The following is a 57671-nucleotide window of genomic DNA, read 5'->3' on the forward strand; positions in this document are numbered from 1 at the left end:
GCGGGTGGTGACAAACGAGCGGAACCTATCATCATGTCCCTGCGACCAAGTGTAGATGTCTTTCACATAATCAGGCGCTAACTCCATCGCGGCTAATTTCGCCACTTTGTTATCATCCAGCGCATAGGTAAAGCCAAATGCATAGCCTTGGGGTGCCAAAGGTTTGCTCGCCTTGAACTCGAGTTTTTCGGCATTGCGGGCGTCGAACTCAATCTGGGTATCATGGCTCACTTTACGATCCAGCACCGCCATTTGAGTGGCCGACTCCACTAACCCTGAGGTTGTTGAGTCATTATCGTAGGTCATGATGTTCGCAACGATAGTGTAATTGCCCTCAGGAACAGAGAGGCTTGCCTGACCATTTCTGAGCGTAACGGCTTGTCCCCAATCATCTTCTTCGTTCATTAAGTAGACTTTCGACGGAGAAGAAGCGGCTTTGCCACGCATATCGGTGACACTGAAGCTCAGATTGACTTGCGGCGGTTGGATCCAAAATGAAATCGGCACAGTGATGCGCTCATTTGATTTGCCCGTGGTGGTGCCTTCAATACGCCCGGTGATAGTGCCATAGGCGCCACTGCGCAGTGCCACACTCGAGTCAATCCACACAGGGATTTCAGCACTTCCATTGGCTGGCACGTTAATGCTGTTGACGCTAAGCCCCGCTAGGGTTGCCGGCATGCGCGTCTTACCGTCCTCACCTATCAAGCTCATTTTCAGCTTAAGGCTGATATCCTTGTCGGATAAATTGCGTAGACTAATGGTTTTTTCTGTCACGCCAATATCCTGATCATAGGCAAAAGAGCCGAGCTCCATATTCGGCGGCGCGATAATGCTTTGTCCTACAGCGCGATTAACATCCATAGGACCTGCGCCTTGTTCTAGCACATGGGCATCGGTCGGAACCACAGAGGAAGTCAGCACTTCTTTCACTTGGCGGGGTGTCAGTTCGGGTCTAGCTTGCATCACAATGGCCGCGCCGCCAGACACATGGGGCGCCGACATGGATGTTCCCGACAGGGCGCGATAAGCCGTCGCCCCAAATCCTCCCGAGGCCGCAGAGACGACATCCACACCTTGGGATGCGATATCGGGTTTCGCAGAATGGCCATCAGGTGAAGGGCCACGGGATGAGAAAGATGCGGTGTGATTATCGCGGTCAACGGCTCCCACGGTTAACGCACTCGGGGCACATCCTGGGATCCCCACGGTCTCACGGGTAAAACTATTGCCCGCAGAAACCACGAACAACGCCTTATCACTCAAAGCTTCAACCATGTCGACAAGTGGTCCTGTACAACTGGTGCCACTGCCGCCTAATGACATACTAACCACATCGGCGCCTTGAGCCACGGCCCATTGCATGCCACTCAAGATCCCACTTGTCGAGCCTGAACCTGAGTTTGTCAGTACCTTGCCCACCAGCAATTTGGCACCAGGCGCCATACCCGCCCAGCGACCATTAGATTCCACCCCCGTCCCCGCGATAGTGGCTGCAGTGTGTGTACCATGGCCGTTAAGATCATCGACGCCATTGCTGGAATAGGTAAAGTCTTTGCTCTGCACAACTTGGCCCGCCAAGTCGCCATGCTGAACATCGTAGCCAGTATCAAGCACGGCCACGGTGACACCTTGGCCATTAAATGCCTTGGCTAAATTGCCATATGCACCGGTTAACGGCACGGTTGGGGTTAGGTTTGCCAACGCATTTATCCCGTTAGTCGTATCCTTATGGGCATGCACAACCGCATCTAACCATACCGACTTCACCGCATCATCGGTACTTAAGGTTTCCCATACTTTGGCGGCTTGTTGTTTGCTGATCCCAAAAGCAGCGCTGTCGATAAGTTCAATCTCATCGGTTAAGGTAGCCCCTTCAATGGGATTAGGCACTGCAGAACCCGCTAGGGTGCCATCACGGTATTCGATAATAACCGGCAATTTATCGGTGGAGGCATCATCATAACCCGCCGCATGGAGCTTAGAGATGTTAAACAGCTCGATGTCGACAGTATGGGACTCTACCCATTTTTGCGCCTTTGGAGTGATAAGATATTGACCATTCTGATTTTGGAAGAGACTGGTGATCACCTCAGCACCGTTTTCGCCGAGCAGGCGGATACCGCTGAGTGAGCCATCGGCCCGAGCAACGGCCGTGACCACCTCGCCGGTGATCAAGGTAAATTGTACGGCGCCAGATTGCGCTTCCATCAGCGCAACATTATCTTCAGCCAAGGTTGAATAACTGAGGGTAAAACCCATTGCCACCAGGCAAGTCGCTGCAATACGACTGCGCTTAAAAAGTTGTTTCATTTCATATTCCCTGAAAAATCACCTTATGATTGCTCAAATAAATTTAAGCAACGTTTGTTATCTTGGAAGGCTTGCTTCCAACACAACAAGATGACGTTTCACGAAACATTCTTGCAACAATCCTCGGGTAGCAATTTGTACTGCCAAGCTAAAATAGCAATGCCCAGAGTATGGCTTGAGGCCATTACGCTGGGGAAAGGTAGAGTATGAAAATTGTAGGAAAGACGAAATGCAGCTTAAACGCAATGCCGAATGCTTGAAGCTTGAAGCTTGAAATCACAAGGCTGTGAGTGAAGGTAAGCGATTTATCTTATTGAGTAAGCGCATAAACTGCTGGCGCTCCTCTTCAGTGAGATTGGACAGGTATTTTTCATTGACCCGCTCAGCCTCACGGATCAAATCCTGCTCCAGCGCTTTAGCCTCATCGGTGAGGAAAATCTGGAATGCACGGCGGTTATCGAGCTCTTGGTGACGGGTGATCAATCCCTGAACCTGCAACTGATCGAGCAAACGGGTCATGGTATAGTTGGCCACATCGCAACGCTTAGACAGCTCGGTCTGAGAGATCCCCTCCTCCTGCCAAAGCGCGAACAACACTGGCCACAACTTAATGTCGAGCTGATAGCGTTTCAGCTGTATATCGAGCTCATTTTGCAGCTCAATATTCAAGTGGGAAACAAGATAGCCTAAGCTTTCATAGCGGTTCAAACAGCACCTCCGAAAACACCATTTAGCCCCAACAACACTGACCCAAACCCGAGAAGGATTGGCCGAGGTCAGTTTTAATACTATCACTTAACCTGTAATAAACTAGTCAGCTTGCCCAAGTAATTGCAATCAAAATCTTTACGCATCCGCCTCTTCGTCGTCGGGTAAATTGAATTCATTCACAAAATTATAGTAACAAGCACGGCTCAATTTTCCCCATAGGCCGCGCTCTAGCGGCAGATAAATCCCAAAGTCGGTGAGCTTTAGATGATTGAGTGTCGCCAGAGAATGCTCGGTACCAATACTGCTGCGCAGCGTTAAACCCGATGCGGTCTCATCCTTCACATAATCGACAATCAACAGTGGCGCATCATCCACCTCGACTCGCACCTTCTCAACTGGCGTGATCAGAAAATGTTCGCCATCGATGCCATGTAAAATACTGGCAAATAACTTAGCAAACTTAGTCGGTAATGGGCTGTCCTGATATATCCAGTCACCGGAGAGTTGGATACGAAATAACGCGACTTCACTACACAGCGCCGTTGGCTGTGTGACGACATCCGGCGCTGGCTTGCTGGTGAATTCCTGTAGCGTGTCGATAACATTGTCCGTGTGTTTTTCCATAGCGTCCCCTCAATAAAAAAACCAGCCTGACGACTGGTTTAGTGTGGCATTGCCGTAGGGATTATCCAATCCCTAATACAAAATTGCGTTACGCCTTAACGAGCTCAAATAAAGCCTCTAATGGATGCTTTGGCTTGTAACCAGCGAAACGTTTCACTTGGCTGCGACAAGAGTAGCCCGAGACTAGCACCTGCGACGCGTCTATCTTGCTTAAAGTGTCTTTCCACGACATATCAAACAAGGCCTTAGAACGCTCAAGATTCTCAGCCTCATGGCCGTAGGTACCCGCCATGCCGCAACAGCCCAGATTCACCGCGGTTAATTTAGCGCCAAAGTGAGTGAAGATTTTGATCCACTCATTGGCGGTATTAGGCTTAGCCGTGGACTCAGTACAATGGCTAAACCAGGTAAATTGTTTATCTTGCATGGCCTTAGTCGGAATATCCTGCAGAATGCTAAGCAGCCATTCGTTAGCCAGTTTCACCTCAAACGCGCCGCGATTCGCCCCTAAGATTTCTTTATATTCATCGCGATAACAGAGCACTAAGGCGGGATCGATGCCCACCATAGGCATGCCTAACTTATGCACTTGGTTTAAGAAATCCGCGCTCGACTGCGCCGTTTTGGCAAATTTATCCAAGAACCCCTTAATATGGGTCGGTTTACCATTGGGTTTAAAGGGCAGAAGAACAGGCTTTAATCCTAACGTTTCAATCAGTTGGATAAAGCGATACACCAAGCCAGCATCGTAGAAACTGTTAAACGGATCTTGCACCACTAACACAAATTTGGCGCGCTCATCGGCGGGGATAGCCTGCAATGCTGCCAGATCATAACCGCGACTCGCATGACCATCGAGTCGTTGTTTTAATGTCGGCACCGACAGCGCTGGCGCATCCACATAACCGATGGCTTTTTTGATCACCCATTGGCTGAGCGGGTTTTGCGAGGCGAAATTGGTCAGCCTTGGCGCCGCCGCCATAATAGGCAGACTGTCTTCGATGCCCGCCACCAGATAATCTTTAGCCGGACGCAGGTAACGTTGATAGTAAATATTAAAGAACTGCGCCCTAAATTTAGGCACATCCACTTTCACCGGACATTGGCTCGAGCAAGCCTTACAGGCTAAACATCCCTTTAGCGATTCCATCACTTCGTGGGAATAATCGTAATCGCGCTTGGCATTGATGGTATTTTGCATGCGCTGCAAAATACCTAAGGGTTTAGCTCTGGCCAAAGCATTGACATCGACGCCTTCGGATTCAAGCAAACGCAGCCACTCACGCATCAAGCCCGCGCGACCTTTAGGCGACTGAACTCTGTCCCCCGTCACTTTAAATGACGGACACATAGGTGAGAAACTGCTGTAGTTAAAGCACAGGCCGTTACCGTTACAGTTCATCACATCGGGATAGGCATCACGCACTTCGACCGGAATTTGCCGGTCAAACTTGCCGCGCTTGGTACTGTCCACATCAAAACACAGCCCCCCCGCTTGCTTTGGCGCCACTAATTTGCCTGGGTTGAGTCTATTATCAGGGTCAAATAGACCTTTAATATCTTGCAGTACACCGTAAAGCTCATCCCCAAACACCGATGGACCATATTCGCCGCGCACGCCCTTACCATGCTCGCCCCACATCAGGCCACCATATTTGAGTGTCAGCGCCGCGACTTGATCGGAAATCACCCTCAGCAGTTTTTCATCTTCGACATCGCACATATCCAGCGCAGGCCTAACGTGTAACACACCCGCATCCACATGACCAAACATGCCGTATTGCAAATTGTGACTATCGAGTAGTGCGCGAAACTCCATAATATAATCGGCGAGCATTTCGGGCGGCACTGCCGTATCTTCGGCAAACGCAATGGGTTTACGACGTCCCTTGGTCGCACCGAGTAGGCCAACGGCTTTTTTACGCATGCCGTAAATTTTCTCAATGCTGGCCTTATCTTGAGTGACTTGATAACCGACCACACCACATTCACCACGGCTGATTTGTTCGGTCAGCACGGCTTCGAGTGCCGCAAGCTTTTCGCTCACCTCAACGGCGTCGCCAGCAAACTCGACCATATTGAGACCATCGATCACTTTGCCCGGCACTTCTTGAATAAGGTCTGAAACCGAATGCCAAACAATGTCCTCACGGGCAAGGTTAAGCACTTTTGAGTCCACGGTTTCGACCACAGTGGCCCGCGCAGCCACTAAGGATGGCGCATGGCGCAGTGCGGACTGGAAGGAGTCATACTTAATGTTCACCATCGCCCGCTCACTCGGCAGTGGTGTAATGTTGAGTTTCGCTTCAGTGATCACCGCCAACGTGCCTTCAGAGCCCGTTAAAATACGCGAGAGGTCGAACTGGGTTAAGCCGTTGTTCCAGACATTCTTTAAGTCATATCCGGTTAAAAAACGATTGAGCTTAGGGAATTGTTGTTCGATCAGTGCACGCTTCTCGCGGCACACCTCGGCAATTGCCGAAATCAGTTTTTGCCCCAGTGGATTATCGCTCACGTTATCGGGGTTACATAGCAGACCCGCATCGAGGGGACGAGTGTCGAACACGCTGCCATCAATCAATACGCTGCGTAGCGACAGCACGTGGTCAGAAGTTTTACCGTAAACTAAGGATCCCGCGCCCGAGGCATCGGTATTAATCATGCCGCCAATGGTGGCGCGGTTTGAGGTTGAGAGATCGGGACTAAAAAAATAACCGTGGGGGCGCAGCGCATCGTTTAACGCATCTTTGACGACCCCCGCCTCGACGCGTACCCAACCCTGCTCGGGGTTCACTTCCAATACGCGATTCATGTAGCGAGAAACATCGAGGATCAAGCCGTGGGTCAGTGATTGGCCATTGGTGCCCGTACCGCCGCCTCTGGCACTAAAAGTCACACCCGCAAATTCAGCTTTTGCCGCCAACGACAAGGCAATTTGAATATCTTTTTGATGCTTAGGATAAAGCACCGCCTGCGGCAAAAATTGGTATACGGAGTTATCCGTGGCCTGCACGAGGCGCGCGCTATAGCGCTTATCGATATCACCGGCGTAGCCACTTTGCGCTAAGGCATCAAGATAGGCCAGATAGACAGGTTCTAAGGTTTGTTGGTGTGATAACAGAGGTAACATGAGCGGCTTCAGTCAATTATTGTTATGCGGCCCATTATAAACAAAAAAAAGCCGCTAAAAAGCGGCTTTTTTAACACCTTTATAAAATTACAACCGAGATCAACCGTGCGCTTCGGCTAAATATAACCAAGTATCAATCACTGTATCAGGGTTTAACGATACGGTATCGATACCTTGTTCAACTAACCAGGCGGCGAAATCAGCGTGATCTGAAGGTCCTTGACCACAGATACCGATGTAAGCGCCCTTAGCCTTAGCCGCTTTAATGGCCATAGACAGTAGGATCTTAACGGCTTCGTTACGCTCATCGAACAGGTGGCTGATGATGCCTGAGTCACGGTCAAGACCGAGTGATAGCTGAGTTAAGTCGTTTGAGCCGATAGAGAAACCATCGAAGTGCTCAAGGAATTGGTCCGCTAACAGCGCGTTTGACGGTACTTCACACATCATGATGACGCGTAGACCATCTTTACCACGCTCTAATCCTTGCTCTTTCAGCAGTTCAATCACTTGCTCGGCTTCTTTCACGGTACGGACGAATGGGATCATCACTTCAACGTTTTTCAGACCCATTTCGTTACGCACGCGCTTAATCGCTTCACATTCTAACGCGAAACAATCGCGGAATGATTCAGAGATATAACGGCTTGCACCACGGAAGCCCAACATTGGGTTTTCTTCCTCTGGCTCGTAACGGTCACCACCTACTAAGTTCGCGTATTCGTTAGACTTGAAGTCTGACATACGCACGATCACTTTCTTCGGATAGAAAGCAGAACCGATTGAGGCGATACCTTCGACTAAGCGGGCAATGTAAAACTCAACTGGAGAGTCGTAACCTGCGATCATCTCGTTGATTTCTTCCTGCAGCGCAGCGTCTTGTTGGTTGAATTCAAGCAGCGCTTTCGGGTGAATACCGATCATGCGGTTGATGATGAATTCTAAACGCGCTAGACCCACACCTTCGTTTGGTAAACGAGCAAAATCAAATGCGCGATCTGGGTTACCCACGTTCATCATGATTTTCATCGGTAATGCAGGCAGAGCGTCAACGCGGTTAGACACGACTTCGAACTCTTGCTTACCTTCGTAGATATAACCAGTGTCACCTTCGGCGCAAGAAACAGTCACTAACTGACCATTCTTGATACGGTCGGTCACATCACCACAACCAACTACGGCAGGTACACCTAATTCACGGGCAATAATCGCCGCGTGACAGGTACGGCCGCCACGGTTAGTCACGATGGCGCTGGCGCGCTTCATGATAGGTTCCCAATCTGGGTCAGTCATGTCGGTCACTAACACATCGCCAGGTTGGATTTGATCCATGTCAGCGATTGAAGTTAATACCTTAGCCACACCTGAACCGACTTTATGACCGATAGCACGACCTTCAGAGATCACCGCGCCACGGCTCTTTAAGTGGTAACGTTCAATTAATTGTACGTCTTCACGGCTACGAACCGTTTCTGGACGCGCTTGAACGATATAGAGTTTGCCATCGTTACCGTCTTTTGCCCACTCGATGTCCATTGGACGACCGTAGTGTTTTTCGATAACCATAGCTTGTTTAGCCAATTCCATCACTTCGGCGTCGTTGATAGAGAATTGACGACGTTTTTCAGCAGCAACGTCTTCAATTTTCACTTGTTTGCCGTGAGAAGCATCATCGGAATACACCATCTGGATGAGCTTGCTACCGATATTACGGCGAACAACGGCTTTATGGCCTTGAGTGAGGATGGGTTTGTGAACATAGAATTCGTCAGGGTTTACCGCACCTTGAACAACCATTTCACCCAGACCGAAAGATGAAGTGATAAACACCACATCGTTGTTGCCTGATTCAGTGTCCATGGTGAACATCACACCTGATGCCGCTTTGTCTGAACGAACCATGCGTTGTACGCCGGCCGACAGGGCAACACCGTGGTGCTCATAACCTTGGTGAACACGGTATGAAATTGCACGGTCGTTAAAGAGTGACGCGAACACGTGCTTAATCGCCACGAGTACTGAGTCAAATCCCTTCACGTTTAAGAAGGTTTCTTGCTGACCAGCAAAAGAAGCATCTGGCATGTCTTCTGCGGTAGCAGAAGAACGCACCGCGAATGATGCATCGCTCGTTTCAGCGGCAAGTTTGTCGTAAGCTTCACGAATCGCTTGCTCTAGAGCTGGTTGGAACGGGGTATCGATAACCCATTGTCTGATCTGTGCACCTACTTGTGCCAGTGCATTGACATCATCTACATCCAATGTTGCTAGGATGTCATAAATCTTCTGGTTTACTCCACTTTGTTCAAGGAACTCATTGAACGCATAAGAAGTAGTCGCAAATCCGCCAGGTACTTGAACACCGGCATTAGCTAGATTGCTGATCATCTCGCCAAGAGAAGCATTTTTACCGCCAACCAAGTTGACGTCACCCATGCCTAATTCCTGATACCAGAGTACGTATTGCTGCACAGTTCTATCTCCGCAAGTTTATTTCAGTGGCCCCTTCACACGAGGGCAGCGGCATTTTACACTCCCGCCGAAGCAGCGTAAATCTATAATTTTATTTGTAATTTTATTACTACAAGAGGTCAGTATGGCACCAAAGGTATTTTACATCTCCGACGGGACAGCGATCACAGCTGAGGTTTTTGGGCATGCAGTACTCTCGCAATTTCCATTAGAATTTGAGTCACTTACAATTCCATTTGTTGAAACATTGGCAAAAGCTGAGAACGTTAAACGACAAATTAATGATTGTTTTATTACAACAGGTGAAAGGCCGTTAGTGTTCCATTCGATCGTAAAACCTGAAATTCGGGACATTATTTATTCGAGTGAAGGACTCGATTACGATTTTTTAAATACCTTCGTTGCACCACTTGAACAACATTTAGGCGTTAGCGCCTCTCCGGTGTTACATCGAACCCACGGAAAAGCCAATCACGGCTACGAAGCTCGTATCGATGCCATCAATTTTGCGATGGACAATGATGATGGCCAAACCATGAAACATATGGATCAGGCCGATTTAATCCTGCTTGGCGTGTCACGCTGCGGTAAAACCCCGTCCAGCCTCTATTTATCAATGCAGTTTGGTATTAAAGCAGCCAACTATCCGTTCACCGAAGACGATATGGATAACCTCAAACTGCCCGAAGCGTTAAAACGCAATAAGAAGAAGTTGTTCGGCTTAACCATCGATCCGGTGCGTTTACATGAAATCCGCCAAAGCCGCATGGAAAACAGCCGCTACTCGTCCTTAAAGCAGTGTCGTTTAGAGGTCAAAGAAGTCGAGATGATGTTTAAACGTGAACGTATTCCTTATATCGACACCACCAACCACTCGGTCGAAGAAATCGCCACTAAGATTTTGGACGTGACAGGCTTAGAACGTCATATGTTCTAATCTTGATGATTTCGAACGAGACAATCGAGCCCCTCGATTTAGGCTAAATAGGTCTAACTTAAATCAAATTCATTGCACAGTTGCCGACAATTAACACAATTGGCACTGTGCAATGCTGTTCGATTCGTTATAATCCGAGGCAATCTGGCGAAAAGCGCCGCACGCAAGCTCGGTATTTTGAATGACCATTAAAACAGACGAATTACGCACTTCCTTATTAGCTAAAGTCATCTCACCTGCACAACTGGCATCTGAGTACCCGTTAACCCAAGATGCAGCCGATTATCTCGTACAACAACGTCGTGAAGTCGAAGCCATTATTATGGGCGAAGATCAACGCCTATTAGTGATCATTGGCCCCTGCTCTATCCATGATACTCAAGCCGCCCTCGACTACGCTCGCCGTTTAGCGGTATTGCATCAAGAGTTAAAGGACGATCTCTGCATTTTAATGCGTGTGTATTTTGAAAAACCACGCACTATCGTCGGTTGGAAGGGGTTAATCTCCGATCCTGATTTAGATGGCAGCTTCGAGCCAAATAAAGGATTACGTATTGCTCGCGAGTTATTGCAGCAAATTACTGAGCTGAAGTTACCGATTGCCACCGAGTTTTTAGACATGGTGAATGGTCAATACATTGCCGACTTAATCACTTGGGGCGCTATCGGCGCCCGCACAACTGAAAGCCAAGTCCACCGTGAAATGGCCTCGGCGCTCTCCTGCCCCGTTGGCTTTAAAAACGGTACCGATGGCAATATTAATATCGCCGTCGATGCGGTGCGCGCCGCAAAAGTGCCACATATCTTCTATTCACCGGATAAAGATGGCGCCATGTCAGTGTATCGCACCCATGGTAACCCTTACGGCCACATTATTTTACGTGGCGGTAAAAAGCCGAATTACTTTGAACAAGACATTGAAGAAGCAAGATTAAAACTTGAGTCTGTCAATGTAACGCCACGCGTGGTGGTCGATTTTAGCCACGGCAACAGTGAAAAGAACCACCTAAAGCAGCTTGTGGTTGCCGACAATATCATGGCGCAAATGCGCGCGGGCAGCACGGCCATTGCAGGGGTGATGGCCGAAAGTTTCTTACAGGAAGGCAATCAGAAGGTGGTTGAGGGTCAACCTCTGTGTTACGGCCAAAGCATCACAGATGCTTGCCTGCATTGGGATGACTCGGAGAAATTACTGCGCGATCTGGCTAAAGCCTCTCGCGATAGACGTGAGTTTCTCGGCAAATAAGTCGATTCCCCACGGCAAAAGGCTTCCACTGGAAGCCTTTTTTCTTTTCGTTTTACCTTAACACCTAACGATATAGGCGTTTTCTACCATTCAAATTGAAAACTCACTATAATTGCGCCTCTTTAAAAATGCATAACCTCAGGTTGCCGTATGCCAAACTCGCTCGACTCTAGCCGCCCAGCCTTTTCTGACGCCATCGAACAGCGGATCAATCAATCCGAAGCGCGGGTGATCAAGGCTGTATTTCCGTCTATCACCAATCACCACAACACCTTATTCGGTGGCGAAGCATTAGCTTGGATGGATGAAACCGCCTTTATTGCGGCGACTCGCTTTTGCCGTAAAACCTTAGTGACCGTCAGCTCCGACAGAATCGACTTTAAAAAACCGATCCCAGCGGGCACCTTAGCCGAACTCATCGCCCGCGTGATCCATGTGGGTAATACCTCGTTAAAGGTGGAAGTGAATATTTTCGTTGAAGACATGTATCAAGATCACCGCGAACATGCGATCCGCGGTGTATTCACCTTTGTTGCGGTTGACGAACAACGCCATCCGACTCAGGTATGGACCGCTGAATAAGATTTAGCCAGTCAAAATAAGGTACTCTCGCCCTTAAACACGCCCGTTTGAGGGCGTGTTTTTGTTTGAATAATCCGTCCACCTTTGATAGACAAAAGTATAACAACCAGAAACATATAAAAATTTTGTCAATCTTACTGCATAAAGCAATAGGATCCTCGATTACTTTTCTGTTACATTGGGTTTAATCTTCACGTGCCACGAACATAACCAACAAAGCCATGAAGCTAGAAAACTTAAATATTATTATTGCCGATGACCATCCATTGTTTCGAAATGCACTACGCCAAGCCCTCAGTAGCGCCTTTGAACACACCCAATGGTATGAGGCCGACAGTGCAGATGCCTTACAGTCTGTATTAGATTCACAGAATGTGAGTTACGATTTGGTTTTGCTGGATCTGCAAATGCCTGGCTCCCACGGCTATTCGACGCTTATTCACCTGCGCTCCCATTACCCTGAACTGCCTGTGGTGGTGATTTCGGCCCATGAGGATATCAATACCATTAGCCGTGCTATCCATTATGGCGGCAGTGGGTTCATCCCGAAGTCAGCGTCGATGGAAACCTTAAAAGAAGCGCTCACCGCCGTATTATTTGGGGATATCTGGTTGCCCGCTGGTGCTGAAATCATCCCGATTGAAGATGATGATACGGATAAGATGGCCAACAAACTCTCCGACTTGACGCCGCAGCAATACAAAGTGTTGCAGATGTTCGCCGAGGGCTTACTCAATAAGCAAATCGCCTATGACTTAGGTGTGTCTGAAGCCACCATCAAAGCCCACGCTACCGCGATTTTTAGAAAGCTGGGAGTCCGTAATCGTACTCAAGCCGTTATAGCCTTAGGCCAGCTTGAAATGGATAAAGTGGATTTGACCTAATTCGGCCATGACTGCTGTCAATTTCGCATAAAAAATGCCGCATTTATTGCGGCATTTTTTATTGTCTCTAACAACCGCGAATCAACGCATTGGCAGGTTTTTATCGGCAAACATTTCATCAATCAATTGCTGATCGCGTAATGCCACCGCCTTTTCAACGACATCGCGAGTCAAATGTGGTGCAAAGTGTTGAATAAAATCATACATATAACTACGTAAGAAACTGCCTTTTCTAAAACCAATCTTAGTCGTGCTGTGGGCAAATAAATGGCCCGCATCGATAGCCACTAAGTCTTTATCGATATTAGGGTCAATCGCCATTGAGGCTATCACCCCGACTCCTAAGCCTAAACGCACATAGGTTTTCAGCACATCGGCGCTGGTCGCACTAAAGACCACCCGCGGCTCGAGATTGGCGCGGTTAAAGGCTTTTTCAATCTCCGATGCGCGGTCAAAACCAAACACATAAGTGACTAATGGGAAACGGGCTAAATCTTCGATACTGATATGGGTACGGGTCGCCAATGGATGATCTTTGGGAACCACAACCGAGCGATTCCAATGGTAACAAGGCAACATGATTAAGTCGGAATACAAGTGCATCGCTTCGGTGGCAATCGCAAAGTCAGCATCTCCACGCGCCGCTTGTTCGCTGATCTGCGATGGCGTGCCTTGGTGCATGTGCAAGTTAACTTTAGGATAACGGTCGATGAATTGGCGAATAATATGGGGCAACGCATACCTCGCCTGCGTATCCGTGGTCGCGATATTCAATTCACCCTGATCAGGCTTAGTATATTCCTCGGAGACTTTTTTAATGCTTTCGACTTTACCTAAGATGTCATTGGCGATATTTATCACCTGTTGTCCGGCGGGTGTCACGTGGGTCAAATGTTTACCGCTGCGACCGAAGATTTGAATGCCTAATTCATCTTCCAACATGCGAACTTGCTTACTGATCCCAGGTTGCGATGTATATAAATTTTCCGCGGTGGCCGATACGTTAAGGTTGTGTTTGACGACCTCAGCAATATACCTGAGCTGTTGCAGTTTCATCTTATGTCCTTGTCTCAAACAGGCTGAATTGGATTGGCGAAATTGGCGCAACTCAGTATCAGCTATAATCAATCGTTATAGTATATAGTAAAAATTAAAGCAAATAGGAATATAGAGCACAAGTCTTAAGTTTCATACGACAGAAATGATAACCTAGGCTAAGATAACTATGCTAGTTTATTGATTTATTGTAGCATTAGCCCAATTAGATAAATAATGGAACAGCTATGACATTCACCTTGGTTCTGATCCTCATCGGTGCACTTTTACTGCTTGTTATCGGAATTAACGTTATACAACAACAAAAAGAACGTGCTGAGGCTGAACGTCGCATAGAATTTGCCCGTCAACGCGCAATTATTGATGAAACTGAAACCGTATTGTCCAACACAGGGATGATCCCTTGCAGTACACACATCATTTTAGTGCTCTATCGTCGCGTGCAAGAAGCGTTAGAAATCGCCACCACTTTAAGTGCGAGTCAACAGCAATCGGATTTTCAACGTCGTCTTACCGATCTCAAGTCACAAATCGAGACATTGCAATCTAACACGCCACAGATGCCCCCTATCGAGAATTTTAGATTGCCGGATAATGACAAGCAGATCTTAGTGTTAGTACAAACACTCAAGAAACTGAAAGCCATTTTACGTGCAGAACACAACAAGGGACGAGTCGACCCCAATGTTTTTGCTCAGGAAGAGAATCGTATCGATAGTTTACAGCTACGGATTAATGTTGATTCCATGCTGTCCCGTGCCCGTGCCGCAAGCTTTATGAAGCAATATGGTTCATCTAAGCAAATGGTCACAAAAGCTTTAGCAACCCTACACGCCATTAAAGCGCAAACGCCGAATGACCCTTTTATTGCCCGCAAGGTCGATGAAGCCAAGATGTTGTTAGATGAGATTATGGGTGCACAAAAATTGTCAGCCCCAAGTGCGCCTAGACCTAAAAATGAAGAAGATGACATCGATATGCTGTTTCAACCGAAGAAGAAATGGTGATATCGCATTGCTAAATTATTAACTTAGGAATGTTTTCTATAAAAAAGCCAAGTCTGTGACTTGGCTTTTTTATGCGTGGTTGTCCCGTCCTGAAATACGTTGACATAAAGAGGATTTCTTTATGACAACATTAATTAACTCAAGGCGTAAGCGCACACAACGAGATTACACCTTAGCCTTTAAATTAGGCGTTGTAGAGCGTGTTGAAAAAGGCGAAATGACGTACAAACAAGCCCAAGCCCATTTTGGTATTCAAGGCCGTTCAACGGTACTCGTCTGGCTTAGAAAACATGGTAGACTTGATTGGTCGAAACCTTTTCAGCATCCCCTTATGACTAAGTCAAAAGAAACACCTGCCGAAACGATCAAGCGCCTTGAACGTGAGTTAGCAGAAGAGAAACTGCGTAACCAAATCCTCAATGGCATGGTTGATATCATGGACAATGAATATGGAGCAGGCCTCAGAAAAAAGTACTTATCCGGTACGTCTGGCAAGCAAAAGGCAACGGAGAAATAAACCTCGCTGCCGCATGTCGTGCTGCGGGTATGTCGAGGCAAGGTATTTATCAGGCAGTTGCTCGAATGGAAAGTCGTAGAGCTGAGCTATCGGTTATCAAAGACTGGGTCCAGTACTGGCGTAAATATATGCCAAGGTTAGGGGCCCGTAAGCTCTACACGTTGATAAAATCCAAGCTGGTTGAGCACGATATTAAACTCGGGCGAGATGGGTTCTTTACCTATTTGAGAAGTGAAGGTTTACTGGTTAAACCGAAGAAAAGCTACACAAAAACCACGTTCAGCAAACACTGGATGAAGAAGCATCCTAATCTGCTGAAAGAGGAGGGACTGCACGATGCAGGGCATGTACTGGTCAGCGATATCACCTATCTTGAGTCAGACCAAGGTGTGCACTACCTGTCACTGATCACCGATGCCAGTTCTCGTAAAATAGTCGGTCATCACGTGAGTAAAGACATGAAAGCCGAGAGTGTGGTGAAAGCGTTAAAAATGGCCATCAAAGATAAGCGCTATATCGGCAACGCGGTGCATCACTCAGACAGAGGCTTACAGTACTGCTCAGCCGTTTATCAGAATGCGCTTCAGGCGAGCCAAATCCAGCCGTCAATGACGGATGGTTATGATTGCTACCAAAATGCATTAGCAGAAAGAGTAAATGGCATACTGAAGCAGGAGTTTTTACTGCACCGATGTAGGACATTTGCGGAGCTGAAGATACTTGTTAGAGAATCGATAGCAATATACAACAATATGAGACCGCATCTGAGTTTGAATATGGACTCCCCTAATCAGGTGCACAATAGAAAAGACCAGCTACTGGAGCTGGCCTAAAAACTGTCAACCTATCTTAGGACGAGACAGGTATTTTTATTCACAATATCTCGGTTATCGGTAAACCACTATCATTGCTTTAATCGGCGCTTGTAAGAACCCTAGATAACAAAATGGGCTCACCTAAGTGAACCCATTTATAACCACGAAGAAAAGGATCCTAAACCCGATTCAGATCAGGTTACTTCTTAGCTTTCTTCGCCGTCGATTCAGTCACCCATTTACCATTCACATAATGCGCCGACCATCCGGTTGCTTTACCATCAACTTCGGTCGCCACATATTGCTCTTTGGTCTTACGGCTAAACTTAACCGCCGCTTTATTCCCCTCATCATCGGCGATAGGAGCATCGGCAAGATACTGATATTTTGGCCACAACAGCTCGCGATATTTCACTAACTCTTCGACGAGTGGCGCCCGGGTTTCCCGAGATTTAGGGAAAGTGCTGGCGGCTAAGAAAATCCCCGCCGCACCATCACGCAGCACAAAATGCGCATCAGACTTGCTGCATTTCAGCTCTGGCAGATAAATAGGATCCTCTTTTGGAGGCGCAGCTTCACCGTTTTTCAGTAACTTACGAGTATTTTTACATTCCTCGTTAGTACAACCAAAATACTTACCAAAACGGCCGTTTTTCAGCTCCATATCATGGCCACAGCGGTCACATTCAATTAATGGACCTTCATAACCTTTGATCTTAAATTGTCCTTCTTCGACTTCATAACCCTCACAGATGGGGTTATTACCGCAAACGTGCAGCTTACGCTTTTCGTCGATAAGGTAGCTGTCCATCGCCGTACCACAAATGCCGCAGCGATGCTTGGCGCGTAGTGCATCGGTTTCGGCATCTTCACTGTCGCTAATCGCTTCAATACCTGGCGTTAAGTTCATGGTGGTTTTGCAGCGCTCTTTCGGTGGCAACTCGTAACCCGAACAACCGAGGAACACCCCAGTTGTGCCGGTACGGATCCCCATAGGGCGACCGCAAGTCGGACACTTAATATTGGTCATCACCATTTGATTGAGGCGCATACCGCCTTCTTCTGGTGACAATTCCGCCTTCTCTAATTGTTTAGTGAAGTCGGCATAGAAACCATCGAGAACCTTTTTCCAATCCAGCTCACCACTGGCAACATCGTCGAGGGTCTGTTCCATGCTAGCGGTAAAGTCGTAGCTCATCAGCTCAGCAAAACTACCGACTAAACGCTCACTGACAATCTCGCCCATTTTCTCAGCGTAGAAACGGCGGTTTTCAACTTTGACATAACCCCGTTCTTGAATCGTCGAAATAATAGTGGCATAGGTTGAAGGACGACCGATACCACGCTTCTCTAATTCTTTTACCAATGACGCTTCGCTGTATCTGGCAGGCGGCTTAGTAAAGTGTTGCTTAGGCTCTAGTTCAACCAGAGACAACAGATCACCTTCGTTCACCGATGGCAAGGTATTGTCTTCTTCATTTTTCTTTTTCAATGCGGTTTGAACACGAGTCCAACCGTCAAAGCGCAGGATACGTCCCGTCGCTTTCAGTTCATAGTCACCCGCCTTGACCGTGAGTTTGGTCGCATCGTATTGGGCAGGAGTCATCTGACAAGAGACAAACTGACGCCAGATCAGCTCGTAGAGACGCTGTGCATCACGTTCCATATCAGTTAAGGCAGCCGCTTCGACATTCACGTTTGATGGACGAATCGCTTCGTGCGCCTCTTGTGCGCCTTCCTTAGAGCCGTAGCGAATCGGTTCGGCAGGTAAATACTTGGTGCCATATTCCTTGCCGATCATCTCACGCACGCTGTCTAACGCTTCTTGGCTTAAGTTTGTCGAATCGGTACGCATATAAGTGATGTGACCCGCTTCGTACAAGCGCTGTGCCATCATCATGGTTTTCTTCACCCCAAAGCCTAAGCGAGTACTGGCCGCTTGTTGCAGAGTAGAAGTAATAAAAGGAGCCGAAGGTTTACTTTGGGTCGCTTTATCTTCACGAGCGATCACTTTAAAGCTGGCAGAAGATAAGGCTTGAACGGCGGCTAACGCTTGCTGCTCGTTTGTTGGCTCGAAGGCTGAGTCTAAGTACTTTACCACTTCCATGCGCAGCGCTTCGCTCGCAGGCGTATTTAGCTGTGCATGCACATCCCAAAACTCTTCAGGTACGAAGGCTTTGATTTCGCTTTCACGCTCCACCACGAGACGCACGGCCACGGATTGCACCCGTCCTGCGGATAAGCCGCGAGCAACCTTCTTCCACAACAGTGGAGACACCATAAAGCCGACGACACGGTCTAAAAAGCGTCGTGCCTGTTGGGCATTCACCATATTGGTGTCGAGGGAAGAAGGTTTACTAAAGGCTTCTTGAATCGCAGATTTGGTGATTTCGTTAAATACAACGCGTTGATACCGTGAAGGATCGCCACCAATCACCTCTTGCAAATGCCAGGCGATGGCTTCCCCTTCACGGTCTAAGTCCGTTGCGAGATAGATTTGGTCAGCAGAATCGGCTAAGGCTTGCAGCTCTTTAACGACTTTCTCTTTACCCGGTAGGATTTGATATTTAGCCGCCCAGCCCTTTTCAGGGTTAACGCCCATACGCGACACCAGCGCCTGGTGGTCTTTCACCTTTTTATATCGCGCCTTTTCTTCTGGCGACATCTTCTTCACTTCGGCGGCGGATTTCACCTTTTCATTGCCGTCAGATGAAGAAGTTGGTAGGTCACGGATATGCCCCACGCTCGATTTAACGATGAATTCTTTGCCAAGATATTTATTAATAGTCTTAGCTTTGGCCGGTGATTCGACAATAACTAGCGATTTACCCATAGTTTGATTTGCGCCAAAAAATCTCAAGAAGGTGGAAATTGGCTCCATATATAGAGGGTTGCATTGAGAGTTTCAAGCTAATCCCTCTTTTATATGTACCAGCGAGTCACTTTTTAATCAAAGTTGAAAAAATGTAAAAAAATAATATTGCGTAATTAAAAACTAATATTTCATTATTTGCCAGCAAGCAAGAAATAGTTATGCATTTATCGCGAAAAAGTCGCTTTGAGCACAAAACCGTGCGCTTGTGCCCACAAAAACCTTCAGTATACTGGGTCGCTTCAGGGACCATTTGAATAAATAATAACCTTCCCTATCACAAGGATAAGCAATGAAGCACTTTGAAGCGAATTTCGACGGACTCGTTGGGCCAACCCACAATTATGCCGGTTTGTCTTTTGGCAATGTGGCCTCACTCAACAACGCCGCTTTAGTCTCAAATCCTAAAGCCGCCGCTAAACAAGGTTTGCAAAAAGCCAAAGCACTCGCTGATTTAGGGATGATCCAAGGCATGTTAGCGCCGCAAGAGCGCCCAGATCTTAATACACTGCGCCGAATTGGTTTTTCTGGCAGTGATGCCCAAGTTTTACAACAAGCCGCTAAAACCGCGCCTGCGCTGCTTAATGCCTGTTGCAGTGCTTCGAGTATGTGGACGGCAAATGCTGCAACCGTGTCTCCCAGTGCCGACACCCGTGATGGTAAACTGCATTTTACCCCTGCCAACTTAGTAGATAAGTTACATCGCAGCATCGAGCCCATCACAACGGGGCGCATCTTAACAGCAACTTTCAACGATCCCCACTATTTTCATCATCATAACCATTTACCTGAGCATAATAGCTTCGGTGATGAGGGCGCGGCGAACCATACTCGCCTGTGCCAAGAATATGGTCATGCTGGGGTCGAGCTGTTTGTTTACGGCCAAGAAGCCACCAATCCTAATGCGCCAAGACCGCAAAAATATCCTGCAAGACAAACCCTCGAAGCGTCGATGGCGATAGCAAGATTGCACCAACTCGAGGAAGATAACTGCGTCTTTATTCAACAAAATCCCGATGTCATTGACCAAGGGGTATTCCACAATGACGTGATCGCCGTGGGTAACCAAAATGTGCTGTTTTACCATGAGCAGGCATTCTTAAATACACAGGCTAAATTGGATGAAATAAGACGAAAACTCGATACCGAATTATTCTTTATCGAGGTTCCAACGGCCAAAGTAGCGATTAACGATGCGGTAAAGAGCTATCTATTCAATACCCAGATAATCACCCTTCCCTCAGGCGAAATGGCCATCATTGCCCCAACGGACTGCCAAGAGAACCCGGCTGTTTATGCGTATTTAAATGAGCTACTCACGTTAAATACGCCAATTAAACAAGTGCTGTATTTCGATGTGAAACAAAGTATGCAAAATGGTGGCGGCCCCGCCTGCTTGCGTTTACGGGTTGCCATGAATGAACAAGAAGTCGCAGCTGTAAATCAACACACTTTACTTAACGATGCTTTATTCGCGCGTTTAAACACTTGGGTGGATAAACACTATCGCGACCGTTTATCGACACAAGATTTAGCCGATCCGCAATTAGTGATTGAATCACGCACCGCATTAGATGAGCTGACCCAAATCATGAAATTAGGAAGTGTGTATCCATTCCAACGCTAATGTGATTTGAGCCTAAAATGTGCAGGTAAAAAATAAGGTGCCATTGGCACCTTATTTTTTTAGTTGAAACCTACTTAACAACAATAGGAATATTCAACACTTCAGAGGTTGTCCCCTCGAGTCCGACATCACTTAATCCCGGAGTCGTGACCGTCACGATCAAGTTACCAGAATCCGCCTGATCGCCACCTTTTAAACTCACAACAAACTGCCTGCCACCGTTATAGTTGGTGCTTGGCCAAGTATAACTTGTAGAGCTCGTTACTGTTGCTCCTGAAGCTTTAAAGTTAACCACAGAACCTGCTGGCATTTGCTGGTTATTAATATCTGCAATAGTAAACATTACAGATGCAGTACCTTTAATACCAATATCAATTTGGTTGTTACCAGCAACGTTATCATTAATCACAACGTTTCCAAGTGTCGTTGCATAGGCTTCGCTACTAGACATCACCAGTACCAGTGAACGTCGTACAGAGATTGATGCTTGTGGACTACATTTCACGCCAGAAACTGAAGCATCACAAAGTACACCACTATACTCGCCATCCGCTAAATTGAACTCACCTTGTCCTGTTGGATTGACTGGATCAATAAAGTCTGTAAAGGTCTCACGTGCGCCAGAGGTATCAGTGGTACTTGCCGTCATGTATTTCGGTGTATAAATACCATCTTCGTTATGATCGACATAAGCTTCACTTAAATCATAACAGTCACCGCTATTGTCACGACCGCAGTTAGTTGCACTACCCACAAATAAGTTAAATTCACTAGCAGTATCGAGAATGTTGTTGCTGTTAAGATCAGGGAAAGACTCTTCGCCAATCGCAGTCGCGGTAATCGTCACGCGTCCGCCATAGGGCTGACCGTAATAATTGCCATTATAGCTTCCACCGGCAAGATTTACTTCTTGCTTTAAGAAAGCGGTAGGTTCCTGCACTCGGTTACCATTACTATCGAAGAAGGGGCCATTTCCATCAATTCCCACTGGACGAGGTAACTGGCTGGTCCAAACAACAGAACAAACACCATCTTTAGTTTGGCATGAACTTTCTATTGAACCACCTTCGGCCGTAAATACCACTGCAGTGCCATCGGGTACAGGGTTGTTAAAGGCGTCGGCTAAACGAGCGGTGACCGTAACTTTAGCACCATCATAGTTCCAACCTTCAACGTTTAATACTGAAGCAGAAAGTGAAAAACTGTCTTGGTCAGGCTTACCCGTTGACACCACTAATACATTGGATTGACTGGAAATACTCGAACCGTCTGTGCCAAGCGTTGTTGCAGTCACTCGAACAGTCGTTGCCACAGTGCCAGAATTAACAACCGTTTGTACATAACCTTGATTGTTAGATGTCGCAGTTGCAGGCGTTAAACTCAATCCTGCTGAATCATTATTAAGCTTAAAATCAACAGACTTGTTAGCTACAGCATTGCCGTTAGTGTCTAGCACTCTAAAGCGCAAGGTTGAAGACTCTGCGGTTCCTGTACCTTTGATACCAATATTTTCAGGCGTTGCGTCAACAAAAACGATACTACCGACATTTGCCGATAACACTTTAATTGTGCCCGTTGCAGAAAGATTCTTGCCACCTACGTCGGCAGTAACAGTGATATTGTCATCTCCAACACAACCTTTCGCGAGATAGGTACTGGTTGCTTGTCCACCAACGGCGGTGACCGGAGTGCTAAGTACAGCTTCTGGGGATGACTTATTAGAACAAGTCGACGCGAATTTAACATCAACTGGCTCAGTAAATGGATTGCCATCACTGTCTTGCAGCAGAATAGAAACGGTTGCAGTACCACCTGCAGATAAGGTCGTCGCACTCACATCAGCCTTACCTGACACAAAAGGTGAACCACTGCCCATTAGGACATTGGTTGCTCCCACAACAAACACTTGCTCACCAAATTCACCTGTGTTTAGTGATGCTTTGGCGGTACCAGCGCCAGGAGTACTCCCAGCGTACAAATTAACACTCGCTTTACCATTAGCATCTGTAATTGCTGTTTTTACAGGAAGATCGCCAATAGTAGTATCAAAAGTCACAATGGCCGCTTTAGATAATCCAGTGACAGTGGCAGTTAAAATACCAGGCGTAGTCGACGTAATACTATCAATCGCATTACCAGCAGAGTCTGTTAGTTTTAGAGTAACTTGAGCTCCGCCACCAGCTTGACCGCCGTCACCCGCCATCACAAAACCTATTTTGCCGGATTCACCACTATCAATCTTTGCACTCACAGTGCCCGCACCTGCAATAGTGGCCGTATTTAAAATAATAGAGGCTACACCTTCACTATTTGTTAATGCAGTTGCTGCGGCAGGGAAAAAAGACCCCATGTTTGAATTACTCAAACTAAAGGTCACCAATTCACCCGCTAACGCGCCAACTTTCGAATCGACTACCTTAGCTGTAACAGTGGCAGGCGCATTCGCGGATATATTGGTATTTGAAATCCCCATTGTAACGGTAATTACACTTGGGGTTGGGGTGGTGCCAGTGCCATCGTCGGAGATATTGCCTCCGCCGCCACATGCGACCAAAAAAAGTGAACATATTCCTGCGAGAAAAACCTTATACGCTGACTTCATTGTCAGGCTCCCTGTTACTCTGATGATAATACTAAGATTGACGCTTTTAACTTATAGGCTAACATTACACAATTTTCACGTAACTTTTCCAATACTCTCTTATTTTATTTCTCATATTTTGCGCTTAGTTTAACATCGGAACTCATTTAAACTTCTGCATTTTCTTGCTAGGCTTGTCGTCGCCAATATTAGAATGTATAAAAAACACACAGGAATCCCCATGGCAACCTCATCACAAAAGAAATTCGGCCTTACAAGTAAAATTCTGTTCGGTATGGCAACAGGTATTGCTTTAGGTCTCATACTCCGCAATGCCTTTCCAGAAAGCGATATAGTAAAAGACTACATTACAGAAGGTTTCTTACATGTTATCGGCACAATCTTTATCTCAAGTTTGAAAATGCTAGTGGTTCCACTGGTATTTATTTCGTTAGTTTGTGGCACTTGCTCACTGAGTGAACCTTCAAAATTAGGTCGTTTAGGCGGCAAAACATTAGCCTTTTATTTATTCACAACGGCGATTGCTTTAATTCTGGCCATTGTCAGCGCGGTATTAGTTCATCCTGGTAATGCTTCGCTCGCTTCCGAAAAAATGGAATACACAGCCAAAGAAGCGCCTAGTCTTTCAAGTGTCCTAATCAATATAGTGCCAACGAATCCGATGCAGGCCATGAGCGAAGGCAATATGCTGCAGATTATTATCTTTGCGGTGATTTTTGGCTTTGCGATTGCGCATATTGGCGAGCGTGGAAAACGTGTTGCCGCGTTATTTGAAGATTTAAATGAAGTGATCATGCGAGTCGTTACTTTGATCATGCAGCTTGCGCCTTACGGGGTGTTTGCACTGATGGCAAAACTGGCCTTAACGCTAGGTTTGGGAACATTCGAGAGTGTGGTCAAATATTTCTTTGTCGTGTTGGTGGTGCTATTGATCCACGCCTTTATCGTCTATCCGACCCTGCTTAAGTTATTCTCAGGCTTAAATCCGCTGATCTTTATTCGTAAGATGCGCGATGTGCAGTTGTTTGCCTTTTCAACCGCAAGCTCTAACGCCACCTTGCCGATTACAATTGAGGCGTCTGAGCACAGACTCGGTGTTGATAACAAAATTGCCTCTTTCACCCTGCCATTAGGCGCCACCATTAACATGGATGGCACGGCCATTATGCAAGGTGTCGCCACGGTATTTATCGCCCAAGTCTTTGGTATTGAATTAACCATTACCGATTATGCTGCCGTTGTTGTCACCGCAACCTTAGCTTCAATCGGTACTGCTGGGGTTCCAGGTGTAGGGTTAATCATGCTAGCTATGGTGCTTAACCAAGTCGGCCTACCCGTTGAAGGGATTGCTCTTATTATCGGGGTTGACCGACTCCTAGATATGGTGCGTACCGCAGTTAACGTGACGGGTGATTGCGTCGCGACAGTGGTCATTGCCAAATCTGAAGGTGAATTTAACGAAACCGTATTCAACAATACTCAAGCTGGTAAAGTCGCCAGTAACTTCGATGAGCAAGTGCATAAGGTCGAGTAATACAGACGTTAGAATGCCTTTGTCTCCGCTAAAAAGCCCAACTTAGTTGGGCTTTTTTATTGTCTTATCCTGATTTTGTGAACAAGCAAATAGAATAGTCCTTTAAATGCCGTTACATTAGACCTCGTCAATATAGAACGAGGAGAAAGCTATGTGGTGGAGAGTGAGTTGGATTATTGTCGCCTTTTGGCTATTAAGCGCGCATTTCCTACGCTATGACCAGCTGCTATTAACTGGCCTATTTGCAGTCGCGCCTCTTGGTCTACTCATCAAACATCCAGTCGTCATTCGACTACTGCAAGCGATACTGTGCATCAGTGTGGTTATCGTTTGGGGTACAACCGCAATCGATGCGGTGCAAATGCGTCTTGCCCACGGTGCGCCTTGGATAAGACTCGCTGTAATCATGGGCGGTGTGATGCTCTTTAGCTTAGGAGCCGTATGGAGTGCTAATGGGATTTGGCGCAAAACCACGCAATCATAGGCCAAGATGCAATAAAATGATCTTCAACCTCAAGGCAGAGGGATAGATCGGACAATCTCTTTAAAGACAATTAATTAGTACTTATTTTCGCCACTCTATCGGCTCGGTCAGCCAAGGTTAAGTTGTTATTCGTTATGATAAGACAATATTTGGCTCCCGCGTATATTTTGCGTACACTGAGCCCAGTCGACTTTAAGGCATGAGTATTATGAGAATTTTGGTTGTTGAAGATGATCTTATTTTATCCCACCATCTAAAAGTGCAATTAAGCGATTTGGGCAACCAAGTCCAAGTCGCTCTCACCGCCAAGGAAGGGTTCTTCCAAGCGACTAACTACCCCATCGATGTGGCCATTGTCGATTTAGGTTTACCCGATCAAGACGGCATTAGCCTTATCCAACAATTACGTGAAGAAGGCGTTAAAGCGCCTATCTTAATCCTAACGGCCCGAGTTAACTGGCAAGATAAAGTCGAAGGCCTTAACGCCGGTGCCGATGACTATTTAGTCAAACCCTTCCAGAAAGAAGAGTTAGTCGCGAGACTCGACGCTTTAGTCAGACGCAGCGCAGGCTTTGTTAAACCCGTCATCACCAGTGGTGAGTTAAAGCTGGATCTTGCCGCCAAGCAAGTGACCCTCGGCAACGAGATTATGGAAGTCACCGCCTTTGAATACCTCATTCTGGAATATTTGATGCGCCATTGCCATGAGGTCGTCGCCAAACAGCGACTCTTAGATGTGATTTATGGTGACAAGGAAGGCGATCCAAACACCATTGAAGTAATGGTGAGCCGTCTGCGCAAAAAACTCACCCGTGATGGCATAGACAACCCGATAGCGACCATTCGTGGCCAAGGTTACAAATTCAATCTGCCATGCAATTAAGACTCAAAATGAAGAAACGTCTGCTGACGCGGATGTTTCTCACCTCATTATCAATCATCACCTTAGTCGGATTTGGCCTCGCTTGGATGGTCAATATTCTGCATGCGCAAAATAGTTACAACGAAGAAACCGCGCAGCTTATCGCCGAAATCCCCCAAGTCGCCGCAGAGCTGAGGGAGCACGATTTAATTCCCGACACCAGCGCTTGGTTAGAGGAAAACAACAAGCAAGAACGCTATGTGATGGCGAGCTGCGATGAAAAATTTAAACAGGTATGGACATCTTCCCTCGCAGTCGACCGGGGCTTGTTCGATACTTGCGAACGTTTCAACGAAATCCGTAATGATTCCCCGCCCTACTACCTGACCATGGCCGATGACAGAGGTTACTTCGTGTATTTGCTCGCGGTCGAAATCGCGGGAGTACACTACAACCTGCTGGTGATGAAGGATGCGGCGAAGCTTGAGCAGGAATACAGTAAATTCAGTAAGCGCACTTACATCCGTTTAGCCATGGTGCTCGCCCTCGCACTTATTCTGCTGGTCAGTGCGGCATATTGGGGGATGCGTCCACTGGTGCGGATGCAAAACGAACTGCAATCGATTAACCAAGGTAAGACAAAATCACTATCAGAGGGTTATCCCGTTGAGCTTGAAGGCGTAACTCAAGCCCTTAACCAACTATTGCAACAATCGAGCGCCCAACAACAACGTTATCAAAACGCGATGAACGATCTGGCCCACAGTCTAAAAACCCGTCTTGCCGCCGTTCACGCCATTACTGATGACACGACGCTGACGAAGCAATCCGCCAATGAAAAAATCATGGAGCAGATTAGCCAAATGGATCAGCTCGTTAAATATCAACTTAAGCGTGCCATGTTAGGCCGCCAAGGCTTAAAGCAGGAGCACACCGCCATCGCCCCGCTGGTCGATCAACTGGCGCAAATGTTATTTAAGATTTATCGCGAAAAACAGGTGCAATTTAAGGCCAACATCCCCACAAACCTGCAGTTCCCTGGCAATAAGGGCGACTTGATGGAGCTATGCGGCAACCTAATGGAAAATGCCTTCCGTTTGTGTATCAGCCAAGTTCAGGTCAGCGCCCGCTTTACGGACCAAGGTGATTTTGAATTAATTGTCGAAGACGATGGGCCCGGGGTTGAAGAAAAGCTGCGCCAAAAAATTATTCAACGGGGCGTGAGAGCCGACACCCAATCCCCAGGACAAGGCATTGGGCTGGCTGTGTGTGATGAGATTGTCAGCAGCTACGGCGGCTATTTGAGTATTGAGGAAAGCCATTTAGAAGGCGCCAAGTTTAGAATTACTATCCCTGCTTAACCGCCTTATTCACGCGCCATTATTCGTTAGCCATATACCGCGTATAACTGTTCGGCGCGGTTAAACATCACCCACGATGTGGCAATATATTTATCATTACTGATAGGCATATTGCCGCGATGGGAATGGGTAAAGCCTGCCGGCGCAATCACCATAGTGCCTTTCTTTGGTGAAATCTTACGCTGCTGGTAATAAAACTCCGTTTCCCCGCCTTCTTCCACATCATTGAGATAGAACATATACAACACGACGCGATGCAGCGCCTCATTATGGTTTAGCTGGGGAAACTGCTCCGAATGCCAGTGGGGATATCCACCTTTATTCTTTTGATATTTTTGAATATTAATACTGCCACTGCGGTACAAATATTTTACTAAGGCTTCGGCTCTTGGCTGACCTAAGCGCTCAAAATTATTCGGCGTTAAGGTTACCGCTTGGCCTTGCTCGTCACTCACAGACACTGATACCGCGCCCATTAACGCCATGGAATATTGAGTAAAATAATCGGCGGCGCCCTTTAGGGTATAAGATAACAGCTCATTTTTGAGAGGCTGTAAATCGGCAAAATTATCTAAGGTAAGATCTCGGCTGATCTTCTTTTCGAGGTCGACCCCATTACCCGTTTGGCCATCAACCACACCTGAATGTTGCTCAAATGCAAGAATGAGACGATCACATAGGTCATCGGGGATAGCATTAGGGTATACTTCGATAAAATCCATATTGGCTCAGTGTTTCGGCTATTTTGTACTCTTACTATGCTGACACGTTAGTTAAGTAATTGTAAAGCTGCATCATTGATATAAAATAACTCCATTGGCTTCGCGATAACAAGAATATGAAAAAAAGCTGTAAAGTCTCAGTTCATCAATTACAGGTGGGTAATTTTGTGCGTTTACCCGTGGCCTGGAAAGATCATCCTTTTTTATTCAGTAGCTTTCATATCAAGCAAGCTGCGCAGATTGAGTTAATTAAAAACCTTGGTATTGAATACGTTATTGTCGATTTAGAGCGTAGCGAGACCACACCTTTGGCCGCTGAAGCCGTCAATCCCATTAAAATTCCCCCTAGCGCAGATATCCATAGTTTAAAAAACGATATGGATATCTATAAAGCCGAACAAATCGAAGTACAAAAAAAGCTGCGCCGCGATATTCACAAAACCGAGCAAAACTTTACCCGCTCGGTTGCTATGATGCGCAGCCTTATCGCCAAACTTCGTAATCGCCCGCTCAACGCCGTGGATGATGCCAAGGATTTAGTGCATACCATAGTCGAGCAACTACTCAACTCCGATAACCTCGTCCTGCACTTAATGAGCGATGCTAAGCAAGATGAGAGCATTTACTACCACTCGCTAAACGTGGCGATACTCTCGATGCTTATCGCCAAAGAAATGGAGTGGGACCGCAGCGAAATCGAATTGGTGGGCTTAAGTGCGCTGTTTCACGATGTCGGTAAACTCAAAGTGCCGCCGCAGATTTTGAAAAAGACCACACCTTGGTCCGCGCCAGAGTTGAATTTTATCAAACAACATCCGCTGCTGGGGATTGAACTGCTTAAGCTCGCCGAGAATTTCCCCGAGGCGGCGCTCGCTCCGATCACCAATCACCATGAGTATCTCGATGGCTCGGGTTATCCCAAGGGATTGAAGGAAGCAGAACTGGATAAAATCTCCCAGCTGCTCGCTGTCGTGAACGAGTACGACTCGCTTTGTTATCCGAGTAATCAGGGCAAGGCGCGCATGCCCTACGCAGCCTTAGGCTATTTATATAAACAATATAAAACCAAATTAAATCAGGAATATATTGGCAAGATGATCAAAATACTGGGCATTTATCCACCGGGAAGTGTGGTGGAGTTGTCGAGCGGTCAATATGCCATGGTGATGTCGGTCAATCTGCAAAAGCTACTGTGCCCGAAAATCCTTGTTTATGATGCGCTCGTGCCTAAAGATCAGGCGCCAATTGTCGACCTGGAAGTCGAAGGGATCTGCATCGTGCGGTGCCTACCACCCGCGGCACTCCCCGAAAAAGTGCATGAATACCTCAATCCACGTGAACGCGTGAGTTACTACTTTGGTGGCGATAGCCGTAAATAAACCAACGGAATTCATTCGCCCAATAAAAAGCCGGAGTACTCCGGCTTTTTTGCATCCACGTCAATACTCGCGATTAGAGCCAGTGTTTGCGTTTAAAGAAGAAATAGGTCCCCGCTGCACTTGCCAGCATCATCAAAATCGCCATCGGATAACCATATTGCCAACCTAACTCAGGCATTCCATGGAAGTTCATTCCGTAGCTGCTGGCAATCAGCGTGGGCGGCAGAAACACCACAGCCGCAACCGAGAAGATTTTAATGATCTTATTTTGCTGTAACCCACTGAAACCCATGGCGGCGTCGAGCAAAAAGTTTAACTTATCGAAGATAAACTGACTGTGGGGCATTAACGACTCGATATCCGAGAGCATTTCGCGTAAATCTTTCAAATGTTCATCGGACAATTGCCCACGGTAGTATCGCTGCATATAACGAAGCGAGCGCTGGGTATCGAGCAAACTTAAACGAATTTTACCGTTCGAGTCTTCCTGCAAGGTGATGAGTTTGAACACATCATCCAGCTCATCATTATCAAACACTTGCTCACCGACATTTTCAAGGACCGTATACACGTCCTCAATCAAGTCGGAGAGATAATCCACTTTCAGATTAAAGAGCTCGAGGAACAATTCCTGCGGGGTTGAGACTTCTAACCGACCAAGGCGTAAGTAGTTACGCAACAAACGGATCAGGCCGACATCCTCTTCACGTATGGTCAACAGGAAGTTCGTCCGCAGGTTAAAGGAAACGTTTACCCCACGTACGTCTTGCCCCACTCGCTGGGGGAATAACGAATTGATATGTAAGCCGTCGCTGTTTTGATAAAAACGCGCCGAGGCCTCAATCTCGTTGATATCTTCTTCGTCGGGCACTTCTTCAACGGAAAAACGACTTAACCATTCTCGCTCTGCATCATCAGGTTTATAGAGATCCAACCATATGGTCGACGCCGGAATACTGTCTTGTGTGTTAATCTCAGTGACCGTCAGTTGACGGTTTTCGTAGACATAGGCAGTAATCATGTGTCCTCCTGAAAAAAACTTAAGCTAAAAAGTCCACTTAAGTGCAGGCTAAAAAATTGTCGCTAGTTTAACGTATAACTTAGTAATGAAAAGGCGGGAGCGATAAATTCATAAAATAAATCTGTGTTAGTCTTCGAGAATTTCTAGCCGCTCCGCATTAGAAAAGCGAATGTGTACGCCCTCAATCGTCACCATTTTGGCCTCCGAGATATCCCCTTTGCGCGCCTTATACACGCCGGATAACACACCAGCTGGAGACACTATCGTCACAGTCACGACTTTATGTTGATCGTACCAGTACCACACACTGTAGCTTAAAAGGCTCAGCCCCAGCAGTAAAAATGCTGCCCGCATGCCGTAACGACGCCACAGACTCGGCATCGGCAGAAGATTTACCGAAGTGGCAGACCGCTGCTTAGGACGCCGATTGGCCAGCAGTAAAATCGCCATAATGATAACGGCTAAGGTGAGCAACAGTTTTGTTAACAAGGGACACTCCAGAAGGCGGGACTTAATCGATTATAATCGACATTGAAATGCGAAACTGTCATTAAGATCAAGCTTATGCAACACAATTTTGCGGCGACATAGCCGTACATTTCGATATCAGACTAACAGCAGAAGATGACAAGTTAACATCTAACCGAGAAAATCGAGTCGATTGAAAGCCTAGTCATTCAAAGTGGTGACACGCTAAACGCCAGCTCAAGGCGACAAAGAGACAAAGAGACAAAGAGACACCTAGAATGCCTCAAACTGCGCTGCCATACGCCGTATTTGACTTAGCGGCACACCATGACGATTACGCTCGGCGCACAGTTGTTGATGCGTGCGCGCTGAAGGCTCCCCCACCAGTACGATACGCACTTGATAACCTAAGGCTTTCGCAGCTGCCTCATAGGCCATGTACTCCCAGCGGCAAAGATTAGTGTTATCACAAATCACGATAGGCTGAGCGCTACTGAGCGCGTGGATAAACGCGGTTAAATTACGTTGATGATATTCGGAGAGTTTTTTCGCATCGAATCGATACTCCTCTCCCTCGTAGAAAAAACTATCGGTCGAAAAAATGCCGCCTTGGCGAACGCGAATCGCCTCTTCTAACGGTAGATTAGCCACAAACTGCTCGACCCAATGGGATTTACCGCTGCCCGGTAATCCCCGCATAATAATCGCCAGTTTTTGCGTCATGGGCTCGTTGCTCATTCTTAAACATCGGACTCGGCTAAATCGGAGCCAATCACTTTGCCTGCGAGTATGGTATCGACCAATTTAGGCACCAAATCCCCTGCCTTACCGGTTAAATGATATTGGAACTGGCTGTGTCTATCGGGTGTGACTAAATTTACTTCCACCGTTTGTGCGCCATGATGATTGGCCGTATCGACAAACCCTGCCGCCGGATACACAGTGCCCGACGTACCAATGGCAATGAATAAATCACAGTTATCGAGCGCATCGTGAATTCTGTCCATTCCCAGCGGCATTTCGCCAAACCACACCACATGGGGGCGTAATCGTTGCGCGGGAATACAGCAGGTACAACAGTTATTGGGGCCGAAGGGTTCTCTTAATAAGAAAGTTTGGCGAGAGCGTGGGCAACGACCTTTGGATAATTCGCCATGCATGTGCAACAAGCGCCGAGAACCCGCTCGTTCATGTAGATCATCAATATTTTGGGTCACAATCAATAATTGCCCGGCAAATTCCGCCTCTAGCTTAGCCAATGCCAGATGCGCCGCATTAGGCATCACTGTGCCACTGTGCAATTGCTCCCAACGGCTGTTATAAAATCGCTCAACCAGTTCGGTATCGCGGGCATAACCTTCGGGAGTGGCCACGTCTTCAATATGATGCTCTTCCCATAGACCATCTTGATCGCGAAAGGTACGTAATCCCGATTCGGCAGAAATGCCCGCGCCAGTTAACACCACAATATGCTGGTACATACCGCTTCCTTTTATTGTAATTATTCTGTCCATTGTCCCGACATTTGCGCGTCGTGAACATTATTCCTTGGTATAACCTTACAAAAACTATGCTTGAATTGCCGCAATTTATTGCAATTTCGCGCTAAGTGACACAATTTATCTGCATATAGACCCATAAAGCTAGAACAAAGGTTTAAGTTTTTAATTTGACCCCCTATAATGGCATTCACTATCCACGGATGAACCTATTGGTTCTGCAATCAAGAGATTAGCAATGACAGATGGAAATCAAGCGCTAAAAAAAGCCGGTTTGAAAATCACCCTGCCACGAGTCAAGATCCTAGAACTGATGCAAGGACCTGAAAACCAACATATCAGTGCAGAAGACTTATATAAGAAACTGCTCGATTTAGGTGAAGAAATTGGTCTAGCAACAGTTTACCGTGTATTAAACCAGTTTGATGATGCCGGTATCGTATCTCGCCACCACTTCGAAAGTGGCAAGGCGGTATTCGAGTTATCGACTCAACACCACCACGATCACTTAGTGTGCCTCTCCTGTGGCAAAGTGATTGAGTTTTCAGATGAAGTAATTGAACGTCGTCAAGACGAAATCGCCAGCAAGTACAACATTAAACTGACTAACCACAGCTTATATTTGTACGGTCATTGCACCAACGATAAATGCGATCATAACGACGAGTAGGCAGATTTAGCTCAATCTGGATATCAACCAGACACACCTAATAAAAAACCAGCCATCTAGGCTGGTTTTTTATTGAAACGCTCATGCACAGTTAGAGCACCTTCGCGTACACATTCACTTTATGTCCCATAAACTCACTTGGTTCACGCCAATGCATGCCTATGCGTTTAGCAACGCTCTCAGAGCCAATGTTACCCTCTAGGATCAATGCAATGATTTGCGTAATACCAAACTGCGGGAACACACTGATTGCAGCTTGAGCAGCTTCGGTACCAATCCCCTTGCCCCAATACTCGGGAAAATAACGATAGCCAATTTCGACTTCGTTATATTCGGGAATAAACTTAGGTCCACAAAAACCAATCACCTTCTTATCAGCCTTGTGCTCGACGGCCCAGCGGCCGAATCCCCGTTGCTGATAATCCTGCAAAATTACGTTATGGAACAACTCCCGCGCCTGCTCTGGAGCAGTAAACGGCGCAACAGGAATGTATTTAAGCATTTCGGGAATGCTATTCATCAAGTAGAGGGCATCGACATCCTGCTCGGCAAATGGTCTGAGTATTAAACGCTCTGTCTGTATAATCATATTGGCTTCCTTCATATTGCCCTCTAGACACTCACATCCAGCGCTGTGATTAACGGTGAAAGTCACCGCTACGCTCTGGCTGATACATAATTTCTTCGATACGAACATTGACCATAGTGCCGCCGGGTCTTGGCCATTCGATTTCATCCCCTTGGGATAAACCCAATAAAGCACTGCCCACGGGCGCAAGAATGGAAATCGTACCCTCACCTGTCGCATCCTTGGGATAAACTAATCGTAAACAGAAGGTGTCGTCACTGGATGACACACTAAATTTCACCTCAGAATTCATCGTCACCACATTACCGGGCATCTGCGCGGCAGGCACAATATCGGCTCGGTCGAGTTCCGCCTCCAATGCCGCGCGTCCTGGAAAGGCGTTGGCTGGTAATGACTCCAGTAGACGCTCGAGTCTTTCTAAATCGATTTCTGAAATAATGATCTTTGGTGTTTTCACAGTCTTTCCCTCGTGTAAATAGATGTCCCTTAGGGTTAAACATCTGCTGTGGGCTTATCCTCCCCCAATGGGATAAACCAATAAAAAAATACGCTCGCAGCTAAATGCCGCAATCGCGTGGTAATTAAGTACAAGATGTATTGCTGAACAGCCGTGGTGCCATAAGCGCAGGGCTTAGGGTTGTGGCTCTACTAATGCATTCACACGTCCATCAGGTGATGACGTTTGGTAGAGAAGCCCAATCTAACCCTTTGTAAATAAAAATGCTAGCCTGCGCGATGTTAGCTTTGTCCCATTCTCACACTTTACTGCTCGGCACAGGCTAACAGACACGCAATAAAAAAGGCGCCTTAGGCGCCTTTTCGTGTGTTAACGGTTAGATTACCAACCGGTTTTAGCACGCAGCGCTTTGCCGATATCAGCTAACGAGCGGACAGTTGTCACGCCCGCTGCTTCTAATGCAGCAAATTTGTCAGCAGCAGTACCTTTACCGCCAGCAATGATCGCACCCGCGTGACCCATACGCTTACCAGCAGGAGCAGTTACACCCGCGATGTAAGAAACAACAGGTTTAGTCACGTTAGCTTTGATATAAGCAGCCGCTTCTTCTTCAGCAGTACCACCGATTTCACCGATCATCACGATGGCTTCAGTCTGCGGATCGTTTTGGAACATTTCCAATACGTCGATGAAGTTAGTGCCTGGGATTGGGTCACCACCAATACCTACGCAAGTAGATTGGCCGAAACCTTCGTCAGTCGTTTGCTTAACCGCTTCATAGGTCAGCGTACCAGAACGAGAAACAATACCCACTTTACCTTTTAAGTGGATGTGGCCTGGCATAATACCAATCTTACATTCACCTGGAGTGATAACACCTGGGCAGTTTGGACCGATCATGCGAACGCCAGTTTCTTCTAGCTTCACTTTCACTTCCAACATATCCAGTGTTGGGATACCTTCAGTGATACAAACGATCAGCTCAATACCACCGTCGATAGCTTCGAGGATAGCGTCTTTACAGAAAGGAGCTGGAACGTAGATAACAGAAGCGGTTGCACCAGTAGCAGCAACAGCGTCTTTCACAGTGTTGAACACTGGCAGACCTAAGTGCTCAGTACCGCCTTTACCTGGAGATACACCACCAACCATTTGCGTACCGTAATCGATAGCTTGTTGAGAGTGGAAAGTACCTTGACCACCGGTAAAGCCTTGGCAGATTACCTTGGTATCTTTGTTAATTAATACAGACATTATTTGCCCTCCGCAGCTTTAACTACTTGCTCAGCCGCATCAGTCAGACTGTTAGCTGCAATGATATCAAGACCTGATTTAGCTAATACTTCACGGCCTAATTCAGCGTTAGTACCTTCTAAACGCACTACAACTGGCACTTTAACGCCAACTTCTTTAACAGCGCCAATGATACCTTCTGCGATCATGTCACAACGTACGATACCACCGAAGATGTTAACCAGAACGGCTTTCACATTGCTGTCAGACAGAATGATCTTGAATGCTTCAGCAACACGTTCTTTAGTCGCGCCACCACCTACGTCGAGGAAGTTAGCTGGCTTGCCGCCGTGTAGGTTAACGATGTCCATAGTACCCATTGCTAGGCCAGCACCGTTCACCATACAACCCACGTTTCCGTCCAGCGCAACATAGTTCAGTTCGAACATTGCAGCGTGAGCTTCACGGGCGTCATCCTGTGATGGATCGTGCATTGCTTTGATTTTTGGTTGACGGAACAGTGCGTTACCATCGATACCAATTTTACCGTCTAAGCAGTGCAGGTTACCTTCAGTGGTGATAACCAGTGGGTTGATTTCCAGCAGTGCGAAATCGTGATCAACGAACATAGTCGCCAGACCCATGAAGATCTTGGTGAATTGCTTCATTTGAGTTGGGTTTAAGCCCAGTTTGAAGCCAAGATCACGTGCTTGGTAAGGTTGAGGACCAGTCAGTGGATCGATGATCGCTTTGTGAATGAGTTCTGGCGTTTCTTCGGCCACTTTCTCAATCTCAACACCACCTTCGGTAGAAGCCATGAACACCACGCGACGGGTAGCACGGTCAACTACTGCACCTAAGTACAGTTCGTTAGCGATGTCGGTGCAGCTTTCTACTAAAATTTTAGCAACCGGCTGACCTTTCTCATCTGTTTGATAAGTCACCAGATTTTTGCCTAACCAGTGTTCGGCAAAGGCTCTGATTTCTTCTTTATCGCCAGTGACTTTAACGCCACCCGCTTTACCGCGGCCGCCTGCGTGTACTTGACACTTAACAACCCATAAATTTCCGCCAATACGGCCTGCCGCTTCTACAGCTTCTTGGGCTGTATCACATGCAAAACCTTCTGACACTGGTAAACCATATTCGGCAAATAGGGATTTTGCCTGATACTCATGCAAATTCATGATGATCTATCCGTATACTTCTAATCAAATCCAACTGGCCCCACGGGGCCAGTCACGAGGGTATGTCTGACTCTTGTCTCTAAACTAACAGGTTAAACGTGATCGTTTAGCGCGTTAGATTATAGGTCAAGTAGCAGACGAGTTGGGTCTTCCAAGAAGTCTTTAATGGCGACTAAGAAGCCAACTGACTCACGGCCATCGACAATACGATGGTCATATGAGAGAGCTAGGTACATCATGGGCAGGATTTCAACCTGACCATTCACTGCCATTGGGCGGTCTTTAATGGCATGCATGCCTAAAATCGCGCTTTGTGGCAGGTTTAAAATTGGGGTAGACATTAACGAGCCGAATACACCACCGTTAGTCACAGTGAAGTTACCACCAGTCATATCAGCCACAGTCAGCTTGCCATCACGGCCTTTGATTGCCAGATCGCGTACTGCTTTTTCGATATCAGCCAGGCTCATGGTATCGGTATCACGCAATACTGGGGTGACCAGACCACGTGGAGTCGATACAGCGATGCTGACGTCGAAGTAGTTGTGGTAAACGATATCGTCACCATCGATTGATGCGTTCACTTCTGGGAAGCGTTTCAGCGCTTCAGTTACCGCTTTCACGTAGAAAGACATGAAACCTAAACGGATACCATGGCGCTTTTCAAAGATATCTTGGTACTGCTTACGGATATCCATGATTGGCTTCATGTTCACTTCGTTAAACGTCGTGAGCATCGCGGTAGAGTTTTTCGCTTCTAATAAACGGTTAGCGATAGTCTTACGTAAACGAGTCATTGGAACACGCTTCTCGCTACGACCTGCCGCTAAAGGTTGTACCGCTGGAGCCGCAGGGGCAGCAGCCGCTTTAGGCGCAGACTTGATAAAGGCTTCAACGTCTTCTTTAGTGATACGGCCACCGACACCAGTGCCCTTCACTTTGCTCGCATCAACATTGTGCTCAGCCAGTAAACGACGTACTGATGGGCTTAATGCATCGTTAGACTCTTCAGTCGCAGCAGCGGCAACAGGTGCAGCAGCTTCAGCTTCGGCTTTAGTCACTTCTTGACCAGAAACCGCACCCGCGATGAACTTAGCAATCACTTGCTCGCCCAGAACGGTGTCACCTTCTTGGAACAGGAACTCACCGATGTGACCATCTTCTGGTGCAACCACTTCCAGTACGACTTTGTCAGTTTCAATATCAACCAGATTTTGATCACGAGAAACTTGCTCACCCACTTTTACGTGCCAAGTGGCGATAGTTGCGTCGGCAACAGATTCTGGCAGTACGGGTACCTTGATTTCGATACTCATGAAAAACGATCCTTTTTTATAAAATGTCTATTACTACAGTCTTAGCTATTACAGCTTTAGGGCACTGTTCACTAAAGATTCTTGTTGGTGAGCATGCAGCTCTGGGTAACCACAGGCTGGTGCAGCAGACGCTTCACGGCCAGCGTAGGTCAGTTTTGCACCCGCAGGGATAGCAGCCCAGAAGTGATGTTGGCTAGAGTACCAAGCACCCTGGTTTTGCGGCTCTTCCTGACACCATACAAAATCCTTCACATGTTGGTAATCAGCTAAAGCTGCAACCATTTCTTCATGTGGGAACGGATATAACTGTTCGACACGGATTATTGCGATGTTATTGATGTTTTCTTTACGGCGTTTTTCCAGCAGCTCGAAGTATACCTTACCGCTACAGAACACGACGCGATCGACCTTGTTCGCTTCTAACGTATCGATTTCACCGATCACGTTTTGGAAGCTGCCATTAGCCAATTCTTCCATGCTAGAAACCGCTAATGGGTGACGTAGCAATGACTTAGGTGACATCACCACCAGTGGACGACGCATAGGGCGCACCACTTGGCGACGCAGCATATGGTAAACCTGTGCTGGCGTTGATGGCACACAAACTTGCATGTTGTGGTTAGCACACAGCTGCAAGAAACGCTCTAAACGGGCGCTTGAGTGTTCTGGACCTTGACCTTCGTAACCGTGTGGTAACAGCATGGTCAGACCGCATAGACGGCCCCACTTCTGCTCACCAGACGACAGGAACTGATCGATAACCACTTGGGCACAGTTAGCAAAGTCACCGAATTGGGCTTCCCAAATCGCCAGACCACCAGGTTCCGCAGTCGCATAGCCGTATTCGAAGGCTAATACTGATGCTTCAGACAATACTGAGTCAGTGATGTCGATTGGACCTTGGTCTTCAGACAAGTTACGCAGTGGCAAGTAAGTTGTCGCATCATTTTGGTTGTGCAGAACCGCGTGACGGTGGAAGAAAGTACCACGGCCAGAGTCTTGACCAGTAATGCGAACACGTTGCTTGTCTTCAAGAATCGTGGCGTAAGCTAAGGTTTCAGCAAAGCCCCAGTCGAGTAACTTCTCGCCCTTCGCCATAGCAACGCGATCGCCATAGATTTTAGCAACGCGTGAATGCAGTGGGTGGCTCTCAGGAACATAGCTTAGTTTTTCAGCTAGGTTCTGTAAGCGCGCCAGTGGCAGAGATGCTTGATACGCTTCGTCCCACTCACGGCCAATGTAAGGAGTCCAATCCACTGTGTGCAGTGTCATTGGGCGCCATTCTTTCACCACACAGTCACCTTGGTCTAAGGCGTCACGGTAGGTGTTGATCATGCTGGTCACTTCATCAGCGCCGATGCTGTTTTCAGCGATCAGTTTGTCAGCGTAGATCTTACGTGGCGTTGGGTGTTTCTTGATCTTGGCATACATCAATGGCTGAGTTGCACTTGGCTCGTCAGCTTCGTTGTGGCCATGACGACGGTAACACACTAAGTCAATCACCACGTCACGTTTAAACTCGTTACGATAATCAACAGCAAGCTGAGCAACAAAGGCAACGGCTTCTGGATCGTCAGAGTTCACGTGGAAAATCGGTGCCTGAACCATCTTAGCGATGTCAGTACAGTATTCAGTTGAACGCACATCAAAGTGGTTTGACGTTGTAAAACCAACTTGGTTGTTCACAACGATACGGATGCTGCCGCCCACTTTAAAGCCACGTGTTTGAGACATGTTGAATGTCTCTTGCACGATACCTTGACCAGCAATTGCAGAGTCACCGTGGATCGTAATTGGCATCACCTGTAAACCGTCTTTACAACCACGGCGGTCTTGACGAGCACGTACAGAGCCCATAACCACAGGGTTAACGATTTCAAGGTGTGATGGGTTAAAGGCCAGTGCTAAATGCACGTTGCCGCCCGGCGTTTCGAAATCTGAAGAGAAACCTTGGTGGTATTTTACGTCGCCTGAACCGTGGGTATCGGCGTGCTTACCGGCGAACTCGTCAAACAGTTCTGCTGGACGCTTACCTAACACGTTCACCAGTACGTTTAAACGACCACGGTGAGCCATACCGACTACGATTTCTTTAGTGCCCGCTTCGCCTGCGCGATAAATGATTTCGCGCATCATAGGAACTAACGCATCGCCACCTTCTAACGAGAAGCGTTTTGCACCAGGGAATTTAGCGCCTAAATATTTTTCAATGCCTTCAGCAGCATTTAGGCCTTCGAGAATGCGGGTCTTAACACTTTTATCGTAGTTGGCTTTACCTAAGGATGGTTCGAGACGTTGTTGGATCCAACGCTTCTCATCGGTATCGGTAATGTGCATGTATTCGGCGCCAATCGAACCACAGTAAGTGGCTTTTAGCGCTTTGACTAAGTCAGCCAGCTTCATGGTTTCGCCGCCGTGGGCGAACGAGCCAGTGTTGAACTCACGTTCCATGTCTTCTTTGGTCAGACCGTGGAATGCGGGATCTAAATCGGCAACAGGTTCACGTTTCCACAATTCTAACGGGTCGAGGTTAGCCCCTTGGTGACCACGGAAACGGTGGGCGTTGATCAGCTGTAGCACTTTAACTTGCTTAGCGTCCAACTCAGGATCGGTCACACGAGCTGCGCTCTTATGACGTCCGTCCATCGCTAAACTGCGAAAATAATCACGTACTTTGGAGTGAGCCGCTTCAGGCGCGTCTTTAGAAGCACCGTTCACCGGAGGGAGATTATCAAATACCGCACGCCAATCGTCAGAGACTGACTGTGGGTCTTCTTGATAGGCTTCATACATCTCTTCTACGTAGGTCGAATTTGCACCACTTAAGTGAGATGATTCGAGCCAGGCTTTCATGATGCCTTGGTGCATTGCTATTCCTTTCAAACTTTATACACGTGCTTAGCCATAGTTTTTATATGCAATCTCAAGCAATTACCTTCGACGCATAAATTTTGCCGCCCCTAGATATCCAGATTTCACGGCGCGTTGTCTTCCATTACATACACAAAAGAGCCACCTTCTATACCCAGAAAGTGACTCTTCGAGAGCTATATTATTATTGATTTAAGCTCGGGTTCTCGCATTACACAGCTCGCTTAAGCAGCATTGACTTAATGTGACCAATTGCTTTAGTCGGATTAAGTCCTTTTGGACAGACGTCAACACAGTTCATGATGCCGTGGCAACGGAACACGCTGTAGGCGTCGTCCAGCTCAGAAAGACGTTCTTCTGTCGCTGTATCGCGGCTGTCGATCAAGAAACGGTAAGCGTGTAGCAGACCGCTAGGACCGATAAACTTATCAGGATTCCACCAGAACGATGGACAAGCCGTAGAACAACATGCACACATGATACATTCGTACAGACCATCTAAATGCGCACGCTGTTCAGGTGACTGTAAATGTTCACGAGCAGGCATCTTCTCATCGTTGATGAGGAACGGCTTGATCTTCTCGTACTGCTTGTAGAACTGAGTTAAATCAACCACTAAGTCACGTACGACTGGCATACCTGGCAGTGGACGAATTTCCAACTTCTTACCTTTGAAGGTAGAGATTGGCGTAATACAAGCCAGACCGTTTTTACCGTTCATGTTCACACCGTCACTACCGCAAACACCTTCACGGCATGAGCGACGGAACGCTAACGTTGGGTCCTGTTCTTTTAACTTGATCAGTGCATCAAGCACCATCATGTCAGAGCCTTCAGCCACTTCGAGGCTGTAATCCTGCATGTAAGGTTTTGTATCTACATCAGGATTGTAACGATAAACTGCAAATTCCAATTTCATCTTTGCAACTCCTAGTAGGTACGTTTCTTCGGCGGGAATGCTTCACGTAACTTAGGCGCCATATTCACAGCACGACGGTCCATGGTTTCAGTCACAGGGTCAAACAGGGTGTGACATAACCAGTTATCATCATCACGCTCTAAATAGTCTTCACGTGAGTGAGCACCACGGCTCTCTGTACGGAAGTTAGCAGCATAAGCGGTGGCAATTGCCGTCGCCATCAGGTTGTCTAACTCTAAACATTCAATACGTTGAGTGTTGAATTCACGAGAGTTATCAGACAACTTGGCATTTTCTAAACGCTTACGGATAGCTTTTAACTGCTCTAAACCTTCTGCCATTGCATCGCCACGGCGGAATACAGAGAAGTTTAATTGCATGCAAAGTTGTAAATCTTTACGGATTTGCGCTGGGTCTTCGCCAGACTTGTTGCTTTCCCAGCGGTTTAAGCGTGCTAAAGTCGCTTGAATTTCCGCATCGGTCGCATCTTTTGGATCCGCAGTCTCATCGAGTGCTTTACCTAAGTGTTGACCCGCAGCGCGCCCAAAGACCACTAAGTCGAGCAGAGAGTTACCGCCTAAGCGGTTAGCACCGTGTACAGACACACAGGCAATTTCACCTACTGCGAATAAACCAACCACATCTTGCTCGCTGCCGTCGTCATTCTTACGAATAACTTGACCGCTCACCTTAGTTGGCAGACCACCCATCATATAGTGACAGGTTGGCAGTACTGGGATTGGACCATCGGCCGGATCGATATGCGCGAAGGTACGAGAAAGTTCACACACGCCTGGTAGACGGGCTTCTAAGGTCTCTTTACCTAAGTGGTCGAGTTTCAGCAAGCAGTGTGGGCCTAATGGACCATCTAAACCACGGCCTTCACGGATTTCAGTCATCATAGAACGTGCTACCACGTCACGAGATGCTAAGTCCTTCGCGTTTGGAGCATAACGCTCCATGAAACGCTCGCCGTCTTTGTTCAGCAGGTAACCGCCTTCACCACGACAACCTTCAGTCACAAGTACACCCGCACCAGCGATACCAGTTGGGTGGAATTGCCACATTTCCATATCTTGCATCTGAACACCAGCACGCATCGCCATACCAACACCGTCACCGGTATTGATGTGTGCGTTTGTGGTTGATGCGTAGATACGACCAGCACCGCCAGTCGCGAGTACCGTGGCTTTGGCTTTGAAGTAAACGATTTCACCCGTTTCGATTTCAATCGCAGTACAACCTACGATGGCACCGTCTTGGTTTTTCACTAAATCGAGGGCATACCACTCAGAAAACACTTGGGTTTTGTGTTTAACGTTCTGTTGGTATAAGCAGTGAAGCAATGCGTGACCGGTACGGTCTGCCGCTGCAGCGGTACGCGCCGCTTGTTCACCACCGAAGTTTTTAGATTGACCACCGAAAGGACGTTGGTAAATCTTACCGTTATCGAAACGAGAGAAGGGTAAACCCATGTGCTCGAGTTCAATAATGGCTTCTGGACCGGTTTGACACATAAATTCGATAGCGTCTTGGTCACCGATAAAGTCGGAACCTTTTACGGTATCGTACATGTGTTGTTCCCAATGGTCTTCATGGGCGTTACCTAACGCAACGGTGATACCACCCTGCGCAGATACAGTATGAGAACGAGTTGGGAATACTTTAGATAAAAGCGCACAGCTCTTACCTTCTTTAGAAATCTGTAATGCTGCGCGCATACCGGCACCGCCAGCACCAATCACTACAGCATCAAACTCACGTACTGGAATACTCACTTAGACACCCCACACAATAACAATGCCGGCCGCCAGATAACAAAAGACGGTGACGACGAAGGTGAACTGTAAAACACCGCGTAACGAAGTGCACTTGACGTAATCCGTCAATACTTGCCATACACCAATCCAGGCGTGAACAAGCAGTGCAACCAGCGCAAGCAGGGTAAACACTTTCATTGGCAGAGCGCTAAACAGGCCATGCCAAACGTCATAGGTGAGAGGGGAACTACATGCAATAAAGCCAACCATGAAAATGGTATAACAGGCGAGGATTACTGCACTAGCGCGTAGTAGAATAAAGTCATGAACACCACTGCGTCCAAAACTTGCTGCATTGGTTACCATACCCATAACCCCGCTAATATTGAAAAGGCTACCGTCAGTACAAATACAGCTTTCGCTGAGGCGGTGCCCGAAGCCAACTCTTCCCAACGACCGGTATCCATTACTAAGTGGCGTAGGCCACCGAATAAGTGATAAGCCAGTGCAGTCAAAATGCCCCACATGATGAACTTCACAACGAAGTTATCAAACAGAGATTGTACGCCTGCGAAACTTTCAGCGGAGGCTAAAGATGAATTTAGCAACCAAATAAGAATGCCAACAGCGAACAGCATGATGACACCGGATACACGGTGAAGAATTGACACAATCGCTGTTGCAGGAAAGCGAATGGTCTGCAGATCTAAATGGACAGGTCTTTGCTTTTTCACGTTCTGCTCACTCAGCTCCATTGAGCATTTTTTTTGTTATGTGAACCGCTTTTGTACAAACTTTAAACCGAGGGGTAAATCAGGGCAAAAGTAAACACAAAAGCAAAGTTTAAACAAACAGATAACTATTTGAACACTCACTTATTTAACATGTAAACAAAGGGTGTTTTAACATCATCGTTTGCAGCCATTATTAGGCGGAGGCAAGTATACTCGCGCGAAATGTCAAATACAAACATCACAGAATGCAAATTTTGTTTTTTTAAGGATATTTTCACCTAAGTGCCAGCTGCACCAAGGAAAGTAAAGAGATTTATACCATGGTCTAACAAATTTAAACGCTTATTTAAATTGAAATGTGATCTAGAATGGCTGTAAAGTAATGGCGGTTTGACATGCCGCACTCACAGATAAGAACGAAGTAAGGAGAACGGGGTATGGCTGATTTAAAAGCCAAATTAGAATTACCAGGGAACGACTCGATAGAATTGCCAGTAAAGCAAGGATCCGCTGGTTTTGACGTAATCGATATCAGTAAACTTGGCAGCAAGGGTTACTTCACTTTTGATCCAGGTTTTCTCGCGACAGCCTCCTGTGAATCTGCAATTACCTATATCGATGGCGATCAAGGTATATTGTTACACCGCGGCTATCCAATCGAGCAACTCGCCGTTGACTCAGATTACTTAGACCTGTGTTACCTGCTGCTTTACGGTGAACTGCCGACGAAAGAGCAATATGCTGAATTTGTACACACAGTAAAAACCCACACTATGGTTCATGAGCAACTCGCCTTCTTCTTTAGAGGTTTCCGTCGTGATGCTCATCCTATGGCAATGTTATGTGGTGTCACTGGTGCATTGTCTGCATTTTATCAAGACTCACTCGATGTCAACGATCCTCGCCACCGCGAAATCGCCGCTTATCGCCTAGTCTCCAAAATGCCAACGATTGCCGCTATGTGCTACAAGTACTCTTCTGGCCAGCCATTCGTTTATCCACGCAATGACTTAAGCTACGCAGGCAACTTCTTAAGCATGATGTTTGCTGTTCCTTGTGAAGAGTACAAGGTAAACCCAATCGTTGAACGTGCTATGGACCGTATCTTCATTCTACATGCGGATCACGAACAAAACGCGTCAACGTCAACCGTACGTTTAGCCGGTTCTTCAGGCGCGAATCCATTCGCGTGTATCGCCGCGGGTATTGCTTCTCTATGGGGCCCTGCGCACGGCGGCGCGAACGAAGCTTGTCTACAAATGTTAGAAGAAATCGGTTCAGTGGATCGTATTCCTGAATTCATCGCCCGTGCGAAAGACAAGAACGACCCATTCCGTCTGATGGGCTTCGGACACCGTGTTTACAAAAACTTTGACCCACGTGCCAAAGTCATGCGTGAAACCTGTCACGAAGTGTTAAAAGAGCTGAAAGTACAAGATCCATTATTAGATGTTGCGATGGAACTTGAGCGTATCGCACTGGAAGACGAGTACTTCATTTCGAAGAAACTCTATCCAAACGTCGATTTCTACTCTGGCATCATCATGAAAGCCATTGGTATTCCAACTAGCATGTTCACTGTACTGTTTGCATTAGCACGTACCGTGGGTTGGATTGCTCACTGGAAAGAAATGTTGGATCAACCAGGTCACAAAATCAGCCGTCCACGTCAGCTATATACTGGCGAGACTGCACGTGACTTCGTTAGCCAAGATAAACGCTAAACTGCATTTATCGATAAAAGCGCCCTCTGGGCGCTTTTTTATTGGTATTTTTTATCCACGCCCTTCTCTCTCCCATCAGTCCCGCTAGCACAATAGCCAATCTCCCCTCACAGGTTATTTAGCATTTCTCATCACTTTTTAAACTTTTTAGCTACATTTAGTAAGTTTGCCTAATCCACAATCTCATAATTTTAAGTTAATTTACTGAAATTAATATATTTTTAATTTTGGCATGTTTTTCGCTTTAAGATGGCATCACAAAAATGACAACAGGTAATACTCTTATGGAAAAGTCAAAAATTGCTAAGTTCGCCCTACCCGTGCTGTTAGTGTCAATGTTAGCGGCATGCGGCGAAGAGGAAGTGGCTAAAAAAGAAGAACAATATGCCATCCCCGTTGAAACCACTACCGTACTGCAGGGTAATGTGTCTTCGTTTTATAGCACTACGGCTACCCTCGAAGCTCCGCAGGAAGCCAATGTCGTTAGCCGTATTGCCGGCCTTATCGAAGCCATTAATGTCGAAGAAGGTGACCGGGTACAAAAAGGCCAAATCCTCGCGGTTATCGATGCTAAACGTCAGCAATATGATCTCGACCGCTCCGAAGCCGAAGTGAAAATCATCGAGCAAGAGTTAAACCGCTTAAAGAAAATGAGCAACAAAGAGTTTATCAGTGCCGACTCGATGGCCAAGCTTGAGTACAACCTACAGGCCGCTATCGCCAAACGCGATCTTGCCGAACTACAAGTCAAAGAAAGCCATGTGATTTCCCCCATCAATGGCATTATTGCTAAGCGTTATGTGAAGGCTGGTAACATGGCGAAAGAGTTTGGGGATCTGTTTTATATCGTCAATCAAGACGAGTTGCACGGGATTGTGCATTTACCCGAGCAGCAATTAACTAGCCTGCGTTTAGGCCAAGAAGCCCAAGTCTTTAGCAATCAGCAGAGCAAAAACGCTATCCACGCTAAAGTATTGCGGATAAGCCCTGTGGTCGATCCACAGAGCGGCACCTTTAAAGTGACATTAGCCGTACCTAATCAGGATGCCCATTTAAAGGCCGGTATGTTCACACGGGTCGAATTGAAGTATGACACCCATGAGAATGTAATAACCGTGCCCTACAGTGCCCTGATCAACCAAGACAACAAGCAAGCCCTGTATGTGATTGACGGCACGAGCGCAGACCATCGCGCCAACCGCCGTGAAGTCGAAATTGGTTACCGTGAAGGCGACGCGGTGGAAGTGGTCTCCGGCCTCAAACCCGGCGAACAAGTCGTGACCCGTGGCCAGCAAAATTTGAAAGACCAATCCTTAGTTGAAGTCATTACCCCACTCGATTTGGCCTCAGCGAAGAACTGATAGGAGTCTTTCATGTCAATCATCAGCACCTCAGTTAAACGGCCAGTCACGGTATGGATGTTCATGCTGGCCATTATGTTATTCGGTATGGTGGGGTTTTCGCGCTTAGCGGTAAAACTCCTACCCGATTTAAGCTACCCCACCTTAACCATTAGAACCATGTACGACGGTGCCGCGCCCGTTGAAGTGGAGCAACTGGTTTCAAAACCCATTGAAGAAGCCGTCGGTGTGGTGAAAGGCTTACGTAAGATAAGCTCTATCTCCCGCTCTGGCATGTCCGATGTGGTACTCGAGTTTGAATGGGGCACCACTATGGATATGGCGAGCCTCGATGTACGCGAAAAACTCGACACTATTGCCCTGCCACTGGATGTTAAAAAGCCATTATTGCTGCGCTTTAACCCCAACCTAGACCCTATTATGCGCCTCGCGCTGTCGATACCTAATGCATCAGAGGCTGAACTCAAGCAGATGCGTACCTACGCGGAGGAAGAACTTAAACGCCGTTTAGAAGCCCTTTCAGGTGTAGCTGCGGTGCGCTTATCCGGTGGCTTAGAGCAGGAAGTGCATATTCAGCTCAATCAGGAAAAGTTATCCCAGCTCAATTTGAATGCTGACGACATTAAACGCCGCATCAACGAGGAAAACATCAACTTATCTGCGGGTAAAGTGATCCAAGGCGACCGCGAATATCTGGTTCGTACCCTTAACCAATTCAATTCATTGGAAGAGCTAGGGCAAGTGATCGTCTATCGCGACGCACAGACCTTAGTACGTCTATTTGAAGTTGCGACCATTACCGATGCCTTTAAAGAACGCAGCGACATCACTCGGATCGGCAGCCAAGAGTCGATTGAACTGGCTATCTATAAGGAAGGCGATGCCAACACGGTCGCGGTGGCTAAAAAACTGCGCGATGAGCTAGTCAAAATCAACCAAGATCCTAAGCAAAACAAACTGGAAGTGATTTACGACCAGTCTGAGTTTATTGAGAGTGCCGTAAGCGAAGTCACCTCCTCTGCACTGATGGGCAGTATTTTGTCTATGTTGGTGATTTATCTGTTCCTACGCAATATTATCCCGACGCTGATCATCTCAATCTCCATCCCCTTCTCGGTGATTGCTACTTTTAACATGATGTATTTTGCCGATATCAGTTTAAATATCATGTCATTAGGCGGTATTGCGCTCGCTATCGGTCTCTTAGTCGACAACGCTATTGTGGTGCTGGAGAACATCGACCGCTGCCGTAGCGAAGGCATGAGCAAATTAGATGCGGCTGTCACAGGGACTAAAGAAGTGGCGGGTGCGATTTTCGCCTCGACCATGACTACACTCGCAGTGTTTGTCCCCTTGGTATTTGTCGATGGTATTGCGGGCGCCCTATTCTCTGATCAAGCCCTCACAGTGACCTTTGCCTTGCTCGCATCACTCTTGGTGGCACTAACCTCAATTCCAATGCTGGCCTCCCGCGAAGGCTTTACAGCACTGCCCGAACTCATCAAGAAAACCCCGAAGGAGAAACCAACGACTAAGCTCGGTAAGTTAAAACACTATAGTGCGACGGTATTTTCCTTCCCGATTGTGTTGCTCTTTAGCTACTTACCGAGTGCATTGCTGACTTTAGCGTTAGTCATTGGCCGCTTCTTTTCTTGGCTGCTCGGGTTAGTAATGCGCCCGCTCAGCAGTGGTTTTAACTTTGTTTACCACGCTATCGAGTCGGTTTATCACAAACTGCTCGCGATGGCGCTACGTAAACAAGTCGCCACTTTGTTACTGACCATAGGGATCACTGGCGCCTGTATTAGCTTGCTGCCCCGCCTTGGCATGGAGCTCATCCCACCGATGAACCAAGGGGAGTTTTATGTGGAGATCCTGCTGCCTCCTGGCACTGCGGTCGGTGAAACAGACAAAGTACTGCAACAACTCGCGATGTCGATTAAAGACAGGCCCGAAGTCAAACATGCCTACAGCCAAGCGGGTAGCGGCGGTCTAATGACCTCTGATACCGCCAGAGGCGGTGAAAACTGGGGGCGTTTACAGGTCGTACTGAGCGATCACACGGCTTACCATCAGGTAACACAAGTGCTGCGTGACACCGCGCGCCGCATCCCTGAGCTGGAAGCTAAAATCGAGCAACCTGAACTCTTTAGCTTTAAAACCCCATTGGAGATTGAGCTTTCAGGTTACGATTTACACTTACTTAAGCGCAGTGCCGATAATCTGGTTAAGGCGCTTTCCGCCTCCGATCGCTTTGCCGATGTGAATACTAGCCTGCGTGATGGTCAGCCAGAACTCAGTATTCGCTTCGACCATGCTCGCTTAGCCGCCTTAGGCATGGATGCGCCCACAGTCGCCAATCGTATTGCCCAGCGCGTTGGCGGTACAGTCGCTAGCCAATATACAGTCCGCGACCGCAAAATTGATATTTTAGTGCGTAGCGAACTGGATGAGCGGGATCAAATCAGTGATATCGATGCACTCATCATCAACCCGAACAGCCAGCAACCGATTGCCCTAAGCGCCGTGGCCGAAGTGTCATTGCAATTAGGCCCATCGGCGATTAACCGCATCAGCCAACAACGAGTGGCCTTAGTATCGGCCAACCTTGCCTATGGCGACTTAAGTGATGCAGTGGCCGAAGCACAGCAAATTCTGTCTGCACAGGTGTTGCCCGCCTCGGTTCAAGCACGCTTTGGTGGACAAAACGAGGAAATGGAACATTCATTCCAATCACTGAAGATTGCACTGATCCTGGCGGTTTTCCTGGTGTACTTAGTGATGGCGAGTCAATTCGAATCACTGCTGCATCCGCTGCTAATTTTATTCGCCGTGCCGATGGCGCTGGCAGGTAGCGTGCTTGGTCTTTATATCACCCAAACCCATTTGAGTGTGGTGGTGTTTATCGGCCTTATCATGCTCGCGGGGATTGTGGTCAACAACGCCATCGTACTGGTGGATAGAATTAATCAGCTGCGCACCGAAGGCGTGGACAAGCTTGAGGCCATTAAGATCGCGGCCAAATCCCGTCTGCGCCCGATTATGATGACCACCTTAACCACCACTTTAGGTTTGCTGCCAATGGCGTTAGGTTTAGGCGATGGCTCAGAAGTCCGCGCACCGATGGCGATTACCGTGATCTTTGGTCTGAGCCTCTCGACCCTGTTGACCCTGATTGTTATCCCTGTGCTCTATGCCCTGTTTGACCGTAAAAAGTTTGAACATACCGCCACAGCGCAAGACAACACGGCCGAAACCGCGGAGGCTCGCCTATGAACCTCACCCGTTTAGCGATAAAACGCCCAGTCACCACCAGCATGTTTTTCTTTGCTATCTTGCTGTTTGGTCTGGCTTCTAGCCGCCTACTGCCGCTCGAAATGTTCCCTGGCATCGATATTCCACAAATCGTGGTGCAAGTGCCTTACAAAGGTTCGACCCCTGCGGAAGTCGAGCGCGATATCACTAAGGTGCTCGAAGAGTCCCTCGCCACTATGGGCGGGATTGATGAGCTCGAATCAGAGTCTTCCCAAGAAGGCGCTGAAATCGAAATCAATATGAAATGGGGCGAAAACGTTGCGACTAAGAGCTTAGAAGCGCGGGAAAAAATCGATGCTGTGCGACACTTATTGCCCAAGGATGTTGAGCGGGTGTTTATCCGCCAATTCTCCACCGCTGATATGCCGGTATTGACCATACGGATTTCGAGCGACCGCGAGCTTTCTGGCGCATTCGACTTGCTTGATAAGCAGCTTAAGCGCCCGCTGGAACGGGTTGAAGGGGTGTCTAAGGTCAATCTCTATGGGGTTGAGCAAAAGCAAATTGAGGTCAGGATCAATGCCAACCGTCTCGCCGCCAGTGGCTATTCGGCAACCGAGTTACAGACACGTCTCGGCCGCGAAAATTTTGTGCTTAGCGCCGGTACCTTAAGGGAAAGTAATCTGGTTTATCAGGTGTCTCCTAAGGGCGAGTTTCGTAATTTAGAGGACATTAAAGCCCTAGTATTATTACCAGGGCTGACCTTAGGTGACGTTGCCGATGTGCAATTTGCGCTACCGGAACGGGTCGAAGGTCGTCACTTAGATAAGCATTACGCCGTGGGTCTGGATGTGTTTAAAGAATCCGGCGCCAACTTAGTGGAAGTGTCTGACCGGGTATTAAAGGTGATTGAGCTTGCCAAGCAAGATCAACAATTCCAAGGTATCCGCTTGTTTATCATGGAAGATCAAGCCTCTGGGGTAAAATCTTCCCTCTCGGATCTGCTGCTGTCGGGATTAATCGGCGCCTTGCTGTCTTTTATCGTGCTGTATTTATTCCTGAGAAACTTCAAGATGACCTTGATTGTGGTGTCATCAGTGCCGATTTCGATTGGTATGACGTTGGCCGCCATGTACTTGCTAGGTTACAGCTTAAACATTCTGTCGATGATGGGGCTGTTATTGGCGGTCGGTATGCTTATCGATAACGCTGTAGTGGTCACCGAGAGTGTGCTGCAGGAGAAGCAAGGCAAAGCCACCAATAGCGCAGAGGACAATGAAAACGCGGTCATGACAGGGGTCGATAAGGTCAGTCTTGCCGTACTTGCGGGCACTATGACCACGGCTATCGTGTTTTTACCCAATATCTTCGGGGTAAAAGTCGAGCTTACCATCTTCCTTGAGCATGTGGCGATTGCGATTTGTATTTCGCTAGCGGCCTCACTGTTAGTGGCTAAGACATTAATTCCATTGATGTTGACTAAGTTTCACTTCGATATCGCACCAGAGAAAGCACCAGGTAAGTTACAAAACCTCTACAACCGTAGCCTCAATTGGGTGCTGCTTCGTCCTTGGCGTTCTGGCCTAATTTCGGTGGCCATTTTGGTATCCACCGCCCTGCCGCTGTCGATGGTCAAACAGGATCAAGAGGACAGCCAAAGCAAGGAGCGGATTTACATCAACTACCAAGTAGAAGGTCGCCATAATCTCAATGTGACCGAAGCGATGGTGAGCCAAATGGAAGAGTATCTTTATAATAATAAAGAGGAATTCCATATCGACTCAGTGTATAGCTATTATGCGCCAGACGATGCCTCTTCGGTGATTTTGCTGAAAAAAGACCTACCTATGCCACTGGATGAGTTAAAGAAGAAAATCCGCAGCGGTTTTCCTAAATTCTCCATCGCGAAACCTCAATTTGGCTGGGGTAATGATAACTCAGGCGTACGTGTCACGCTCACTGGCCGCTCCACCTCAGAGCTTATCCATTTGAGTGAGCAAGTATTGCCCCTGCTCTCCAATATCAAAGGCTTAGTGGATGTGCGCTCCGAAGTGAACGGCGCGCAGCAGGAAGTAGTGATCCGCATTAATCGGCAGATGGCGGCACGGCTGGATTTAAAACTCAACGAAGTGGCCTCTAGCATCTCCATGGCCCTGCGCGGCTCACCGCTGCGCTCATTTAGGCACGATCCCAATGGGGAACTGCGTATCGAAATGGCCTATGAGAAGGAATGGCAAAAATCCCTCGAGAAGCTCAAGCAACTGCCTATCGTGCGTATCGACCAACGCCTGTATACCCTTGATAACCTTGCCAGTATCGAGATTTTACCTAGGTTCGATACCATCAAGCACTACAATCGCCAAACCTCGCTTTCTATCGGCGCGAACTTAGACAAGCTCACCACAGAGGAAGCCCAAACTAAGATCAAACAGGTGATGGAAAACGTGCGCTTCCCGAATGGTTATAACTATTCACTGCGCGGAGGGTTTGAGCGTCAGGATGAAGATCAGAGCGTCATGGCTATCAATATGCTGCTTGCTATTGCCATGATTTACATCGTCATGGCGGCGCTGTTTGAGTCTTTATTATTACCGACGGCGATTATCACCTCGATTCTGTTCTCGATCACAGGCGTCTTTTGGGCTTTGCTGCTCACAGGCACGCCTATGTCAGTCATGGCCATGATAGGGATCTTGATTCTAATGGGAATTGTGGTGAATAACGGCATCGTATTGGTCGACCAAATCAACCAAATGACGCCTGAACTCGATAAGCTGTCAGATACCATACGTGAAGTCTGTATTACCCGTCTGCGCCCTGTGCTAATGACGGTAGGAACGACGGTGCTGGGTCTTGTGCCACTGGCGATGGGCGAAACCCAAATCGGTGGAGGCGGCCCCCCCTACTCACCGATGGCCATTGCCATTATCGGCGGTTTGTCGTTCTCAACGGTGACGAGTCTGTATTTGGTTCCCTTGTGCTACCAACTGCTCTACAGAATGCGTTATCGCGCCGCGGTGCGCCTAGGTGAATCGAACCGCATCGCCCAAAAACTCTTACCTTGGACGGTATAGTTTTTGTCTCGTCCTGAAATAAGTTGACACTTATTTCCACCTAAAACGCTCGATGAACCTCATCGGGCGTTTTGTATTTTAAGGCCAAATGTGGCCGCCGTTGATTATAGATGGCTACCGCTTCTGTCACCATTTGTCGCGCCTCCTCCAGCGTTGCGGGCTTATGTGTTAAAAACTCCTGCTTCAAGATGCCATTCACTCGCTCTGCTAAGGCATTTTGATAGCAGTCATATCCGTCTGTCATTGAGCATGTCACGCCATGTTGTGCGTGAACCGCTTGATACGCGTTTGAGCAGTACTGTATCCCTCAGTCTGAGTGGTGTATCAGCGGTTTACTTTTATCTTGTCGCTGCTTCAGCGCCCGTTTGTAGGCCGTTAGCACCCCGTCTGTTTTAAGATTATCATCAACATGATAGCCCACGATTTTTCGTGACCAGGCATCGGTCACCAAGCTTAAATAGGCTTCATTATCTTGCAGTGGCAGATAGGTAATATCCGCCACCCAGACTTGCTCTGAGCGGCTGATGTCTACTTGCTGCTCGCTGGGCTTAAGCAAGTTGGGATGACACCTAAATCGATGATGGCTATGGGTCGTTTTATGGTACGCCCGCTTAGGCGTGACCAACAAACGATGCGCCCTAAGACAGCGAAATAACCGGTCTCGTCCTATCACTATTTGATGCATTTTGTTGAGTAAATACTGCAGTTTACGCGTACCGACTCGCGGTTGAAGTAGCCGTTCATATTGTACCATTTGCACCACCTGTTGCTCCCTTTGCTCCCATTCTGTTTGCCGCTGGCATTGTTGATAATACGCCTGGCGACTGATGCCAAGGTAACGACAGCATTGGGTGACGCCATAACCTATGGCCGTTTTTTCTTGGAGCGTTTCGCGGGTGGCTTTTTTACGACGGATATCCCGTAGTCAGTTCTGAGTTTTTCGACAATGGCTTCGAAGAACGCCGCTTTCATGCGGGTATCTTCCAGTTCGGCTTCGAGGGCTTTTATCTTTTGCTCGGGGGTGAGCGTGGTGGGTTCAGTCATCAACTGTCCTCGCATTGATGTTGGCGGCGTCCCTAGGGACCAATCCAGTTTGCCATGCTTGCGTAACCACACTAACACGGTGGAGCAACCTTGAATACCGTACTTGTCTTGCGCCTGCTTATAGGTCAGCTCGCCTTTTTCCACTTGGTCGACAACCGCCAATTTAAAAGCGAGGGAATAATCGCGTTGAGTTCGTTTAATTGTTGAAGTCATTACACTCTCCAAAATGAGTTTGAAAAGTGTCAACGCTATTTAGGACGGGTCATTTTTAAAAAGAAAGGCTGCAATTGCAGCCTTTCTTTTTAGATAAATCTACTGCCTTAAGGGAGCGACAATCACCTTCCCTTGCGCAGTTTGTGCTCCTCTGAAAAAATCAGTTCCATTGAGAGATAACAAAATACCTTTTGTATAATCATCCCCTAAACGATACCAACGACGCTCGCCTGCGGTATTCGAGAAAGAACGGAAAGCAATGGGAAACATTTTTCCCTTTGAAAAATCTGTTTGCTCCGCAACATCATAAGCAAACATATTAAATACTTCCTGAACCCCTTCTTCTAGATATTTACGCAATTGCAGACCATCGTCCGCGAGCCAAATCTTAGCCTGTTTTGCCGCTAGCGCTTGTTCGTCCAAAGGCTCATTTACTGCAGCCAAGGCTTTATCACGTTTTTTTATTTCCCTTAAACGTTCACGCGTACCATCGGGCAATTTGGCGTACTTAGCATTCACTTGAGCAAGATATTCCTGCTTTTCTTCCTCTGTGCGGAACCTATCAACATAGCGATTGGATTTTGACTGATATAGGAACCGATTTTGGTAAAGCAGCTGTGGCTTTGCCCCTTTCGCTGCACCTTGATACATTTGCACCTGTAACATGACATGCAACATAGTGTTATCAGGTGTTAAGCTATATTCTGGCGTGAGGATCAATGCAATATCCTCAGGACCTAATCCTAATCCTTTCACGCCCTTTGAAGGCCATTCATCGTAAACCTTCACAGGATTATCGGCGAGTTGAGGTAGGGTCGTTATTAGCATTTGATACTGTTTTTCATACGCTTTTTTTAAAGTATCTCCTGCCAGCAGCTCTCTAATTTTGACAATTGCCTCTTCAGCATCGGACTCTCGGGACTCGTTAATTGCCACCTCTGTCAAACCTACAATTAATCCACCAAGTGCACCTGCTGTGACACCCGCAGCGCTCAATGTACCACCGGACGCACCATAGAGATGATATTGTGCACCTAATTGTTTACTTGATAAATCAACCACTAACTTCGCATCGTCAAGTTTTTCTTGATGATTGGTATCAAGGTTTACCTTATAGGGGGCGATGCTACAAGCCGATAAGGTACTCACGGCTAACATCAACATTAAGGGCACCTTCAACGTTAAGACTTTCATTCCAACTCCTTGTAAATAATATTTTTATTTTTATCGAACAACACAAAAGCGAATTTGAAATAACTGCTCAAGGCCGGGATAAATCTCTTGGATCACTCGGCGCAGCTCTGGCAGCGTCATATTCTCCTGCGCTGCATGTTGCTCTGTCAGCGCAGAAAACAACACAGGCACAACCTCAATGACCTTGATATCACAAAACCAACGGTCAGCTTCAAAGGTCGATACTGGCAAAATTTGTCCGGCGAACACATGGGACTCGGCTTCATCCCTTAAGGTAATGGTCTTAGCTCCCGATAAAATGTCCGGCTCGAAACGCTCAAAGAAAGTGATTTTGGTTAACAAAGCGCCTCCATAACAAACACTCACGTAGTATGCGGAACTTAACGACTGTTAAATCTGCATTTATTTACTTAAACCGTTTAAAGGTCAATACTTTACTGGTCGTCAATATAGCGGTTATGGCCATGGGTGAACAGTACGGTAAACAAAATAACTCATACTTTAGCGCGATAATATCCAGCTAAAACTTAGCCACCATCCTCTTAGGCAACAGCAAAACATGGAGAGATTGGCAATATTCAGTTAGAATCCAGCTTTAATTGAGCCACTGGACTCAGCCTGTATAGGCAAAAACCGAATTAGAGATGTTATGAACAAGAAGCAAAAGATCGTTAAGAAGATGGCTAAGCGCGAAAAAGCCAAACAAAACAAAATCGAGAAACCCAAAGTGGGTGCAAAACCGCGTTATATTTCTAAAGCGGAGCGCGCGCGTCTCGAAGCCGAAACGCCAGAAGCTGTGGCTTTAGAAGTAGCGCAAGAGATCGCAGGTGCCGACGCTTCAAGTGCGGAAGATAAGGCTGCGAGCTAAGCCGCTTTGTGTCGTGACGCTCAGAATGTTCTTACTCGCATAAAACGCTTTCCCGTGAATGCGGATATGCCAAACATAAAGGCCACTTTTCAGTGGCCTTTATGTTTTATCAGTTTTTATGACTCTTTATGATTACCAAGATGGTTATCTAAGGCGTTACGGCGTATTGGGTTTTGCTTTATCAAAATCCACCGCAGCCGTTGCCGCCTCGCATTCCTGCTCTTCGGTCAATTGGCCCATTTGTACATGGGAGGATGAAAACGGACTCGTAGATGAAGGCAGATTTTGGCCAACACAATTAGCAATTTCTTCCTCATCCCCCGCCAGCAGTTGCTGGCACTTGGCCTGCGCCTCTTCGGTATCGCTCCCCAAGGGCTGTGCTGCGTTCACGCGGCTTGCCAGTGCGACTTTATCGACTAATCGATAGGCCACCCATACACCCATGATCCCAAACAGAATCGAGCCCAATACTTGGCCGAT

Annotated in this window: 44 protein-coding genes and 1 pseudogene (2 of these 45 cut by a window edge); 18 read left to right on the top strand and 27 right to left on the bottom strand. The window is 47.3% G+C overall.

Annotated features, from left to right (window positions below; translation table 11 throughout):
- The 5 genes from CF168_RS12020 to ppsA all read right to left on the bottom strand — a co-directional run.
- Positions 1–2313: the 5' portion of a S8 family serine peptidase gene (locus CF168_RS12020; protein WP_089067989.1), read on the bottom strand. It extends 1476 nt beyond the left edge of the window; only the first 2313 of its 3789 coding nucleotides appear in the window; it begins with the start codon at positions 2311–2313; its stop codon lies off the left edge, out of view.
- Positions 2314–2589: 276 nt separating this feature from the next.
- A complete protein-coding gene (locus tag CF168_RS12025; RefSeq protein ID WP_089067990.1) occupies positions 2590–3021 on the bottom strand; it encodes a MarR family winged helix-turn-helix transcriptional regulator in 432 nt (143 codons plus the stop codon).
- A 138-nt stretch (positions 3022–3159) separates the two neighbouring features.
- A complete protein-coding gene (locus CF168_RS12030) occupies positions 3160–3648 on the bottom strand; it encodes a DUF1285 domain-containing protein (RefSeq protein WP_089067991.1) in 489 nt (162 codons plus the stop codon).
- Between the two features lie 88 nt (positions 3649–3736).
- The gene (ydiJ, locus tag CF168_RS12035; protein ID WP_089067992.1) at positions 3737–6778 is read right to left on the bottom strand and encodes a D-2-hydroxyglutarate dehydrogenase YdiJ; all 3042 of its coding nucleotides are present in this window, start codon (positions 6776–6778) and stop codon (positions 3737–3739) included.
- Positions 6779–6877: 99 nt separating this feature from the next.
- Positions 6878–9247, bottom strand: coding sequence for a phosphoenolpyruvate synthase (gene ppsA, locus CF168_RS12040; protein ID WP_011716755.1), 2370 nt, complete (start codon positions 9245–9247; stop codon positions 6878–6880).
- 124 nt (positions 9248–9371) lie between these two features.
- On the opposite strand from ppsA, the gene ppsR reads away from it, so the two are divergent.
- The 4 genes from ppsR (at position 9372) to CF168_RS12060 (ending at position 12896) form a co-directional block, all read left to right on the top strand.
- Positions 9372–10184, top strand: a complete 813-nt coding sequence (gene ppsR / locus CF168_RS12045) for a posphoenolpyruvate synthetase regulatory kinase/phosphorylase PpsR (protein WP_011622371.1) — start codon at positions 9372–9374, stop codon at positions 10182–10184.
- 181 nt (positions 10185–10365) lie between these two features.
- Complete coding sequence (locus tag CF168_RS12050) at positions 10366–11430, top strand: 3-deoxy-7-phosphoheptulonate synthase (RefSeq protein WP_011622370.1); 1065 nt, start codon at positions 10366–10368, stop codon at positions 11428–11430.
- 150 nt (positions 11431–11580) lie between these two features.
- Positions 11581–12012 (top strand): acyl-CoA thioesterase, encoded by a 432-nt coding sequence (locus CF168_RS12055; protein WP_011622369.1) that lies wholly within the window; start codon positions 11581–11583, stop codon positions 12010–12012.
- 221 nt (positions 12013–12233) lie between these two features.
- Positions 12234–12896: a response regulator transcription factor gene (locus CF168_RS12060; RefSeq protein ID WP_086903577.1), complete on the top strand. Its 663-nt coding sequence runs from the start codon at positions 12234–12236 to the stop codon at positions 12894–12896.
- Positions 12897–12977: 81 nt separating this feature from the next.
- On the opposite strand, the gene cysB is transcribed toward CF168_RS12060, so the two are convergent.
- A complete protein-coding gene (cysB, locus tag CF168_RS12065; RefSeq protein WP_011622367.1) occupies positions 12978–13952 on the bottom strand; it encodes an HTH-type transcriptional regulator CysB in 975 nt (324 codons plus the stop codon).
- Between the two features lie 227 nt (positions 13953–14179).
- Here cysB and zomB point away from each other — a divergent pair, with 227 nt between their 5' ends.
- Entirely contained in the window at positions 14180–14959 is a 780-nt protein-coding gene (gene zomB / locus CF168_RS12070) for a flagellar motor control protein ZomB (RefSeq protein WP_011716752.1), read from the top strand.
- A 121-nt stretch (positions 14960–15080) separates the two neighbouring features.
- Positions 15081–16309 (top strand): IS3 family transposase gene (locus CF168_RS12075; protein ID WP_089067993.1). Its coding sequence is split into 2 segments (ribosomal slippage): positions 15081–15432 and positions 15432–16309, totalling 1230 coding nucleotides; the frame shifts between segments, so codons are not numbered across the junction.
- Positions 16310–16490: 181 nt separating this feature from the next.
- Here CF168_RS12075 and topA read toward each other — a convergent pair.
- On the bottom strand, positions 16491–19124 hold the full coding sequence (gene topA, locus CF168_RS12080) for a type I DNA topoisomerase (RefSeq protein ID WP_089068966.1): 2634 nt from the start codon (positions 19122–19124) through the stop codon (positions 16491–16493).
- 331 nt (positions 19125–19455) lie between these two features.
- Here topA and astB point away from each other — a divergent pair, with 331 nt between their 5' ends.
- A complete protein-coding gene (gene astB, locus CF168_RS12085; RefSeq protein ID WP_089067994.1) occupies positions 19456–20790 on the top strand; it encodes an N-succinylarginine dihydrolase in 1335 nt (444 codons plus the stop codon).
- Positions 20791–20860: 70 nt separating this feature from the next.
- On the opposite strand, the gene CF168_RS12090 is transcribed toward astB, so the two are convergent.
- A complete protein-coding gene (locus CF168_RS12090) occupies positions 20861–23392 on the bottom strand; it encodes a hypothetical protein (protein WP_089067995.1) in 2532 nt (843 codons plus the stop codon).
- A gap of 220 nt (positions 23393–23612) precedes the next feature.
- Here CF168_RS12090 and CF168_RS12095 point away from each other — a divergent pair, with 220 nt between their 5' ends.
- From CF168_RS12095 to CF168_RS12110, 4 genes are all read left to right on the top strand, one after another.
- Entirely contained in the window at positions 23613–24926 is a 1314-nt protein-coding gene (locus CF168_RS12095) for a dicarboxylate/amino acid:cation symporter (protein WP_086904056.1), read from the top strand.
- Between the two features lie 151 nt (positions 24927–25077).
- Complete coding sequence (locus CF168_RS12100) at positions 25078–25410, top strand: hypothetical protein (protein ID WP_089067996.1); 333 nt, start codon at positions 25078–25080, stop codon at positions 25408–25410.
- Positions 25411–25618: 208 nt separating this feature from the next.
- Positions 25619–26293 (top strand): response regulator, encoded by a 675-nt coding sequence (locus CF168_RS12105; RefSeq protein ID WP_041408752.1) that lies wholly within the window; start codon positions 25619–25621, stop codon positions 26291–26293.
- Positions 26284–27633: an ATP-binding protein gene (locus CF168_RS12110; RefSeq protein WP_086904054.1), complete on the top strand. Its 1350-nt coding sequence runs from the start codon at positions 26284–26286 to the stop codon at positions 27631–27633. The genes CF168_RS12105 and CF168_RS12110 overlap by 10 nt, the downstream gene beginning before the upstream one ends.
- 26 nt (positions 27634–27659) lie before the next feature.
- On the opposite strand, the gene CF168_RS12115 is transcribed toward CF168_RS12110, so the two are convergent.
- On the bottom strand, positions 27660–28355 hold the full coding sequence (locus tag CF168_RS12115) for a 2OG-Fe(II) oxygenase (RefSeq protein ID WP_089067997.1): 696 nt from the start codon (positions 28353–28355) through the stop codon (positions 27660–27662).
- A 116-nt stretch (positions 28356–28471) separates the two neighbouring features.
- Between CF168_RS12115 and CF168_RS12120 the strand changes: the two genes are divergently transcribed.
- Positions 28472–29734, top strand: coding sequence for an HD-GYP domain-containing protein (locus tag CF168_RS12120; protein WP_089067998.1), 1263 nt, complete (start codon positions 28472–28474; stop codon positions 29732–29734).
- 73 nt (positions 29735–29807) lie between these two features.
- On the opposite strand, the gene corA is transcribed toward CF168_RS12120, so the two are convergent.
- From corA to cobB, 4 genes are all read right to left on the bottom strand, one after another.
- Positions 29808–30755, bottom strand: coding sequence for a magnesium/cobalt transporter CorA (corA, locus tag CF168_RS12125; protein ID WP_086904051.1), 948 nt, complete (start codon positions 30753–30755; stop codon positions 29808–29810).
- 126 nt (positions 30756–30881) lie between these two features.
- A complete protein-coding gene (locus tag CF168_RS12130; protein WP_089067999.1) occupies positions 30882–31244 on the bottom strand; it encodes a hypothetical protein in 363 nt (120 codons plus the stop codon).
- A gap of 252 nt (positions 31245–31496) precedes the next feature.
- On the bottom strand, positions 31497–31946 hold the full coding sequence (locus CF168_RS12135; RefSeq protein ID WP_089068967.1) for an ATP-binding protein: 450 nt from the start codon (positions 31944–31946) through the stop codon (positions 31497–31499).
- 17 nt (positions 31947–31963) lie between these two features.
- Positions 31964–32704 (bottom strand): Sir2 family NAD+-dependent deacetylase, encoded by a 741-nt coding sequence (gene cobB, locus CF168_RS12140; RefSeq protein WP_089068000.1) that lies wholly within the window; start codon positions 32702–32704, stop codon positions 31964–31966.
- A gap of 256 nt (positions 32705–32960) precedes the next feature.
- On the opposite strand from cobB, the gene fur reads away from it, so the two are divergent.
- Positions 32961–33392 (top strand): ferric iron uptake transcriptional regulator, encoded by a 432-nt coding sequence (gene fur / locus CF168_RS12145; protein WP_011716738.1) that lies wholly within the window; start codon positions 32961–32963, stop codon positions 33390–33392.
- 91 nt (positions 33393–33483) lie between these two features.
- Here fur and CF168_RS12150 read toward each other — a convergent pair whose 3' ends face one another.
- The 10 genes from CF168_RS12150 to sdhC form a co-directional block, all read right to left on the bottom strand.
- Positions 33484–33981 (bottom strand): GNAT family N-acetyltransferase, encoded by a 498-nt coding sequence (locus CF168_RS12150; RefSeq protein WP_089068001.1) that lies wholly within the window; start codon positions 33979–33981, stop codon positions 33484–33486.
- A 49-nt stretch (positions 33982–34030) separates the two neighbouring features.
- Entirely contained in the window at positions 34031–34438 is a 408-nt protein-coding gene (gene rnk, locus CF168_RS12155; protein WP_089068002.1) for a nucleoside diphosphate kinase regulator, read from the bottom strand.
- A 381-nt stretch (positions 34439–34819) separates the two neighbouring features.
- The gene (gene sucD / locus CF168_RS12160) at positions 34820–35692 is read right to left on the bottom strand and encodes a succinate--CoA ligase subunit alpha (RefSeq protein WP_011622417.1); all 873 of its coding nucleotides are present in this window, start codon (positions 35690–35692) and stop codon (positions 34820–34822) included.
- Positions 35692–36858 carry an ADP-forming succinate--CoA ligase subunit beta gene (sucC, locus tag CF168_RS12165; protein WP_011622416.1) on the bottom strand — a complete coding sequence of 389 codons (1167 nt, stop codon included), beginning with the start codon at positions 36856–36858 and terminating at the stop codon, positions 35692–35694. The genes sucD and sucC overlap by 1 nt, the downstream gene beginning before the upstream one ends.
- Positions 36859–36977: 119 nt before the next feature.
- A complete protein-coding gene (gene odhB, locus CF168_RS12170; RefSeq protein ID WP_011622415.1) occupies positions 36978–38174 on the bottom strand; it encodes a 2-oxoglutarate dehydrogenase complex dihydrolipoyllysine-residue succinyltransferase in 1197 nt (398 codons plus the stop codon).
- Positions 38175–38222: 48 nt separating this feature from the next.
- Positions 38223–41042, bottom strand: a complete 2820-nt coding sequence (locus CF168_RS12175; protein ID WP_089068003.1) for a 2-oxoglutarate dehydrogenase E1 component — start codon at positions 41040–41042, stop codon at positions 38223–38225.
- Between the two features lie 214 nt (positions 41043–41256).
- Complete coding sequence (locus tag CF168_RS12180) at positions 41257–41964, bottom strand: succinate dehydrogenase iron-sulfur subunit (protein WP_011622413.1); 708 nt, start codon at positions 41962–41964, stop codon at positions 41257–41259.
- An 11-nt stretch (positions 41965–41975) separates the two neighbouring features.
- A complete protein-coding gene (sdhA, locus tag CF168_RS12185) occupies positions 41976–43742 on the bottom strand; it encodes a succinate dehydrogenase flavoprotein subunit (protein WP_011622412.1) in 1767 nt (588 codons plus the stop codon).
- Entirely contained in the window at positions 43743–44090 is a 348-nt protein-coding gene (gene sdhD, locus CF168_RS12190; RefSeq protein WP_011622411.1) for a succinate dehydrogenase, hydrophobic membrane anchor protein, read from the bottom strand. It abuts the gene before it with no gap.
- Positions 44084–44479, bottom strand: coding sequence for a succinate dehydrogenase cytochrome b556 subunit (gene sdhC, locus CF168_RS12195; RefSeq protein WP_011622410.1), 396 nt, complete (start codon positions 44477–44479; stop codon positions 44084–44086). Before sdhC ends, sdhD begins: the two co-directional genes overlap by 7 nt.
- 416 nt (positions 44480–44895) lie before the next feature.
- Between sdhC and CF168_RS12200 the strand changes: the two genes are divergently transcribed.
- The 4 genes from CF168_RS12200 to CF168_RS12215 all read left to right on the top strand — a co-directional run bounded on the left by CF168_RS12200 (position 44896) and on the right by CF168_RS12215 (position 53872).
- On the top strand, positions 44896–46182 hold the full coding sequence (locus CF168_RS12200) for a citrate synthase (protein ID WP_011622409.1): 1287 nt from the start codon (positions 44896–44898) through the stop codon (positions 46180–46182).
- A 284-nt stretch (positions 46183–46466) separates the two neighbouring features.
- A complete protein-coding gene (locus tag CF168_RS12205) occupies positions 46467–47543 on the top strand; it encodes an efflux RND transporter periplasmic adaptor subunit (protein WP_089068004.1) in 1077 nt (358 codons plus the stop codon).
- A gap of 12 nt (positions 47544–47555) precedes the next feature.
- Complete coding sequence (locus tag CF168_RS12210; protein WP_089068005.1) at positions 47556–50819, top strand: efflux RND transporter permease subunit; 3264 nt, start codon at positions 47556–47558, stop codon at positions 50817–50819.
- Positions 50816–53872 carry an efflux RND transporter permease subunit gene (locus CF168_RS12215; RefSeq protein ID WP_089068006.1) on the top strand — a complete coding sequence of 1019 codons (3057 nt, stop codon included), beginning with the start codon at positions 50816–50818 and terminating at the stop codon, positions 53870–53872. The genes CF168_RS12210 and CF168_RS12215 overlap by 4 nt, the downstream gene beginning before the upstream one ends.
- Before the next feature lie 40 nt (positions 53873–53912).
- On the opposite strand, the pseudogene CF168_RS12220 reads toward CF168_RS12215, so the two are convergent.
- From CF168_RS12220 to yqfB, 3 genes and pseudogenes are all read right to left on the bottom strand, one after another.
- Positions 53913–55129 (bottom strand): annotated as a pseudogene (locus CF168_RS12220) (IS3 family transposase).
- 99 nt (positions 55130–55228) lie between these two features.
- On the bottom strand, positions 55229–56323 hold the full coding sequence (locus CF168_RS12225) for a hypothetical protein (RefSeq protein ID WP_086904040.1): 1095 nt from the start codon (positions 56321–56323) through the stop codon (positions 55229–55231).
- A gap of 30 nt (positions 56324–56353) precedes the next feature.
- Positions 56354–56665 carry a N(4)-acetylcytidine aminohydrolase gene (gene yqfB / locus CF168_RS12230; protein ID WP_086904039.1) on the bottom strand — a complete coding sequence of 104 codons (312 nt, stop codon included), beginning with the start codon at positions 56663–56665 and terminating at the stop codon, positions 56354–56356.
- Between the two features lie 307 nt (positions 56666–56972).
- Here yqfB and CF168_RS12235 point away from each other — a divergent pair, with 307 nt between their 5' ends.
- Positions 56973–57191 carry a DUF2986 domain-containing protein gene (locus tag CF168_RS12235; protein WP_086904038.1) on the top strand — a complete coding sequence of 73 codons (219 nt, stop codon included), beginning with the start codon at positions 56973–56975 and terminating at the stop codon, positions 57189–57191.
- A gap of 156 nt (positions 57192–57347) precedes the next feature.
- Here the strand turns inward: CF168_RS12235 and CF168_RS12240 are convergent, their stop codons facing one another.
- Positions 57348–57671, bottom strand: the 3' end of a protein-coding gene (locus CF168_RS12240; RefSeq protein WP_089068007.1) for an MATE family efflux transporter. It continues 1239 nt past the right edge of the window; 324 of the gene's 1563 nt are visible here — the last part of the coding sequence; the start codon falls outside the window, past its right edge; it ends in the stop codon at positions 57348–57350.

It is taken from the genome of Shewanella bicestrii (assembly GCF_002216875.1).
Classification (GTDB): Bacteria; Pseudomonadota; Gammaproteobacteria; order Enterobacterales; family Shewanellaceae; genus Shewanella; species Shewanella seohaensis.

What these genes read in the sequence shown, in the direction of transcription:
- sdhC (WP_011622410.1), bottom strand. Translation starts at nt 44,479, where the DNA reads ATGGAGCTGAGTGAGCAGAACGTGAAAAAGCAAAGACCTGTCCATTTA.
- topA (WP_089068966.1), bottom strand. Translation starts at nt 19,124, where the DNA reads ATGGGTAAATCGCTAGTTATTGTCGAATCACCGGCCAAAGCTAAGACT.
- odhB (WP_011622415.1), bottom strand. Translation starts at nt 38,174, where the DNA reads ATGAGTATCGAAATCAAGGTACCCGTACTGCCAGAATCTGTTGCCGAC.
- CF168_RS12105 (WP_041408752.1), top strand. Translation starts at nt 25,619, where the DNA reads ATGAGAATTTTGGTTGTTGAAGATGATCTTATTTTATCCCACCATCTA.
- sdhD (WP_011622411.1), bottom strand. Translation starts at nt 44,090, where the DNA reads ATGGTAACCAATGCAGCAAGTTTTGGACGCAGTGGTGTTCATGACTTT.
- CF168_RS12135 (WP_089068967.1), bottom strand. Translation starts at nt 31,946, where the DNA reads ATGACGCAAAAACTGGCGATTATTATGCGGGGATTACCGGGCAGCGGT.
- fur (WP_011716738.1), top strand. Translation starts at nt 32,961, where the DNA reads ATGACAGATGGAAATCAAGCGCTAAAAAAAGCCGGTTTGAAAATCACC.
- astB (WP_089067994.1), top strand. Translation starts at nt 19,456, where the DNA reads ATGAAGCACTTTGAAGCGAATTTCGACGGACTCGTTGGGCCAACCCAC.
- CF168_RS12115 (WP_089067997.1), bottom strand. Translation starts at nt 28,355, where the DNA reads ATGGATTTTATCGAAGTATACCCTAATGCTATCCCCGATGACCTATGT.
- CF168_RS12235 (WP_086904038.1), top strand. Translation starts at nt 56,973, where the DNA reads ATGAACAAGAAGCAAAAGATCGTTAAGAAGATGGCTAAGCGCGAAAAA.
- CF168_RS12110 (WP_086904054.1), top strand. Translation starts at nt 26,284, where the DNA reads ATGCAATTAAGACTCAAAATGAAGAAACGTCTGCTGACGCGGATGTTT.
- CF168_RS12225 (WP_086904040.1), bottom strand. Translation starts at nt 56,323, where the DNA reads ATGAAAGTCTTAACGTTGAAGGTGCCCTTAATGTTGATGTTAGCCGTG.
- CF168_RS12150 (WP_089068001.1), bottom strand. Translation starts at nt 33,981, where the DNA reads ATGATTATACAGACAGAGCGTTTAATACTCAGACCATTTGCCGAGCAG.
- cobB (WP_089068000.1), bottom strand. Translation starts at nt 32,704, where the DNA reads ATGTACCAGCATATTGTGGTGTTAACTGGCGCGGGCATTTCTGCCGAA.
- sucC (WP_011622416.1), bottom strand. Translation starts at nt 36,858, where the DNA reads ATGAATTTGCATGAGTATCAGGCAAAATCCCTATTTGCCGAATATGGT.
- ydiJ (WP_089067992.1), bottom strand. Translation starts at nt 6,778, where the DNA reads ATGTTACCTCTGTTATCACACCAACAAACCTTAGAACCTGTCTATCTG.
- CF168_RS12180 (WP_011622413.1), bottom strand. Translation starts at nt 41,964, where the DNA reads ATGAAATTGGAATTTGCAGTTTATCGTTACAATCCTGATGTAGATACA.
- CF168_RS12210 (WP_089068005.1), top strand. Translation starts at nt 47,556, where the DNA reads ATGTCAATCATCAGCACCTCAGTTAAACGGCCAGTCACGGTATGGATG.
- CF168_RS12205 (WP_089068004.1), top strand. Translation starts at nt 46,467, where the DNA reads ATGGAAAAGTCAAAAATTGCTAAGTTCGCCCTACCCGTGCTGTTAGTG.
- ppsR (WP_011622371.1), top strand. Translation starts at nt 9,372, where the DNA reads ATGGCACCAAAGGTATTTTACATCTCCGACGGGACAGCGATCACAGCT.
- zomB (WP_011716752.1), top strand. Translation starts at nt 14,180, where the DNA reads ATGACATTCACCTTGGTTCTGATCCTCATCGGTGCACTTTTACTGCTT.
- CF168_RS12030 (WP_089067991.1), bottom strand. Translation starts at nt 3,648, where the DNA reads ATGGAAAAACACACGGACAATGTTATCGACACGCTACAGGAATTCACC.
- CF168_RS12215 (WP_089068006.1), top strand. Translation starts at nt 50,816, where the DNA reads ATGAACCTCACCCGTTTAGCGATAAAACGCCCAGTCACCACCAGCATG.
- sucD (WP_011622417.1), bottom strand. Translation starts at nt 35,692, where the DNA reads ATGTCTGTATTAATTAACAAAGATACCAAGGTAATCTGCCAAGGCTTT.
- CF168_RS12060 (WP_086903577.1), top strand. Translation starts at nt 12,234, where the DNA reads ATGAAGCTAGAAAACTTAAATATTATTATTGCCGATGACCATCCATTG.
- CF168_RS12095 (WP_086904056.1), top strand. Translation starts at nt 23,613, where the DNA reads ATGGCAACCTCATCACAAAAGAAATTCGGCCTTACAAGTAAAATTCTG.
- corA (WP_086904051.1), bottom strand. Translation starts at nt 30,755, where the DNA reads ATGATTACTGCCTATGTCTACGAAAACCGTCAACTGACGGTCACTGAG.
- CF168_RS12100 (WP_089067996.1), top strand. Translation starts at nt 25,078, where the DNA reads ATGTGGTGGAGAGTGAGTTGGATTATTGTCGCCTTTTGGCTATTAAGC.
- CF168_RS12175 (WP_089068003.1), bottom strand. Translation starts at nt 41,042, where the DNA reads ATGCACCAAGGCATCATGAAAGCCTGGCTCGAATCATCTCACTTAAGT.
- CF168_RS12120 (WP_089067998.1), top strand. Translation starts at nt 28,472, where the DNA reads ATGAAAAAAAGCTGTAAAGTCTCAGTTCATCAATTACAGGTGGGTAAT.
- CF168_RS12055 (WP_011622369.1), top strand. Translation starts at nt 11,581, where the DNA reads ATGCCAAACTCGCTCGACTCTAGCCGCCCAGCCTTTTCTGACGCCATC.
- CF168_RS12090 (WP_089067995.1), bottom strand. Translation starts at nt 23,392, where the DNA reads ATGAAGTCAGCGTATAAGGTTTTTCTCGCAGGAATATGTTCACTTTTT.
- cysB (WP_011622367.1), bottom strand. Translation starts at nt 13,952, where the DNA reads ATGAAACTGCAACAGCTCAGGTATATTGCTGAGGTCGTCAAACACAAC.
- CF168_RS12200 (WP_011622409.1), top strand. Translation starts at nt 44,896, where the DNA reads ATGGCTGATTTAAAAGCCAAATTAGAATTACCAGGGAACGACTCGATA.
- CF168_RS12050 (WP_011622370.1), top strand. Translation starts at nt 10,366, where the DNA reads ATGACCATTAAAACAGACGAATTACGCACTTCCTTATTAGCTAAAGTC.